General features: G+C 60.6%; 59 protein-coding genes (1 of these 59 only partly in view). 28 read left to right on the forward strand and 31 right to left on the reverse strand.

Features of this window, described 5'->3' with window-relative positions; translation table 11 throughout:
* Positions 1-474 precede the first annotated feature (474 nt).
* On the forward strand, positions 475-1,365 hold the full coding sequence (rhtA, locus tag Q7F16_RS27280; RefSeq protein ID WP_046065817.1) for a threonine/homoserine exporter RhtA: 891 nt from the start codon (positions 475-477) through the stop codon (positions 1,363-1,365).
* Positions 1,366-1,533: 168 nt separating this feature from the next.
* Positions 1,534-1,815: a hypothetical protein gene (locus Q7F16_RS27285; RefSeq protein ID WP_014337379.1), complete on the forward strand. Its 282-nt coding sequence runs from the start codon at positions 1,534-1,536 to the stop codon at positions 1,813-1,815.
* Between the two features lie 6 nt (positions 1,816-1,821).
* Here Q7F16_RS27285 and Q7F16_RS27290 read toward each other — a convergent pair whose 3' ends face one another.
* Positions 1,822-2,391 (reverse strand): TetR/AcrR family transcriptional regulator, encoded by a 570-nt coding sequence (locus Q7F16_RS27290; RefSeq protein ID WP_046065816.1) that lies wholly within the window; start codon positions 2,389-2,391, stop codon positions 1,822-1,824.
* An 89-nt stretch (positions 2,392-2,480) separates the two neighbouring features.
* Between Q7F16_RS27290 and Q7F16_RS27295 the strand changes: the two genes are divergently transcribed.
* Together Q7F16_RS27295 and Q7F16_RS27300 are read left to right on the forward strand one after the other, a co-directional pair.
* Positions 2,481-3,209: an SDR family oxidoreductase gene (locus tag Q7F16_RS27295; protein WP_046065815.1), complete on the forward strand. Its 729-nt coding sequence runs from the start codon at positions 2,481-2,483 to the stop codon at positions 3,207-3,209.
* Positions 3,210-3,243: 34 nt separating this feature from the next.
* A complete protein-coding gene (locus Q7F16_RS27300; protein ID WP_046065814.1) occupies positions 3,244-3,834 on the forward strand; it encodes a 2-hydroxychromene-2-carboxylate isomerase in 591 nt (196 codons plus the stop codon).
* Positions 3,835-3,843: 9 nt separating this feature from the next.
* Here Q7F16_RS27300 and Q7F16_RS27305 read toward each other — a convergent pair whose 3' ends face one another.
* The 5 genes from Q7F16_RS27305 to Q7F16_RS27325 form a co-directional block, all read right to left on the reverse strand.
* On the reverse strand, positions 3,844-5,652 hold the full coding sequence (locus Q7F16_RS27305) for an aminopeptidase P family protein (protein ID WP_409557380.1): 1,809 nt from the start codon (positions 5,650-5,652) through the stop codon (positions 3,844-3,846).
* Between the two features lie 45 nt (positions 5,653-5,697).
* A complete protein-coding gene (locus Q7F16_RS27310; RefSeq protein WP_409557379.1) occupies positions 5,698-6,864 on the reverse strand; it encodes a cysteine desulfurase family protein in 1,167 nt (388 codons plus the stop codon).
* Positions 6,865-7,023: 159 nt separating this feature from the next.
* Entirely contained in the window at positions 7,024-7,638 is a 615-nt protein-coding gene (locus Q7F16_RS27315; RefSeq protein ID WP_014337373.1) for a LysE family translocator, read from the reverse strand.
* A 103-nt stretch (positions 7,639-7,741) separates the two neighbouring features.
* Positions 7,742-8,008 carry a hypothetical protein gene (locus tag Q7F16_RS27320; protein ID WP_018600280.1) on the reverse strand — a complete coding sequence of 89 codons (267 nt, stop codon included), beginning with the start codon at positions 8,006-8,008 and terminating at the stop codon, positions 7,742-7,744.
* Between the two features lie 116 nt (positions 8,009-8,124).
* Positions 8,125-8,490 (reverse strand): antibiotic biosynthesis monooxygenase, encoded by a 366-nt coding sequence (locus Q7F16_RS27325; RefSeq protein WP_079301981.1) that lies wholly within the window; start codon positions 8,488-8,490, stop codon positions 8,125-8,127.
* A gap of 96 nt (positions 8,491-8,586) precedes the next feature.
* Here Q7F16_RS27325 and soxR point away from each other — a divergent pair, with 96 nt between their 5' ends.
* The 10 genes from soxR (at position 8,587) to Q7F16_RS27375 (ending at position 16,000) form a co-directional block, all read left to right on the forward strand.
* Entirely contained in the window at positions 8,587-9,039 is a 453-nt protein-coding gene (gene soxR / locus Q7F16_RS27330; RefSeq protein ID WP_409557378.1) for a redox-sensitive transcriptional activator SoxR, read from the forward strand.
* 106 nt (positions 9,040-9,145) lie between these two features.
* Positions 9,146-9,607: a VOC family protein gene (locus Q7F16_RS27335; protein WP_046065810.1), complete on the forward strand. Its 462-nt coding sequence runs from the start codon at positions 9,146-9,148 to the stop codon at positions 9,605-9,607.
* Positions 9,608-9,844: 237 nt separating this feature from the next.
* Entirely contained in the window at positions 9,845-11,059 is a 1,215-nt protein-coding gene (locus Q7F16_RS27340; RefSeq protein ID WP_046065809.1) for a PepSY-associated TM helix domain-containing protein, read from the forward strand.
* A complete protein-coding gene (locus Q7F16_RS27345; RefSeq protein WP_409557377.1) occupies positions 11,056-11,598 on the forward strand; it encodes a thiamine pyrophosphate-binding protein in 543 nt (180 codons plus the stop codon). Before Q7F16_RS27340 ends, Q7F16_RS27345 begins: the two co-directional genes overlap by 4 nt.
* Positions 11,595-11,921: a hypothetical protein gene (locus tag Q7F16_RS27350; protein ID WP_409557376.1), complete on the forward strand. Its 327-nt coding sequence runs from the start codon at positions 11,595-11,597 to the stop codon at positions 11,919-11,921. The genes Q7F16_RS27345 and Q7F16_RS27350 overlap by 4 nt, the downstream gene beginning before the upstream one ends.
* Positions 11,918-12,493 (forward strand): DUF6162 family protein, encoded by a 576-nt coding sequence (locus Q7F16_RS27355; RefSeq protein WP_046065806.1) that lies wholly within the window; start codon positions 11,918-11,920, stop codon positions 12,491-12,493. The genes Q7F16_RS27350 and Q7F16_RS27355 overlap by 4 nt, the downstream gene beginning before the upstream one ends.
* 35 nt (positions 12,494-12,528) lie before the next feature.
* Positions 12,529-13,458 carry a metal ABC transporter substrate-binding protein gene (locus tag Q7F16_RS27360; RefSeq protein WP_014339412.1) on the forward strand — a complete coding sequence of 310 codons (930 nt, stop codon included), beginning with the start codon at positions 12,529-12,531 and terminating at the stop codon, positions 13,456-13,458.
* Positions 13,455-14,207, forward strand: coding sequence for a metal ABC transporter ATP-binding protein (locus Q7F16_RS27365; protein WP_409557375.1), 753 nt, complete (start codon positions 13,455-13,457; stop codon positions 14,205-14,207). The genes Q7F16_RS27360 and Q7F16_RS27365 overlap by 4 nt, the downstream gene beginning before the upstream one ends.
* Positions 14,207-15,106, forward strand: coding sequence for a metal ABC transporter permease (locus Q7F16_RS27370; RefSeq protein WP_014339414.1), 900 nt, complete (start codon positions 14,207-14,209; stop codon positions 15,104-15,106). The genes Q7F16_RS27365 and Q7F16_RS27370 overlap by 1 nt, the downstream gene beginning before the upstream one ends.
* Positions 15,107-16,000 (forward strand): metal ABC transporter solute-binding protein, Zn/Mn family, encoded by an 894-nt coding sequence (locus Q7F16_RS27375; protein ID WP_409557374.1) that lies wholly within the window; start codon positions 15,107-15,109, stop codon positions 15,998-16,000. It abuts the gene before it with no gap.
* 110 nt (positions 16,001-16,110) lie between these two features.
* Here the strand turns inward: Q7F16_RS27375 and prpF are convergent, their stop codons facing one another.
* From prpF to Q7F16_RS27400, 5 genes are all read right to left on the reverse strand, one after another.
* Complete coding sequence (gene prpF, locus Q7F16_RS27380) at positions 16,111-17,304, reverse strand: 2-methylaconitate cis-trans isomerase PrpF (RefSeq protein WP_186651358.1); 1,194 nt, start codon at positions 17,302-17,304, stop codon at positions 16,111-16,113.
* Between the two features lie 42 nt (positions 17,305-17,346).
* A complete protein-coding gene (gene acnD / locus Q7F16_RS27385; protein WP_409557373.1) occupies positions 17,347-19,938 on the reverse strand; it encodes a Fe/S-dependent 2-methylisocitrate dehydratase AcnD in 2,592 nt (863 codons plus the stop codon).
* A 198-nt stretch (positions 19,939-20,136) separates the two neighbouring features.
* The gene (gene prpC / locus Q7F16_RS27390; RefSeq protein WP_014339418.1) at positions 20,137-21,264 is read right to left on the reverse strand and encodes a bifunctional 2-methylcitrate synthase/citrate synthase; all 1,128 of its coding nucleotides are present in this window, start codon (positions 21,262-21,264) and stop codon (positions 20,137-20,139) included.
* A 41-nt stretch (positions 21,265-21,305) separates the two neighbouring features.
* Positions 21,306-22,196 (reverse strand): methylisocitrate lyase, encoded by an 891-nt coding sequence (gene prpB, locus Q7F16_RS27395; RefSeq protein WP_046065801.1) that lies wholly within the window; start codon positions 22,194-22,196, stop codon positions 21,306-21,308.
* Positions 22,193-22,906 (reverse strand): GntR family transcriptional regulator, encoded by a 714-nt coding sequence (locus tag Q7F16_RS27400; RefSeq protein ID WP_041476053.1) that lies wholly within the window; start codon positions 22,904-22,906, stop codon positions 22,193-22,195. The genes prpB and Q7F16_RS27400 overlap by 4 nt, the downstream gene beginning before the upstream one ends.
* Before the next feature lie 282 nt (positions 22,907-23,188).
* Between Q7F16_RS27400 and rloA the strand changes: the two genes are divergently transcribed.
* From rloA to pabB, 4 genes are all read left to right on the forward strand, one after another.
* Complete coding sequence (gene rloA, locus Q7F16_RS27405; protein ID WP_046065800.1) at positions 23,189-23,725, forward strand: retropepsin-like aspartic peptidase RloA; 537 nt, start codon at positions 23,189-23,191, stop codon at positions 23,723-23,725.
* 5 nt (positions 23,726-23,730) lie between these two features.
* Complete coding sequence (gene rloB, locus Q7F16_RS27410; RefSeq protein WP_041476054.1) at positions 23,731-25,263, forward strand: osmotic stress tolerance membrane protein RloB; 1,533 nt, start codon at positions 23,731-23,733, stop codon at positions 25,261-25,263.
* The gene (locus Q7F16_RS27415) at positions 25,263-26,249 is read left to right on the forward strand and encodes an alpha-L-glutamate ligase-like protein (RefSeq protein WP_046065799.1); all 987 of its coding nucleotides are present in this window, start codon (positions 25,263-25,265) and stop codon (positions 26,247-26,249) included. The genes rloB and Q7F16_RS27415 overlap by 1 nt, the downstream gene beginning before the upstream one ends.
* A gap of 308 nt (positions 26,250-26,557) precedes the next feature.
* The gene (gene pabB, locus Q7F16_RS27420) at positions 26,558-27,901 is read left to right on the forward strand and encodes an aminodeoxychorismate synthase component I (protein WP_046065798.1); all 1,344 of its coding nucleotides are present in this window, start codon (positions 26,558-26,560) and stop codon (positions 27,899-27,901) included.
* Positions 27,902-28,047: 146 nt separating this feature from the next.
* On the opposite strand, the gene thrH is transcribed toward pabB, so the two are convergent.
* Complete coding sequence (gene thrH / locus Q7F16_RS27425) at positions 28,048-28,665, reverse strand: bifunctional phosphoserine phosphatase/homoserine phosphotransferase ThrH (RefSeq protein WP_186651350.1); 618 nt, start codon at positions 28,663-28,665, stop codon at positions 28,048-28,050.
* Positions 28,666-28,839: 174 nt separating this feature from the next.
* On the opposite strand from thrH, the gene Q7F16_RS27430 reads away from it, so the two are divergent.
* From Q7F16_RS27430 to Q7F16_RS27440, 3 genes are all read left to right on the forward strand, one after another.
* Positions 28,840-29,583 (forward strand): phosphoadenylyl-sulfate reductase, encoded by a 744-nt coding sequence (locus Q7F16_RS27430; RefSeq protein WP_013693959.1) that lies wholly within the window; start codon positions 28,840-28,842, stop codon positions 29,581-29,583.
* Between the two features lie 452 nt (positions 29,584-30,035).
* Positions 30,036-31,565 carry an NCS1 family nucleobase:cation symporter-1 gene (locus Q7F16_RS27435; protein WP_046065796.1) on the forward strand — a complete coding sequence of 510 codons (1,530 nt, stop codon included), beginning with the start codon at positions 30,036-30,038 and terminating at the stop codon, positions 31,563-31,565.
* A gap of 60 nt (positions 31,566-31,625) precedes the next feature.
* Positions 31,626-32,354 carry an aspartate/glutamate racemase family protein gene (locus Q7F16_RS27440; protein ID WP_018600232.1) on the forward strand — a complete coding sequence of 243 codons (729 nt, stop codon included), beginning with the start codon at positions 31,626-31,628 and terminating at the stop codon, positions 32,352-32,354.
* Positions 32,355-32,503: 149 nt separating this feature from the next.
* Here Q7F16_RS27440 and Q7F16_RS27445 read toward each other — a convergent pair whose 3' ends face one another.
* Positions 32,504-33,427: a LysR family transcriptional regulator gene (locus Q7F16_RS27445; RefSeq protein WP_409557372.1), complete on the reverse strand. Its 924-nt coding sequence runs from the start codon at positions 33,425-33,427 to the stop codon at positions 32,504-32,506.
* Between the two features lie 125 nt (positions 33,428-33,552).
* Here Q7F16_RS27445 and Q7F16_RS27450 point away from each other — a divergent pair, with 125 nt between their 5' ends.
* Positions 33,553-34,299 (forward strand): 3-oxoacyl-ACP reductase family protein, encoded by a 747-nt coding sequence (locus Q7F16_RS27450; RefSeq protein WP_409557371.1) that lies wholly within the window; start codon positions 33,553-33,555, stop codon positions 34,297-34,299.
* Between the two features lie 98 nt (positions 34,300-34,397).
* Here the strand turns inward: Q7F16_RS27450 and Q7F16_RS27455 are convergent, their stop codons facing one another.
* The 6 genes from Q7F16_RS27455 to Q7F16_RS27480 all read right to left on the reverse strand — a co-directional run bounded on the left by Q7F16_RS27455 (position 34,398) and on the right by Q7F16_RS27480 (position 40,033).
* Positions 34,398-35,093 (reverse strand): HAD-IA family hydrolase, encoded by a 696-nt coding sequence (locus tag Q7F16_RS27455; RefSeq protein WP_046065793.1) that lies wholly within the window; start codon positions 35,091-35,093, stop codon positions 34,398-34,400.
* Between the two features lie 256 nt (positions 35,094-35,349).
* On the reverse strand, positions 35,350-35,733 hold the full coding sequence (locus Q7F16_RS27460; RefSeq protein ID WP_409557370.1) for a hypothetical protein: 384 nt from the start codon (positions 35,731-35,733) through the stop codon (positions 35,350-35,352).
* Positions 35,734-35,820: 87 nt separating this feature from the next.
* Complete coding sequence (locus Q7F16_RS27465; protein ID WP_046065791.1) at positions 35,821-36,087, reverse strand: hypothetical protein; 267 nt, start codon at positions 36,085-36,087, stop codon at positions 35,821-35,823.
* 654 nt (positions 36,088-36,741) lie between these two features.
* Entirely contained in the window at positions 36,742-37,152 is a 411-nt protein-coding gene (locus Q7F16_RS27470) for a glycine zipper domain-containing protein (RefSeq protein ID WP_014339430.1), read from the reverse strand.
* Between the two features lie 349 nt (positions 37,153-37,501).
* Positions 37,502-37,753 (reverse strand): hypothetical protein, encoded by a 252-nt coding sequence (locus Q7F16_RS27475; protein ID WP_225919106.1) that lies wholly within the window; start codon positions 37,751-37,753, stop codon positions 37,502-37,504.
* Between the two features lie 90 nt (positions 37,754-37,843).
* Positions 37,844-40,033, reverse strand: coding sequence for a GAF domain-containing hybrid sensor histidine kinase/response regulator (locus Q7F16_RS27480; protein WP_409557369.1), 2,190 nt, complete (start codon positions 40,031-40,033; stop codon positions 37,844-37,846).
* 298 nt (positions 40,034-40,331) lie between these two features.
* Between Q7F16_RS27480 and Q7F16_RS27485 the strand changes: the two genes are divergently transcribed.
* From Q7F16_RS27485 to Q7F16_RS27500, 4 genes are all read left to right on the forward strand, one after another.
* The gene (locus Q7F16_RS27485) at positions 40,332-41,225 is read left to right on the forward strand and encodes a hypothetical protein (RefSeq protein WP_409557094.1); all 894 of its coding nucleotides are present in this window, start codon (positions 40,332-40,334) and stop codon (positions 41,223-41,225) included.
* A 449-nt stretch (positions 41,226-41,674) separates the two neighbouring features.
* A complete protein-coding gene (locus tag Q7F16_RS27490) occupies positions 41,675-41,953 on the forward strand; it encodes a short-chain dehydrogenase (RefSeq protein ID WP_339505179.1) in 279 nt (92 codons plus the stop codon).
* A gap of 206 nt (positions 41,954-42,159) precedes the next feature.
* Complete coding sequence (locus Q7F16_RS27495) at positions 42,160-42,837, forward strand: phytanoyl-CoA dioxygenase family protein (protein WP_409557130.1); 678 nt, start codon at positions 42,160-42,162, stop codon at positions 42,835-42,837.
* 99 nt (positions 42,838-42,936) lie between these two features.
* Positions 42,937-43,986, forward strand: a complete 1,050-nt coding sequence (locus Q7F16_RS27500) for an alpha/beta hydrolase family protein (protein WP_409557131.1) — start codon at positions 42,937-42,939, stop codon at positions 43,984-43,986.
* Between the two features lies 1 nt (position 43,987).
* Here Q7F16_RS27500 and Q7F16_RS27505 read toward each other — a convergent pair whose 3' ends face one another.
* The gene (locus tag Q7F16_RS27505) at positions 43,988-44,488 is read right to left on the reverse strand and encodes an Lrp/AsnC family transcriptional regulator (protein WP_046063735.1); all 501 of its coding nucleotides are present in this window, start codon (positions 44,486-44,488) and stop codon (positions 43,988-43,990) included.
* A gap of 131 nt (positions 44,489-44,619) precedes the next feature.
* Here Q7F16_RS27505 and Q7F16_RS27510 point away from each other — a divergent pair, with 131 nt between their 5' ends.
* Both Q7F16_RS27510 and Q7F16_RS27515 read left to right on the forward strand, forming a co-directional pair.
* On the forward strand, positions 44,620-46,080 hold the full coding sequence (locus Q7F16_RS27510) for a transporter (protein ID WP_409557095.1): 1,461 nt from the start codon (positions 44,620-44,622) through the stop codon (positions 46,078-46,080).
* Between the two features lie 119 nt (positions 46,081-46,199).
* Positions 46,200-46,886, forward strand: coding sequence for an HD domain-containing protein (locus Q7F16_RS27515; protein ID WP_409557096.1), 687 nt, complete (start codon positions 46,200-46,202; stop codon positions 46,884-46,886).
* A gap of 29 nt (positions 46,887-46,915) precedes the next feature.
* On the opposite strand, the gene Q7F16_RS27520 is transcribed toward Q7F16_RS27515, so the two are convergent.
* From Q7F16_RS27520 to Q7F16_RS27570, 11 genes are all read right to left on the reverse strand, one after another.
* Positions 46,916-47,185, reverse strand: coding sequence for a hypothetical protein (locus tag Q7F16_RS27520; protein ID WP_152667552.1), 270 nt, complete (start codon positions 47,183-47,185; stop codon positions 46,916-46,918).
* Positions 47,186-47,373: 188 nt separating this feature from the next.
* On the reverse strand, positions 47,374-48,171 hold the full coding sequence (locus tag Q7F16_RS27525; protein WP_046063732.1) for an alpha/beta fold hydrolase: 798 nt from the start codon (positions 48,169-48,171) through the stop codon (positions 47,374-47,376).
* Between the two features lie 194 nt (positions 48,172-48,365).
* Complete coding sequence (locus tag Q7F16_RS27530) at positions 48,366-48,989, reverse strand: SMI1/KNR4 family protein (RefSeq protein ID WP_409557097.1); 624 nt, start codon at positions 48,987-48,989, stop codon at positions 48,366-48,368.
* 89 nt (positions 48,990-49,078) lie between these two features.
* Positions 49,079-49,693, reverse strand: coding sequence for an alpha/beta fold hydrolase (locus tag Q7F16_RS27535; protein WP_409557098.1), 615 nt, complete (start codon positions 49,691-49,693; stop codon positions 49,079-49,081).
* A gap of 70 nt (positions 49,694-49,763) precedes the next feature.
* Complete coding sequence (locus Q7F16_RS27540; RefSeq protein ID WP_409557099.1) at positions 49,764-50,579, reverse strand: suppressor of fused domain protein; 816 nt, start codon at positions 50,577-50,579, stop codon at positions 49,764-49,766.
* Positions 50,576-51,673, reverse strand: a complete 1,098-nt coding sequence (locus Q7F16_RS27545; RefSeq protein ID WP_409557100.1) for a sterol desaturase family protein — start codon at positions 51,671-51,673, stop codon at positions 50,576-50,578. Before Q7F16_RS27545 ends, Q7F16_RS27540 begins: the two co-directional genes overlap by 4 nt.
* A gap of 100 nt (positions 51,674-51,773) precedes the next feature.
* Complete coding sequence (locus tag Q7F16_RS27550; RefSeq protein WP_409557101.1) at positions 51,774-52,262, reverse strand: GNAT family N-acetyltransferase; 489 nt, start codon at positions 52,260-52,262, stop codon at positions 51,774-51,776.
* A 446-nt stretch (positions 52,263-52,708) separates the two neighbouring features.
* A complete protein-coding gene (dapF, locus tag Q7F16_RS27555) occupies positions 52,709-53,512 on the reverse strand; it encodes a diaminopimelate epimerase (protein ID WP_409557102.1) in 804 nt (267 codons plus the stop codon).
* On the reverse strand, positions 53,503-53,868 hold the full coding sequence (locus Q7F16_RS27560; protein ID WP_041476060.1) for a VOC family protein: 366 nt from the start codon (positions 53,866-53,868) through the stop codon (positions 53,503-53,505). The genes dapF and Q7F16_RS27560 overlap by 10 nt, the downstream gene beginning before the upstream one ends.
* 58 nt (positions 53,869-53,926) lie before the next feature.
* Positions 53,927-54,490: a GNAT family N-acetyltransferase gene (locus tag Q7F16_RS27565; protein ID WP_046063723.1), complete on the reverse strand. Its 564-nt coding sequence runs from the start codon at positions 54,488-54,490 to the stop codon at positions 53,927-53,929.
* 49 nt (positions 54,491-54,539) lie between these two features.
* A protein-coding gene (locus tag Q7F16_RS27570) for a hypothetical protein (protein WP_409557103.1) crosses the window boundary here: on the reverse strand, positions 54,540-54,771 show its 3' end. Its footprint extends 350 nt past the window's final position; only the last 232 of its 582 coding nucleotides appear in the window; its start codon lies off the right edge, out of view; it ends in the stop codon at positions 54,540-54,542.

The raw sequence follows: 54,771 nt of genomic DNA on the forward strand, positions 1-54,771 counted from the left end.
CCCGTGTATCTGTCAAGCGGTTATTTTCAGAAGTTTTCAAAGTTTCGCTTCGGAAACATCAACAACTTCAACCACTTGCGCTTCCGATCTCTCGTTAGCGGGAGGCGAATTCTACAGCGTTACTCGCTGCTGTCAACACCTCTTTTTCACCGCTTTCGACCGAGAAGATCGAACCGCCGATAGAGCCAAACAACACCGCTCTACCTGCTCCTTCCGGGCTTCGATGACCTGAAGCCCAACACCCTCGAAACTTACTTAACTCATTGAACCTCAAGGAGTTTTCCGTTTCGACTGCGCCGGAAGTGGGGCGAATTATAGACTTCCAGAATCTGCCGTCAACCCTTAATTTGATTTTTCTATCTTGAGCCCGACACGACACTTAAATCTGCCCGGTATATAGACGGAATCGTCGCACATGCGCAATATACTGCTCAACGCAGCCTCCCCCGCCTTTATTCTGGACGACACTTCGTAATGACACCCCCTCCACATCGCAGCCTGGCCTCCACCTTGTACCCGGTTGCCCTGCTATTAATAGCCATGGCTTCCATTCAGGCGGGGGCCTCCCTCGCCAAAAGCATGTTCCCGGTAGTGGGCGCCCAAGGCACTACGACGCTGCGACTCATTTTTGCCAGCCTTATTATGCTGTTGATGCTACGCCCCTGGCGCGCCAAACTCACCGCCCAATCCCTGCGCACCGTGATCGTTTACGGGATGGCATTGGGCGGCATGAACTTTCTCTTCTATATGTCGGTTCGTACCGTTCCACTGGGTATTGCCGTGGCGCTGGAGTTTACCGGACCTCTGGCAGTCGCCATTTACGCCTCGCGCCGGGCAATCGACTTTCTCTGGATTGCCCTGGCAGTGGTTGGCCTGCTGCTGCTCATACCGACCGGCGCGACCAGTTCCGGTATCGATCTGGTTGGAGCCGGCTACGCACTGGGCGCAGGGGTTTGCTGGGCGTTGTATATCCTGTTTGGCCAGAAAGCCGGTGCAGACAATGGCGTACAAACCGCCGCATTGGGGGTAATGATCGCTGCCCTGTTCGTTGCACCGATTGGCATCGTCCACGCGGGCGCCGCACTGCTCACACCGAGCCTGATCCCAATCGCCATCGGCGTCGCCGTCCTGTCTACGGCCCTGCCCTACACCCTGGAAATGATCTCCCTGACACGAATGCCAGCCCGCACTTTCGGCACCCTGATGAGCATCGAACCGGCAGTCGCGGCCCTTTCGGGGCTTGTCTTTCTCCAGGAGTACTTGTCCCTGGCCCAATGGTTAGCCATCACCTGCATCATCCTCGCGTCGGTCGGCGCAACGCTGACCATGGCCAACACCGCGAAGCCTGCCGTCGCGGCAGATTGAAGCAGGATTTAACGAAGGTCTGGTATTTGCCGCGCATTTAGGCCATGTTTAGGCCAGTAACCTAATGTCAGACATGGATTTTTTCATACAGGACGTCATGAACGCTTCAAGCAAGAGCGAACACGATCGTACGTGGACACAAGATCCACGACGATCATAAGGACGGGAATGAAACGAATTTTGATACTGATCGCCGTACTTGCAGTAGCGGGCTGTGCGGCAACATCGAAAACTGAAGTCAAGCGCGGTAAAAAAGGCCTGCACATCAATTGCTCCGGCCTGTCTTCATCCTGGGATCAATGCGCCGCCAGTGCCGCCAACTCATGCGCGCCCAAGGGTTACAAGGTCATTGCCAAGTCCGGCGACGCCGTCGAAGAACCCGGGGATTATCCCTTCGGGCTCAATCCCGCCGGCTATACCAGCCGCAGCATGATCGTCATCTGTAAATAGGCCACGTCAGTCGAGCCCTTGTTCGGCCATTCGACGACGGATTTCCTCATGACTGGACTTGAGGACGTCACGCTGGACCTGCGGCGTGACCAGCATCCGCGCAACAACCAACGCTCCCACGCATTGAGACAGGATGGCCCAGGCCAGGCTGTCACTTCCCAATATCCGCGCCCAACTCTCGTGCAAACGACAAATCCATGTTTGCGCCGCCTCCCTCACCTGAACATCCGATCGCGCGATCTCGGCGCCCAGCACCGGCAACGCACACCCTGCTTCGGGCTGCTCGACGTGGCCCATGCTCAAGTACTGCTTGAGGCAGCGCTCCAGCTTCATTGAGTCCATGGCCCCATCGCCACTCAGGCGATCCAGGCTGTGGGCCAACTCCCGCTCAACAATGGCCTTGAAAAGCTCATCCTTGGAGGAAAAGTGGCTATAGAACGCACCGCCGCTCAACCCGATCGCTTTCATCAGGCCGTCGACACCGACCGTGGAAAAACCCGATTTCTTGGCAGAGACGGCACTGCTGGCGAGGAGTTTCTCGCGGGTTTCCATTTTGTGATTGGCTGAATATCGCATGGTCCTGCCCCTGATCGCTCACCTTGACGCTTGCCGGATCTTAGCATAACGTCCGTTTAGTTAACGATCGTTTACCAATGAGGCTGACCATGAATAACAAGAAGGTCGTACTGGTTGTTGGCGCGGGCGATTCCACCGGCGGAGCAATTGCCAAACGCTTTGCGCAGGAAGGTTTTGTTGCCTGCGTTACCCGCCGCAGCGCCGACAAACTCGAGCCTCTGGTGGCTGGAATCCGCGCCCAAGGCGGCGAAGCCCACGGGTTTGCCTGCGATGCACGCAAAGAAGACGACGTCATCGCACTCATCGAGCAAATCGAGAACCAGATCGGCCCAATCGAAGCCTTTGTGTTCAACATCGGCGCCAACGTCCCCTGCAGCATCCTCGAAGAAACCGCACGCAAGTATTTCAAGATCTGGGAAATGGCCTGCTTCTCAGGTTTTCTCAATGCGCGGGAAGTGGCCAAGCGCATGGTCAAGCGCCAGCGCGGGACGATCCTGTTTACCGGGGCAACGGCGGGATTGCGCGGTGCTTCGGGGTTCGCCGCATTCGCAGGCGCCAAACATGGCATCCGCGCACTGGCCCAGAGCATGGCCCGCGAACTGGGACCAATGAATATTCATGTGGCCCATGTAGTGGTGGACGGTGCCATCGACACCGACTTCATCCGCGATAATTTCCCAGAGAAATATGCCACCAAGGATCAGGACGGCATCCTGAACCCTGAACACATCGCCGACAATTATTGGTATCTGCACAGCCAACCCCGAGACGCCTGGACCTTCGAGCTGGACCTGCGGCCCTGGAGCGAGCGCTGGTAAACCCTCCCCTCACAACAACAAGAGAGCATATCCCATGAGCAAATCGGTGGAGTTTTACTTCGATTTCGGCAGCCCGACCACGTACCTGGCCTACACCCAGTTGCCGACGCTGTGCGCGCAGACCAACAGCCAGTTGATCTATCGCCCTATGTTATTGGGCGGCGTCTTCAAGGCAACCGGCAATGCATCACCGGCGACAGTGCCGGCCAAGAACCCTTACCTGTTCAAGGATCTGAATCGCTTCGCCAAGCGCTACGGCGTTGCGTTCCAGTTCAATCCACACTTCCCCATCAATACACTGCAACTGATGCGCGCGGTGACCGGCATGCAACTGCGCCATCCCGAACGCTTCGAGGCCTTCGTCGATTGCCTGTTCCGCGCCTTTTGGGTGGATGGCCGCAACCTCAATGACCCGACGACTGTCGCAGCAGTCCTGAATGAGGGCGGTTTCGACGCCGACTACGTACTGACCCTGACGAACGACGAGCAGGTCAAGCAAGCACTCAAGACCGCCACCGAAGAGGCCATCGCACGGGGCGTGTTCGGCGCCCCGAGCATGTTTGTCGGCAACGAGTTGTTCTTCGGCCAGGATCGGTTGGACTTCGTCCGTGAAGCCCTCGCCTGATCCTCTACTTCAAATTGCCATCGTTCGCGTGTTGAGCCATTGCAATGCGTCACCATCCAACAACGGGCTCAAGCGACGCTGAACCTCGGCGTGGTAGGCGTTGAACCAATCTTTTTCGTCCTGGGTCAGCAGCGAAGGTTCCAGGCAGCGGGTGTCGATCGGGCACAGGGTCAGGGTTTCGAACTCAAGGAACTCGCCGAACTCGCTGCTTCCGGCTTCACGATTCAACACCAGGTTCTCGATGCGCACACCCCAGCGACCGGGACGATAAGTGCCCGGTTCGATGGAGGTGATCATGCCAGCCTGCATCGCCGTTTGCGGCGCGGTAGCAGCTTGATAGGCAATCACCTGCGGGCCTTCGTGGACATTGAGGAAATAGCCGACGCCATGGCCGGTGCCGTGGCCGTAATCCACCTGCTCCGCCCAGATCGGTGCACGAGCGATAGCATCCAGCAACGGCGAAAGAATGCCCCGCGGGAATTTGGCCCGGGACAGGGCAATCACGCCCTTGAGTACGCGCGTGCAATCACGTTTCTGCTCAGCGGTGGGTGTGCCGACCGGCACCATGCGAGTGATGTCGGTGGTGCCCCCCAAGTACTGGCCGCCGGAATCGATCAGCAACAGGCCATCACCTTCGATGACCGCATGGGCTTCTTCCGTGGCGTGGTAATGAGGCATCGCGCCGTTGGCGTTAAAGGCGGCGATGGTGTTGAAACTCAGGGAGACGAAGTCCGGCCGGCGCGTGCGGGCGGCGGTCAGGTGCTCGTCGATGGTCAACTCGGTGATGCGCTCGCGACCCCAGGCCCCTTCCAGCCAGGCGAAGAACTCACAGAGCGCCGCGCCGTCCTGCTCCATGGCCCGGCGGATGTGCTCGGCGTCGGCCAGGCTTTTGCGGGACTTGGCCAGCGTCGTTGGATTCAGACCTTCGACCAGCTTCACGCCGCTGCCCAGGTTATCCAGCAAGCCGACCGTCACCCGCGCCGGATCGATCTGCAAACTCGCGCCGTCCGGCACTTCACGCAACGCGGCGGCGGCTTCGCTGTAATCGCGCAGGGTCACGCCGTCCTGTTCAAGAACGGCACGCAGCGCTGCGTCAACCTTGTCCAGGGCCACGAACAGCGTTGCCTGTTGCTGGCTGATCAAGGCGAAGGAGACGAACACGGGGTTGAACGACACATCCGCGCCGCGCAGGTTGAACAACCAGGCGATGTCATCCAGCGTGGCGATGAAATGCCAGTCGGCACCACGCTCTTGGAGGGATTCGCGCAACTTGGCGAGTTTCTCGACCCGGCTGACGGTCGCCTGGGGAGGCAAATGGGCATAGACCGGCTGATCCGGCAAGCTAGGGCGATCGCTCCAGGCCTCCTGGAGCAGATCAATGTCGGTACGCAACCGCGCGCCGCGTTCCGCAAGCTTGCCACCCAGGGTGCGGGCCGATGCCACGGCCATGACCGCACCGTCGACCGCAACCACCCCACCCTCAGGCGTTTGTTCCGCCAGCCAGTCCAAGGGCCCAGGCTGGCCGGGAATGAGCTTGACCAGCTCGATACCACTGCCCTCCAGCTCCTTGGTGGCCTGCTCCCAATAACGGCTATCGGCCCAGACGCCAGCGAAACTGCCGGTCACGATCAAGGTACCCACCGAGCCATGAAACCCCGACAGCCATTGCCGCCCCTGCCAATAGCCCGGCAAATATTCGGACAGATGCGGGTCGGCCGATGGCACCAGCAGCGCATGAATGCCCTCTCGGCTCATCAGTTGGCGGATTTTGGCCAGGCGCTGGGGAACCAGTCCATGGGGCAAAGGCTCGGTGCTCATTGTTTCTCCTGCTCATTGATATTGTTGTTCGATGCCGAAGACGGCTTATGGGGTCGTGGCCCAGAACGCCGGCGCAGTCGCGCACGCCGCCTGGATCAACCGCACCGCCTCGTCGATATCCTGTTCAGTGGTAAAGCGGCCCAGGCTCAAGCGAATGGTCCGCCCGGCCGCACGCGCATCGTGCCCCAGGGCCAGCAGCACGTGGGACGGGGTGTTGTGCGCCGAATTGCAGGCCGAGGTCGCGGAAAATGCAATCGATGCGCCTAATGCTACCGGGTTGAACTCACCTTCGTTGAAGGTCAGGCTCAGCGTATGGGGAATCCGGCGGCTCGCACTGCCGTTTATACACACGCCGGGCAAGGCCAGCAGCGGCTCAAGCAAACGATTGCGCAACCGGGCGATTTTAGCGAGTTCTTCGTCGAATGCCTCGGCCGCAAGTTCGAATGCGGCGCCCATGGCTGCGATCTGGTGGGTCGCCAGGGTCCCGGAGCGCAAACCGCCTTCATGCCCACCGCCGTGAATCTGCGCCGACAGCCGTGGCCGAGCACGGTCGCCGACGTAGAGCGCACCGATACCCTTGGGGCCGTAGATCTTATGCGCGGAAAAAGACATCAGGTCCACCGGCCAACGAGACAGGTCGATCTGCACCTTGCCGGCGCCCTGGGCTGCGTCCACATGAAACAGCGCATGATGCTCGCGAACGATCTCGCCGATGGCGATGACGTCGTTGACGGTGCCCAACTCATTATTCACCAGCATCAGCGACACCAGGAACGTGTCTTCACGCAACGCCTCGCGAACCGCTTGCGGACTGATCAGGCCCTCGGCGTCCGGCGCCAGCCAGGTCACCGCAACGCCGCTCTCTTCAAGCTGGCGCGCCGTATCGAGAATCGCCTTGTGTTCGATCAGACTGGTGATGACATGGCCGACGGAACCACCGCGCGCCTGGGCCACCCCTTTGAGGGCCAGGTTATTGGATTCGGTGGCGCCGGACGTCCAGACGATCTGTTCGGGCTGAGCCCCGACCAATTGCGCCACCTGCTGGCGGGCGCGCTCCACCGAGCACCGGGCCTCCTGGCCGAAGGCATGGGAACTGGAAGCCGGGTTGCCAAAGTTGCCGTCAAAGCCCAGACACTCGACCATGACCCGGATGACCCGCTCATCCACCGGGGTGGTGGCGGCGTAGTCGAAATACAAAGGACGTTTATTCATAGGAAACTCGCAGAGCCTGCTCCGGGATCAGGCGCCCTCGTTGGGTTCGAGACTAGCAATACCTGATCAAAGACCTTAAAGAAGTCGGACTTCGTTTAAAAGTGCGTAGGAACGCTCCTGAACAGCGAGCTTAGCAGGCATCGCGTCGAAGCTCAGCCCTCAACTGATGCTTTCGAGCAACAACGGATACAGCGAAGCGACCAACAGCAGTGCCATACCCCAGTTGAACAGGCGCAACCAGCGACGATCACGCAACAGGTTGCGCAGCAGGCTGCCGCACACCACCCACAGGCTCACGCTTGGCAGGTTGATCAGGGCAAACACCGCCGCAATTACCAACACGTTGAAGAAATAACCCTGGAGTGGCGTGTACGTACTGATGGCACCGATGGCCATGATCCAGGCCTTGGGATTGACCCATTGGAACGCCGCGGCGCCCCAGTAGCTGATCGGCGTATTGTCCCCCGGCTGGCTTTCCGAAACCGGGCCGGAGTGGGCTATTTTCCACGCCAGATACAACAGGTACGCCGCGCCGATGTAGCGCAGTGCGGTATAGAGCAGTGGATAAGTCTGGAACACCGCGCCGAGGCCAAGGCCCACCGCCAGCACCAGGGAAAAGAAGCCGCAGGTAATACCCAGCATGTGAGGAATGGTGCGGTTGAAACCGAAGTTGACACCCGAGGCCAACAACATGGTGTTGTTAGGGCCAGGCGTGATCGAGGTCACCAGGGCAAACAGGGCGAAGCCCAGCAGCAGGTCAAGCGAAAGGGTCATGTCAGGTCAGTCCATCAGGGCAGGTCAATCAAGCCATGACCCTACCCCACGCCTTGGCGCAAACCCACGGACAGTTGGGCAAAACTTTAAGCGGTACAGTCCCTCAGCTTGACCGGCCTGGCTGCTGCACGACTCGTTCAGCACTCATTTGGCCCTGATCGTCGAAACCCACGTTTTTCTGCGACGAGCCGAGCAGCTCGGCTTTTTTCGCGTGGTACTCATCGAACGAAAGGCCACGGCGATTCAAGGCTTCAAGGGCCAGTTCGCGGGTCTCGTCGGCGGTGTAGGGGCGCAGCTCCGGGGAAGAACTGGCGCAACCGCCCAGGAGGGTGGCGGTCAACAGCAGCAAAACAGCAAAGGTACGGTTCATGGCAAGTATCCGGTGTTCTGGAGTGGGGCGATGAACAAAGGCTACCCGCCAGCCCTGTGCGGCAGAAATCAACCCTCTCGATAGTGGCTATTGCCTTTGCGGATCAGCCGCTGCATTCAGCCGACCAACTGGCAATGCAGCGCGTTGTCCAGGCTGCGCTCGATGTTGCGCAGCACTTGGAAGGAGCCGAACGTCACGGCTTTGGCTCGATGCGCCTGAATCAGCCGCCAGAAATCCTGCTCGCCACTTTCGAAGCCTTGAAGCGCCGCCTCGCCTGCCTCGCGGGTTTGCCACTGCAAATAGTTGAGCACCCGCCGACCATCCTCGCTGGCCTGGATACTGGCACTCAGGAACCCCTGGTGGTCCCGAGCCAGGCGCTCGGTCTGTTCCGACAAGGCGGTTACCAGCGCCTGCTGCCATTGCGGTTCGATATCGAATTCCATCAACTGGGTGAAACTGCGATTGTTCCTTGGTGATTGCATGAACGGTCCCCTCTGCACGTAAGGCGGATCTTGCGATCCGAACGCGTGCAGGGTAAAACCTCAAGTTAACTTGAGGTCAAGCAGTGAATTGAAGCGATGACACAGATCGATGTCCACAAGGAACTCACCGTCGGCCAAGTGGCCACCCGCAGCGGCGTGGCAGTCACGGCCCTGCACTTCTATGAATCCAAGGGGCTGATCAAAAGCACGCGCAACCAGGGCAACCAACGTCGCTACTCACGGGCAGTATTGCGCCGCGTGGCGCTGATCAAGGTTGCCCAGCGCCTGGGCATTCCCTTGGCGGAAATCGGCGAGGCGTTGAAAAACCTGCCGGACAACCGTGCCCCAACGGCCGCCGACTGGCAGACCTTGTCGGCGCAGTGGAGCCGGGACCTGGACGAGCGCATCAACCAATTGGTGACGCTGCGCGATCGACTCAACGGCTGTATCGGCTGCGGATGCCTGTCGATGGAAGCTTGCCCGCTGCGCAATCAGAGCGATGTGCTGGGCAAACACGGGCCAGGGGCTCACCTGTTGGAGCAGCCGTGAAGCGTTCGTCGGGACATGAGCCCGCCCACGGCGGCTGACCTATAGTGGATGGGCGCAAAACCGACGAAGACTCTCTTCGCCTCCCATAACAACAAGGAGAACCGTCATGGGCGTCAAAGCCATTCCCGAAGGTTTCCATAACATCACGCCCTACCTGGGCATTCAAAAAGCTGCCGAAGCCATCGACTTCTACAAAAAAGCCTTCAATGCCACCGAGGTCATGCGCCTGGCCATGCCCGACGGCGGCATCGGGCATGCCGAACTGCGGATCAACGGTTTTCCGATCATGCTCGGCACGCCTTGCGACCAAGGCCCACTGAGCAACCCGGACAAATCGCCTTCGGTCGGCCTGCATTTATATGTCGAGGACGTAGATAGCGCCTTTTCCCAGGCCATTGCTGCCGGTGGCACAGTGATTTCCGAGGTCAAGGACCAGTTTTACGGTGATCGTACCGGCACCTTGAAAGATCCCTATGGGCATCTGTGGTTCCTGGCGACGCACAAGGAAGATCTGAACCAGGAACAGATCGAGCAACGGGCCAGGGAGATGTTCCAACAGCAAGGCTGAATTGCCCAGAGGCTACCTGCCCTTGTGGCGAGGGAGCCTCGCTCCCTCGCCACAAAAGACACCGAAACTAAACGCGAAACATTTTCTTTCATCTTCCCCTTCAGGATTGCGATCGCTCGTTCGTCTTAATTAGATGCAGTAGGCCGCGTCGGCAAAAGCCACGGTCTGCTTTTTTGCGGTTCACGGTATTGCGAAGCCCGTAATACCGAACCTTTCATCGAATCAAGACGTTCAATCATGTCGAAGAAGTCCCGCTCCAAACTCTGGTTCCTGGTCCATAGCTGGCTGGCATTGCCCATCTGGTTTTTCGTGCTCATCGTTTGCGTCACTGGCACCCTCGCGGTGGTCAGCCAGGAGATTGTCTGGCTGGTCAACCCGGAAATGCGCGCCAGCAAGCCTTCGGACGATGCCCAACTGCTCAGCTATGACCAGGTGATCGCCACGATCAAGCAGGCCCAACCGCAAACCCAGGTGCAAAGCATTGTCCGCCCGGACGAGTCGCATTTTGCGCTGGAGGTCAACGTGACCTACCCCGACGGACGCCCCGACAAGGTCTACGTCAACCCCTACAGCGGCGTCATCCAAGGCTCGGCGCCGACGTTCAACTTCAGGGGGTTTACCCGTGCCCTGCATGGCTGGTGGCTGGTGCCGTTCACCAACGGCTACAGCTGGGGCTGGTACCTGGTGTCCTTGTTGGGGCTGCCGTTGCTGGCCTCGTTGGTGACCGGACTGGTGGTCTACAAGCGTTTCTGGAAAGGCTTTTTCCGCCCGACACTGCGGATCCGCCACGGCGCACGAATTTTCTGGGGGGATTTCCACCGACTCAGTGGTATCTGGTCGATCTGGTTCATCGCCGTGATTTCCGTTACCGGCCTCTGGTTCCTGATCGAAGCCCTGCTATCGGACAACCAGATATCCATTTCCAGCGAACCGGTCATCCCGGTGGTGGCCCGTGAAAACGTTCCGTTGTCAGTCGACGGCCTGGCACCGCCACAGTTGAACCTGGACCGGGCCATTGAAATCGCCCAGCAACGCATCCCGGGATTGGAAGCGAGCTTCATCAGCCTGCCCGGCAATGCCTACAGCCATCTGGAGGTCGGCGGCCGTGGTTGGTATCCGCTGATGTTCCAGACCGCCACCATCAATCCCTACAACGGTGACGTGGCCGCCTCGCGGCTGCTGTCCGACCGCACGACGCTGGAGTTCGTCACCGAATCCATGCGTCCCTTGCACACCGGCGACTTCGGCGGCCTCTGGATCAAGCTCATCTGGTTTTTCTTCGGTCTGGTCCTGAGCATGATGGTCCTCAGCGGGCTGCTGATCTGGACCAAACGCACGGCCCTGGCCACCGCCAATGCCTTCAAGCGTAGCCAGAAACCCAGCCGTGAAGCCCGAATCGCACCGACATTGCAGCCGTCCATCCACCGTGAATCGTCGGAGGGCAGCCTGTGAATCCGTCCAATACTGCCTCATCACCGTCACGCCTGAGTCTGTTCTGGCATAAATGGCGCTTCCACCTCAACGTGCTGTTGCTGCTGATTCCCCTGGGGTTCATGCCCAAATATTTCTCCGAAGCCGCACTGTTCCGCGGTGATGCCGGGCTTGGCGAGCGGGAAGTCGGCGAAGTCCAGGTCGGCCCCTGGAACCTGCGCCTGGCGGAGTTTCGCAACGAAGCCCCACGCGTCCAAGGGCCTGCCGGCCCCATGAAACATTTCAACGCGGCTCTGTGCGAACGCTGTATCGGCCAGGTCAAGGCTACCTACCTGCGCATCGGCAAACCCCGCAGCCTACGGGCTGCGGGAGTAATTTTCTTCGGCTCGCCCTATCGCATGGGCGCCTTGTTGCCGGTCCCGCCAAAGACCCAGCCCGATGCCGAACTGTGGATAACCCTCGAGGGTTGGGACGGTTCGATGCACCAGGCCTCCATTCCCCTGAGCCAGGCCTCCCCGGCCACCGTCGCCTGGCTGAAGAACCAAGGATCCAAACCATGACCCTGCGCACCTTATCCAACGGCCTGGCGTTGCTGTTCTGCGTCGGTGCAAGCACCAGCGCCCTGGCTCACAACCCGATGTGCGAATGCAAGGCCATCGACGCCGAGCAGATCCAATGCACCGGCGGTTTTTCCGACGGCAGCGGCGCGCCCGGGGTGACCCTGGACGTAATCGGCTATGACGAGACCATCCTCGTCCCGGGCAAGCTCGGTGCCGACTCGAAGCTGACCTTCAAGAAGCCGGACGCTGAGTTCTACGTGCTCTTCGACGCCGGCCCCGGCCACGTGGTGGAAATCGACCAAGCCGACATCGAGGCCCCATGACCAACGCCACGACTCAAGTCATCCGCCCCGCTGGCGCGGGCCATGAAACCCTGTATGTGTTGCTGCTGTGCCTGGTCATCGTGCTGGTCGCCGGGTCTGTGGTGGCCTGGCATGGCAAAGCCGAAGACACCACGCACCTGGCCTCGAACCAACTCGACGCCCGCCGCGACCTCAGCGCCGCTGAGCAGGGCATCTACGCCGACCTGCGGGTGACCCTGGATGAAATCCGCTTGCTGCGCGAAGACCAACCCACCCTGCCCGGCCCGCAAACCCTGGCCGAAGAAGGCTTCGCGCCGTTCGCCCAGGACGCCAGCGCTGTCAGCCGGGGCGGCCACGCCTGGCAACAGCTGCAGGACCAGGCCTACTTCGGCGCCAGTGCCAATTCTTCCGTCGCAGGTTCGTTTCTGATGCGCATCGGCGAAGCGTCCGACGCCGCGCCGGACATCTGGCTCAACCGCAGCAATGGTCTCGCGACACCTACCGCGCTGGACGACGCCGCTTTGTCCGCCGCCGGCTGGCAACAGATCGTCGCGCAATTCGATGCCGGCGTAACCCGCCAGCACCGGCACTGACCCCACGCCTTCATTCGAGAGAAGACCGTTTGCCCATGCCTATTGCATCCCAACGCCGCCCCTTGCTGCGCCTGCTGCTGATCGGCCTGCTGGCCTGCCTGTTCACCTCGCAGGCGTACGCCGAAACAGCCAAGCGCCTGCGCATCGGCATCACCCTGCACCCTTATTACAGCTATGTGGCGAACATCGTCGGCGACAAGGCCGAGGTGGTGCCGCTGATCCCGGCCGGTTTCAACCCCCACGCCTATGAACCACGGGCCGAAGACATCAAGCGCATCGGCGGCCTCGACGTGATCGTGCTCAACGGCGTGGGCCACGACGACTTCGCCGACCGCATGATCGCCGCCAGCGAAACCCCGAACGTGAAGGTGATCGAGGCCAATGAAAACGTGCCCCTGCTGGCTGCCACCGGCACAGCGGCCCGTGGCGCGGGCAAGGTCGTGAACCCGCACACTTTCCTGTCCATCAGCGCCTCCATTGCCCAGGTCAATAACATCGCCCGGGAATTGGGCAAGCTCGACCCGGACAATGCCAAGGCCTACACCCAGAACGCCCGCGCCTACGGCAAGCGCCTGCGGCAGATGCGCGCCGCCGCCCTGGCGAAGCTGACCCAGGCCCCCAATGCCGAGTTGCGGGTCGCCACGGTGCATGCCGCCTACGACTACCTGCTGCGCGAATTCGGCCTGGAAGTGACCGCCGTGGTCGAGCCGGCCCACGGCATCGAACCGAGCCCCAGCCAGTTGAAGAAAACCATCGACCAACTGCGCGAGCTGGACGTGAAGGTGATCTTCTCGGAGATGGATTTCCCGTCCACCTACGTCGACACCATCCAGCGTGAGTCAGGCGTGAAGCTGTACCCGCTCTCACACATTTCCTACGGCGACTACAGCCCCGAGAAGTACGAAAAGGAAATGGCCGGCAACCTCGACACCGTGGTCCGGGCCATCCAGGAGTCTGGCGCATGACCGTCCAGGAAACCCTTACCCTGCAGCACGTTGGCCCCTTGATTGAGTTCGCCGACGTCAGCCTGAACCTGGGCCGCACCACCATTCTCGACAGCGTGGCATTCCAGGTGGAGCCCGGCAGCATCCATGCCTTGGTGGGCCCCAATGGTGGCGGCAAGAGTTCGCTGATCAAGACGTTGCTCGGGCAGATGCCGCACCAGGGACGCTTGAGCCTGCAATGGCCAGGCGAGCCCGGTGTGATCGGCTACGTGCCCCAGGCGCTGGAGTTCGACCGGGGCCTGCCCATGACGGTGGACGATTTCATGGCGGCGATGTGTCAGCGGCGACCGGCCTTTCTCGGCTTGAGCAAGCACTACGCTGGCGCCATTGGCCAGGCCCTGGAACGGGTCGGCATGCAGGACAAGCGCAAGCGACGCATGGGCGCACTGTCCGGTGGCGAGCGCCAACGGGTGTTGCTGGCCCAGGGGTTGATTCCCGCGCCGCAATTGCTGGTGCTGGATGAACCGATGTCGGCCCTGGACGAGGCCGGTATCCAGGTGTTCGAGCAGTTGCTGCAGGACTGGCGCCAGGCCGGGATCACCGTGCTGTGGATCGAACATGACCTGGAAGCCGTCGGGCGCCTGGCCGACCGTGTCACCGGCCTGAACCGCCGGGTGCTGTTCGACGGCCCGCCTCGCCAAACCCTGACTCCAGAACGCCTGCTGACGCTGTTTTCCACCCATCCACGCACCAACGGGAGCGCTGCCTGATGAGTTACGAAGCCTTTCGTCTGATGGTCCAGGGCTGGGCTTCGGCCGGTTACCTGCCCGAAGCGCTGGCCTATGGGTTCGTGGTCAATGCGTTGCTGGCCGGGTTGTTGATCGGCCCGGTGCTGGGCGGTCTCGGCACGCTGGTGGTGGTCAAGCGTTTCGCGTTTTTCTCCGAGGCGGTGGGTCATGCGGCTCTGACCGGCGTGGCCATCGGCATCCTGCTCGGCGAACCCTACACCGGGCCATACGGCAGCCTGTTTGGCTACTGCCTGTTGTTCGGCATCCTGCTCAATTACCTGCGCAACCGCACCGGCCTGGCGCCCGACACGCTGATCGGCGTCTTCCTGTCGGTGTCCCTGGCCCTGGGCGCCAGCCTGCTGTTGATCCTGGCGGGCAAGATCAACGTGCACATCCTGGAGAACGTACTGTTTGGTTCGGTGCTGACGGTCAATGGCAATGACCTGCTGGTGCTGGCGGTGGTCGGCTCGCTGGTGATGGCCCTGGCCTTGCCGCTGTACAACCGCATCATGCTCGCCAGCTTCAACCCGCAACTGGCGGCGGTGCGCGGGGTAGCGGTCAAGACGCTGGACTACTTGTTCGTGGTGCTGGTGACGCTGATCACGGTGGCGGCGGTGAAAGTCATCGGCGCCATTCTGGTGGGTGCGTTGCTGGTGATCCCGGCTGCGGCGGCGCGCCTGCTCAGCCAATCATTGAAAGGCTTTTTCTGGTGTTCAGTGCTGATCGCCACCGTCAGCACCTTGTGCGGGATTCTCGCGCCCATTGTGTTCGACCTGCCGATCCCGTCCGGCGCTGCGATCATCCTGGTGGCGGGCATCGCCTTCGCCCTGAGCGCCATCGCCCGCGGTGTCGTCCCCAGCCTCAAAGGGAATCTTGGATAAATGGTTTTTTCATTGCGACAACTGACCCTGGCCGTGGCGTTATGCGGCGTGGCCGTCACCTCATCATTTGCCAGCGAAAAGGTCCGTCTGCTGGCATCGCTGCCGGTCACCTACGGATTGGGCGAGGCCTTGCTCAAGGGCACCGACGTCAGCCTGGAACGGGCCGCGCCCGCCAATCTGCCCGGCACCCGGCAGAGCGCCTACTTCACTGGCCGTGGCGCGCCGGCCTTGAGCAAACTGGCCAGCGATGCTGACGGAGTGATCGGGCTGCGCTCGCTATGGCCGGACGATCCGCTGTACCCCATGGCGCGACGCAGCAATATCCGCATCGTCGAAGTCGATGCCGCGCGCCCGGTGGACGGTGCCCTGCCCGGTATCGCCGTGCAGCCGGGCATGGCCGACGGCCTGGCGAGCCAGCCGTGGATGGCCAGCCATAACCTGGGACGCATGGCCGACGTGATCGCCGCCGACCTGGTGCGCCTGGCCTCGGCGGACAAACCGAAGATCGATGCCAACCTGGCGGCCCTCAAGCAGCGCTTGCTCAAACTCAGCGCCGACAGCGAAAAACGCCTCGCCAGTGCCGATAACCTGAGCGTGATCAGCCTGAGCGAGCATTTCGGCTACCTGATCAGCGGGCTCAACCTGGACGTAATCAGCACCGATACCCGGCCCGACGCCGAATGGACAGCCGAAACCCTCAAGCAGTTGAGCGCGACGTTGAAAGACAATGATGTGGTGCTGGTACTGCATCATCGCCAGCCTTCGGATGCGCTGAAGGCAGCCATCACAGAGGGAGGTAGCCAATTGCTGGTGTTGAGCACCGATGGCGCCGATCCGGTGGCAGAGCTGGAAAGCAATGTGGGGCTGGTCGTCACAGCGCTGACAGGAGGCTGACGGCCATCCCTTGTGGGGGCGAGCTTGCTCGCGATGAGGCCGGCACATCCAACATTGATGTCGGCTGACACACCGCTTTCGCGAGCAAGCCCGCTCCCACAGGGTTCAACTCAGTTCAGGATATCCCCTGGCACCCGCACAACCCCTTCCATCAACACCCGCGCGCTACGGCTCATGATGGCTTTTTTCACGGTCCACTCGCCGTTGACCTGGCTGGCCTCGGCGCCGACGCGCAGGGTGCCGGAGGGGTGGCCGAAACGCACGGCGTTGCGCTCGATGCCGCCGGCCGCGAGATTGACCACGGTGCCGGAAATCGCCGCGGCGGTGCCGATGGCTACCGCTGCAGTGCCCATCATGGCGTGGTGCAGCTTGCCCATGGACAGCGCCCGCACCAACAGGTCAACGTCCCCGGCCGCCACGGCTTTTCCGCTGGATGAAACGTAGTCCGCCGGCGGCGCGACGAACGCCACTTTCGGGGTGTGCTGGCGCTGGGCGGCTTCGTCCAGGTGTTTGATCAAGCCCATGCGCAAGGCGCCGTGGGCGCGGATGGTTTCGAACATGGCCAACGCCTTGGGATCGCCGTTGATGGCGCCCTGCAGTTCGGTGCCGGTGTAACCGACGTCCCGGGCATTGATGAAAATCGTCGGGATCCCAGCGTTGATCAGCGTCGCTTTGAAGGTACCCACACCGGGCACTTCCAAGTCGTCCACCAGATTGCCGGTGGGAAACATCGAACCTCCACCGCCCTCTTCCTCGGCCGCCGGGTCCATGAATTCCAATTGCACTTCGGCCGCCGGAAAGGTTACGCCGTCGAGTTCGAAGTCCCCGGTTTCCTGCACCGCGCCGTCGGTGATCGGCACATGGGCGATGATGGTCTTGCCGATGTTGGCCTGCCAGATCCGCACCACGGCCACGCCGTTTTGCGGGATACGGCCAGGCACCACCAAGCCACTGCTGATAGCGAATGAACCGACCGCCGCCGACAGGTTGCCGCAGTTGCCACTCCAGTCCACGAACGGCTTGTCGATGGACACCTGGCCGAACAGGTAATCGACATCGTGATCGGCCCGGGTGCTCTTGGACAGGATCACTGTCTTGCTGGTGCTGGACGTCGCGCCGCCCATGCCGTCGATCTGCTTCTCGTATGGGTCGGGGCTGCCGATCACCCGCAGCAGCAAGGCATCCCGAGTCGGGCCAGGGACACGGGCCGCTTCGGGCAGGTCTTGCAGGCTGAAGAACACGCCTTTGCTGGTGCCGCCACGCATATAGGTAGCGGGAATTTTGATTTGCGGTGCGTGAGCCATGATGCTCCTCAAGCGGACACGCCGGGTGTCCGCAGCTGTGATTTAGACGGCAACCGCCGATTCAAGGAAGTCCTGGGCAAAGCGTTGCAGCACGCCCCCGGCTTCATAGATCGACACTTCTTCAGCGGTATCGAGGCGGCAGGTCACTGGCACTTCGACGCGCTCGCCGTTCTTGCGAGTGATGACCAGAATCAGCGTCGCCCGCGGGGTGCGCTCGCCGATCACGTCATAGATTTCGCTGCCGTCGATGCCCAGGGTCTTGCGATCGGTGCCGGGCTTGAACTCCAGCGGCAACACGCCCATGCCCACCAGGTTGGTGCGGTGGATACGCTCGAAACCCTCGGCGGCGATCGCCTCGACACCGGCCAGGCGCACGCCCTTGGCCGCCCAGTCCCGCGACGATCCCTGGCCGTAGTCGGCGCCGGCAATGATGATCAGCGGCTGCTTGCGCTCCATGTAGGTCTCGATGGCTTCCCACATGCGCATGACCTTGTCTTCCGGCTCGACCCGGGCCAGGGAGCCCTGCTTGACCTTGCCGTTTTCCTGGACCATTTCGTTGAACAGTTTCGGGTTGGCGAAGGTGGCGCGTTGCGCGGTCAGGTGGTCGCCGCGGTGGGTCGCGTAGGAGTTGAAGTCCTCTTCCGGCAGGCCCATTTTCGCCAGGTATTCGCCGGCGGCACTGTCCAGCATGATGGCGTTGGACGGCGACAGGTGATCGGTGGTGATGTTGTCCGGCAGCACCGCCAGCGGGCGCATGCCCTTGAGCGGCCGCGCACCGGCCAGCGCGCCTTCCCAATACGGCGGACGGCGGATGTAGGTGCTTTGTGGGCGCCAGTCGTACAGCGGCGTCACTTTCGGCCCGGTGTCTTCCTGGATGGCGAACATCGGGATGTACACCTGGCGGAACTGCTCCGGTTTCACCGAGGCCTTGACCACCGCGTCGATTTCTTCGTCGCTCGGCCAGATATCCTTGAGACGGATTTCCCGACCGTCCACCATGCCCAGTACATCCTTCTCGATGTCGAAGCGGATGGTCCCGGCGATGGCATAAGCGACCACCAGCGGTGGCGAGGCGAGGAATGCCTGCTTGGCGTACGGGTGAATGCGCCCGTCGAAGTTGCGGTTGCCCGACAACACGGCGGTGGCGTACAGGTCGCGGTCGATGATTTCCTGTTGGATCACCGGGTCCAGCGCGCCGGACATGCCGTTGCAGGTGGTGCAGGCGAACGCCACCACGCCGAAGCCCAGTTGCTCCAGCTCTTTGGTCAGGCCCGCTTCATCCAGGTACAGCGCCACGGTTTTCGAACCCGGCGCCAGGGACGACTTGACCCACGGCTTGCGGACCAGGCCCAGGCGGTTGGCGTTGCGCGCCAGCAGGCCGGCGGCGATCACGTTGCGGGGGTTGCTGGTGTTGGTGCAACTGGTGATGGCGGCGATGATCACCGCACCGTCGGGCATTTGCCCCGGCACATCGTCCCACTGCCCGGAAATACCTTTGGCAGCCAGATCCGACACCGCGACACGGGCGTGCGGGTTGCTCGGGCCTGCCATGTTGCGCACCACCGACGACAGGTCGAAGGTCAGGCCCCGCTCGTATTGCGCGCCCTTGAGCTTGTCGGCCCACAGGCCGGCCTGCTTGGCGTAGGTCTCGACCAGTCGCACCTGGTCGTCTTCGCGCCCGGTGAGCTTCAGGTAATCGATGGTTTGCTGGTCGATGTAGAACATCGCTGCCGTGGCACCGTATTCCGGGGCCATGTTGGAAATGGTCGCGCGGTCGCCCAAGGTCAGGGCACTGGCGCCTTCGCCGAAAAACTCCAGCCACGCCCCCACGACTTTTTGCTTGCGCAGGAACTCGGTCAGTGCCAGCACCATGTCGGTGGCGGTGATGCCCGGTTGCAGCTTGCCAGTCAGCTCGACGCCGATGATTTCCGGCAGGCGCATCCACGAGGCGCGGCCGAGCATGACGCTTTCGGCCTCCAGGCCACCGACGCCGATGGCGATCACACCCAGGGCATCGACGTGGGGCGTGTGGCTGTCGGTGCCCACGCAAGTGTCGGGGAACGCCACGCCGTCACGCTGCTGGATCACCGGGGACATTTTTTCCAGGTTGATCTGATGCATGATCCCGTTGCCCGGCGGAATCACGTCGACATTTTTGAAGGCCTTCTTGGTCCAATTGATGAAGTGGAAGCGGTCTTCATTGCGCCGGTCTTCGATGGCGCGGTTCTTGGCGAAGGCCTGAGGATCGGAACCACCGCTTTCCACCGCCAGGGAATGGTCGACGATCAGTTGGGTCGGCACCACCGGGTTGACCTGCGCCGGGTCACCGCCCTGCAAGGCGATGGCGTCGCGCAGGCCGGCCAGGTCCACCAGCGCGGTCTGGCCGAGGATGTCATGGCACACCACGCGCGCCGGGAACCACGGGAAGTCCAGGTCGCGCTTGCGCTCGATCAGTTGCAGCAGCGACGCGCCCAGCGTGGCCGGGTCGCAGCGACGTACCAGGTTCTCCGCCAGCACGCGGGAGGTGTACGGCAGGCCGTCGTAGGCGCCGGGGCGAATGGCATCCACGGCCTCGCGAACGTCGAAATAATCCAGCGAAGTGCCGGGCAGCGGTTTGCGAAATTCTGTGTTCATCGTCAGGACTCGGGTCACGGTGGTTTCAGAAGGGTTGGCGCCGGACTTGAAGCGACCCCGGCCACTGTGGGAGCGAGCTTGCTCGCGATAGCGGTGTATCAGTCGACATTAATGTTGAATGTCAGTGCGCAATCGCGAGCAAGCTCGCTCCCACAGGGTTTCGGGGGTATCCGGTGCCTGCGGCTAGAACCCTCCAGCTCAGCGTTGTTCGATTGGCACGAACTTGCGCTGTTCGACGCCGGTGTATTCGGCGCTCGGTCGGATGATGCGGTTGTTGGCGCGTTGTTCGAACACGTGGGCGGCCCAGCCGGTCAGGCGCGAGCAGACGAAGATCGGCGTGAACAGCTTGGTCGGGATGCCCATGAAGTGGTAGGCCGAGGCATGGTAGAAATCGGCGTTGGGGAACAGTTTCTTCTGCTCCCACATGGTCTTGTCGATGGCTTCGGAAACCGGGAACAGCACCGTGTCGCCCACTTCATCGGCGAGTTTTTTCGACCAGCCCTTGATCACCTCGTTGCGCGGGTCGTTGTCCTTATAGATCGCGTGACCGAAGCCCATGATCTTGTCCTTGCGCGCCAGCATGCCGAGGGTGCCTTCGATGGCTTCCTGCGGTGAGCTGAAGCGCTCGATCATTTCCATCGCCGCTTCGTTGGCGCCGCCGTGCAGCGGGCCGCGCAATGAGCCGATGGCGGCGGTGATGCAAGAGAACAGGTCCGACAGCGTGGAGGCGCAGACCCGGGCGGTGAAGGTCGAGGCGTTGAATTCGTGCTCGGCGTAGAGGATCAGCGAAACATTCATCACCTTGACGTGCAGCTCGCTCGGCTTCTTGCCGTGCAGCAGGTGCAGGAAGTGGCCGCCGATGGAGACTTCGTCGGTCACGCACTCGATGCGCTGGCCTTGGTGGCTGAAGCGATACCAGTAGCACATGATGGCCGGGAACGCGGCCAGCAGGCGGTCGGTCTTGTCGTGCTGCTCGGAAAAGTCTTCCTCGGGTTCCAGGTTGCCCAGGAACGAGCAGCCGGTGCGCATCACATCCATCGGGTGGGCGTCGGCGGGAATGCGCTCCAGCACTTCTTTCAAAGCTTGGGGCAAGTCCCGCAACTGGCGCAGTTTACCGGTGTAGGCGTCCAGCTGTGCCTGGGTCGGCAGCTCGCCGTACAGCAGCAGGTAGGCCACTTCTTCAAATTGCGCATCTGCCGCCAGGTCGCGAACGTCGTAGCCGCGATAGGTCAGGCCAGCGCCCGACTGGCCTACGGTGGACAATGCGGTTTGCCCGGCCACCTGGCCGCGGAGCCCGGCGCCACTGAGTACTTTTGCTTCGGCCATTTGCTGTCTCCATTTTCTTGAATTTGTAGGGGAGTCGCGCCTTACTTCTTCGCCGCGAACAACGCATCGAGCTTCTGCTCGAAGGTGTGGTAGTCGATGCGATCGTAAAGCTCCATGCGGGTCTGCATGGTGTCGATGACATTCTGTTGTGTGCCGTCGCGACGGATCGCGGTGTAGACGTTCTCGGCCGCCTTGTTCATGGCCCGGAAGGCCGACAACGGGTACAGCACCAGGGACACGTCGGCACCGGCCAGCTGTTCGGTGGTGTACAGCGGGGTCGCGCCGAATTCGGTGATGTTGGCCAGGATCGGCGCTTTCACGCGGCTGGCGAACAACTTGTACATCTCAAGCTCGGTGATGGCCTCGGGGAAAATCATGTCGGCACCGGCCTCGATGCACGCAGCGGCGCGGTCCAGGGCTGACTCCAAGCCTTCCACCGCCAGGGCATCGGTACGGGCCATGATCACGAAGCTGTCATCGGTGCGGGCATCGACGGCGGCCTTGATGCGGTCGACCATCTCTTGCTGCGAGACGATTTCCTTGTTCGGGCGATGGCCGCAACGCTTGGCACCGACCTGGTCTTCGATATGAATGGCCGCCGCGCCGAACTTGATCATCGACTTGACCGTACGCGCCACGTTGAACGCCGAGGAACCGAACCCGGTGTCCACGTCCACCAGCAACGGCAGGTCGCAGACGTCGGTGATACGGCGCACATCGGTCAGCACGTCATCCAGGCCGGTGATGCCCAGGTCCGGCACGCCGAGGGAGCCGGCCGCCACACCGCCGCCCGACAGGTAGATCGCCTTGAAACCGGCGCGTTTGGCCAGCAGCGCGTGGTTGGCGTTGATCGTGCCCACCACTTGCAGCGGATGCTCGTTGGCGACCGCATCGCGGAAACGCTGGCCTGGCGTGCTCTTGCTGGAACTCATGACTCACCTCGTTCAGTGGCGGCGCTGTCCTGGAAATGACGCGCAATGTTGCGTTTGGACGCACCGATATGCCGGCGCATCAATAATTCAGCCAGTTCGCCGTCACGGTCGGCGATGGCGTCTAGAATCCGGTGGTGCTCGGCAAAGGCCTGGCGCGGACGGTTGGGCGTGGTGGAAAACTGGATGCGGTACATGCGCACCAGTTGGTACAGCTCGCCGCAGAGCATCTGCGTCAGGGTGCGGTTGCCGCTGCCCTGGATGATCCGGTAATGAAAGTCGAAATCGCCTTCCTGCTGGTAATAACCGACACCGGCCTGGAACGCCGCATCGCGCTCGTGGGTTTCCAGCACCCGGCGCAGTTCGTCGATTTCTTCCAGGCTCATGCGTTCGGCCGCCAGGCGACAGGCCATGCCTTCGAGGGATTCACGGATTTCGTAGAGTTCCAGCAGCTCGGCATGGCTCAGCGACACCACCCGAGCACCGACGTGAGGCACCCGCACCAGCAGGCGCTGGCCTTCCAGGCGGTGAATCGCCTCGCGCAGCGGCCCGCGACTGATACCGTAGGTGCGCGCCAGCTCAGGCTCGGAGATCTTGCTGCCGGGGGCGATCTCGCCTTTGACGATGGCGGCCTGGATACGTCGGAAAACGTTCTCGGACAGGGTCTCCGAATCGTCCTGGGCCATCACCGGGGTTTCGAGCTGATCGAGCATATTGTCGACACCTTGCAAATCAATACGGCAAAAACTAACCAATAGCAGCGTAAAGGTCAAAGCAAAAATCAACATTGTCGACAATCGTCTAATAACCCTACCCGACATAACCGCTCGTTTGAATGCGTCGTAGCCTCCGGCCAGCGGTGGCGTCAGAAAACCACCGTGCTAGAATGCCGCGCGATTTGCCGCTCTCCTTTTATATAGGGAAGGCTGCCCAGGGAGCTTGTGCAGTAATGCCAGGGCCTGAACCGATAAACGGAACGCTGCGCACCAGGATCTATGACACTCAAGCCCTTCACCGCTGTTCTTTATTTCATGTGCCTACCGGGGCTTGCCATGGCGGGTGAAAAAACCGTGTACGGCCTCAACGAATACGCCGCCCTGCAGGGCATCGACCTGGAGGTCGCCGCCAAGCTCGACACTGGCGCCAAGACCGCGTCCCTCAGCGCCCGGGACATCAAGCGCTTCAAGCGCAATGGCGAGTCCTGGGTGCGCTTTTACCTGGCCATTGACGCGGCCCACTCGCACCCCATCGAACGTCCGCTGGCCCGGGTCAGCAAGATCAAGCGCCGCGCCGGTGACTACGACCCGGAAGAAGGCAAGAAATACACGGCCCGGCCAGTCATCGAACTGGACATCTGCATGGGCTCGGCCCTGCGCAGCATCGAAGTGAACCTGACCGACCGTAGCGCCTTCCAATACCCGTTGCTGATCGGTTCCGAGGCGCTCAAGCGCTTCGACGCGCTGGTCGACCCCAGTCTCAAATACGCTGCCGGCAAACCCGCCTGCGCCAATGCCGCTCAAACCGCAGAGTAATTCCAATGCGCTCCCTTACCCTCCATCTGAAAATGCTGATCGCCATCCTGGTGGTGCTGGGCCTGTCGGTGACGGCCTATCAGATTTTCGTGCTCGGCATCCCGGTCACCGAAGACGCCACCGACGACTTGTGGAACATCGACGCCAAGGTCGAGTTCGTGCCCAACGCCAAGGATCCGGTGAAGATCCAGATGTTCGTGCCGCCTCTGAGCCGCGACTACGTGAGCCTCAACGAGAGTTTCATTTCCAACAATTACGGCGTGGCGGTGAACCGGGTTGACGGCAACCGCAAGGTGACGTGGTCGGCCCGTCGCGCCAAGGGCAACCAGACCCTGTATTACCGCCTGGTGCTGACCAAGCGCTACAGCGCCGAGAAAACCAAGGTCAAGGGCCCAACCTTCCGCGACAGCATCGCCGTCGAAGGCCCGGAGAAACTGGCCGCCGAAGCCCTGCTCGCGCCGATCCGCCAGCATTCGGCCGACGTCGAGACATTCATCAGCGAAGCCATCAAGCGGGTCAACAACCCCAACGACGACAACGTCAAGCTGTTGCTGGCCGGCGACCCGTCCTCGGCCAACAAGGCGCGCATCGTCGAATTGGTGCTGTCCATCGCCCACGTGCCGGTGGAAAAGGTCCACACCATCCGCCTGGTGGCCGACCAACCGCAGGCCCCTGAACTGTGGCTGCGCAGTTTCAACGGCACCGACTGGCTGTATTTCAACCCGGACTCCGGCGAACAGGGCCTGCCCACCGACCGCCTGTTGTGGTGGACCGGCGATGAAAACCTGATCACCGTCGATGGCGGCAAGAAAGCCACCGTCACCTTCAGCATGAACAACAGCGAAATGAACGCCATTCGCCTGGCCAAGCTGACGGACGAGAACACCGACGCCAACTTCCTCGAATACTCACTCTACGGCCTGCCGCTGCAGACCCAGCAAACCTTCATGATCATGGTCATGATCCCGATCGGCGTGCTGGTCATCCTGATCCTGCGCAACCTGATCGGCCTGCAAACCCTCGGGACCTTCACCCCAGTGCTGATCGCCCTGGCCTTCCGCGAAACCCAACTGGGCTTCGGCATCATCCTGTTCACGGTGATCACCACCCTGGGCCTGTCGCTGCGTTCGTACCTGGAGCACCTCAAGCTGCAGATGCTGCCGAGGCTCTCGGTGGTGCTGACGTTCGTGGTGGTGCTGATCGCCGCCATCAGCCTGTTCAGCCATAAGCTGGGCCTGGAGCGCGGCTTGTCGGTGGCGTTGTTCCCGATGGTGATCCTGACCATGACCATCGAACGCCTGTCCATCACCTGGGAAGAACGCGGCGCCGGCCACGCGATGAAAGTCGCCATCGGCACCTTGTTCGCCGCGTCCCTGGCGCACCTGATCATGAGCGTGCCGGAACTGGTGTACTTCGTGTTCACTTTCCCGGCGATCCTGCTGATCCTGGTGGGATTCATGCTGGCCATGGGTCGTTATCGCGGCTACCGCCTGACCGAGCTGGTACGGTTCAAGGCCTTCCTCAAGGCAGACTCCTGATGTTCGGCTTCTGGAAGACCTGGAAGGCCCTGGAAGCCCGGGGCATCATGGGCATCAACCGGCGTAATGCCGACTACGTGCTCAAGTACAACAAGCGCAGCCTGTACCCCATCGTCGATGACAAGATCATCACCAAGGAACGGGCCATCGCCGCCGGCATTCATGTGCCGGAGCTGTACGGGGTGATCTCCACCGAGAAGGAAATCGACAAGCTCGACGAGATCATCGGCGGGCGCACCGACTTCGTGATCAAGCCGGCCCAGGGCGCTGGCGGTGACGGCATCATCGTCATCGCTGATCGCTTCGAAGGCCGCTATCGCACGGTGTCCGGCAAGATCATCAGCCATGAGGAGATCGAGCACCATGTCTCCAGCATCCTCACCGGCCTGTACTCCTTGGGTGGACACCGTGACCGGGCACTGATCGAGTACCGCGTGACGCCGGACCAGATCTTCAAGAGCATCAGCTACGAAGGCGTTCCGGACATCCGCATCATCGTGCTGATGGGCTATCCGGTGATGGCCATGCTGCGCTTGCCAACCCGCCAGTCCGGCGGCAAGGCCAACCTGCACCAGGGCGCCATCGGCGTGGGCGTCGACCTCGCCACCGGCCTGACCCTGCGCGGCACCTGGCTGAACAACATCATCACCAAACACCCCGACACCACCAACGCGGTGGACGGCGTGCAACTGCCCTACTGGGACGGTTTCATGAAACTGGCCGCCGGTTGCTATGAACTGTGCGGGCTGGGCTACATCGGTGTCGACATGGTGCTGGACCAGGAAAAAGGCCCGTTGATCCTGGAACTGAACGCCCGGCCGGGGCTGAACATCCAGATCGCCAACGACTGCGGCCTGACCCTGCGCACCCACGCAGTGGAAGCCCGCTTGGAAGACCTCAAGGCCCGGGGCGTTATCGAAACCGTGGAAGAGCGCGTGGCATTTGCACAGGAGTTGTTTGGGCATATTCCGCCGGTTGAGGGTTGAGGCCGAGGTTTGAAAGCTGAAGCTGAGGTTGAGGGCTGAAGTGTGAAACCCTGTGGCGAGGGAGCTTGCTCCCGCTGGGTTGCGCAGCAACCCCAAAGCCCAACACCTCAGTCCCATCAGGTTGATTGCATTCAACTGCCCTGGGGGTTGCTTCGCAACCCAGCGGGAGCAAGCTCCCTCGCCACAAGTGTTCACACCACAGATATCGTCTCCCCCCATACTTGCCCATCTCCGACATCCCTCTAGGAGCAAATCCTACAGAGGGATTACAATCGCTCCCCCGCCTGAACGGCTGACCTGCCCCGCCCATGCCAACCTGCTCCGTACACCCGCTGCCCTACCGCGCCAACCCCGCCGAGTATTTCGCGGCGATCCGTCATGCCCCTGGCAGCGTGCTGCTCGACAGCGGCCGGCCGAGTGCCGAGCGCGGGCGTTACGACCTGCTCAGCGCCTGGCCGCTGGCGCAACTGGCGGTGTTGCCGGACGAGAGCGGCAGCGATTTCCTGCAACGCCTGCGCATTCAACTGACACAACTGGGCGACGCGGTACTGCCGACCACGGTGCAATTGCCCTTTGCCGGAGGGCTGATCGGCTACTTGAGCTACGATTTCGGCCGACACCTCGAAACCCTGCCATCCCACGCCAAGGACGACTTGCAACTGCCCGACGCGCGTTTTGGTGTGTACGACTGGGCGCTGGTCAGCGATCACCAGGCCGGCACCAGCCAATTGGTGTTCCACCCCCATTGTGGCGAAGGCGAACGCCAGCGCCTGATCGCGCTGTTCAGCCAGCCAACCCCGGCTCCCGCTCCCCCGTTCAGCCTTAACGGACCGATGGCGCCAGACCTCAGCGCCGAAGCCTATCGACAGGCCTTCGAGCGTATCCAGGCGTATATCCAGGCGGGTGACTGCTACCAGGTCAATTTTGCCCAGCGCTTTCGCGCGCCCTGCCAGGGCGATGCCTGGGCCGCGTACCAGGCGCTGCGGGAGGCGTGCCCGACGCCGTTTTCCGGCTTCCAGAGCCTGCCCGATGGCGGCGCGGTGCTGAGCCTGTCCCCCGAGCGCTTCGTCAAGGTCAGCGAAGGCCAGGTGGAAACCCGGCCGATCAAGGGCACCCGGCCCCGCGGCACAACACCCAGCGAAGACGCGGCCCACGCCGCCGAGTTGCTGGCCAGCCCCAAGGACCGAGCGGAAAACCTGATGATTGTCGACCTGCTGCGCAACGACCTGGGCCGCACGTGCCGCATCGGCTCGGTGCGGGTGCCGGAGCTGTTCAGCCTCGAAAGTTACCCGAACGTGCATCACCTGGTCAGCAGCGTGACCGGCGAGTTGGCTGTGGATAAAGACGCCCTCGACCTGATCGCTGGTAGCTTTCCCGGCGGCTCGATCACCGGCGCGCCGAAAATCCGCGCCATGCAAATCATCGACGAACTCGAACCGACCCGACGCGGCCTGTATTGCGGCTCGTTGCTGTACCTGGATGTGCGCGGGGAAATGGACAGCTCCATCGCCATCCGCAGTTTGCTGGTCAAGGATGGGCAGGTGTGCTGCTGGGGCGGCGGCGGGATTGTCGCGGACTCGGACTGGGAGGCCGAGTATCAGGAGTCGATTACCAAGGTCAGGGTCTTGCTCGAAACCTTGCAGAACCTCTAAAGCATCGCGGGCAAGCCTTGCTCCCACAGGAGGCATGACACCAGCCTGTGGGAGCAAGGCTTGCCCGCGATGACAGTGTGTCAGTCGACACCAATGCCGGCTGAACCACCGCTATCGCGAGCAAGCTCGCTCCCACAGGAGTTGGGTTACAGGCTCAGGCTGCGGTTCGAAGCCTTGAGAAACTCCTGCTTCAACTCGGCAAAGCTATGCACCGCCGGGAATTGCGGGAATTCACGAATCACGTTTTCAGGCGCATGGAACAGAATCCCTGCATCGGCTTCCCCCAGCATCGTGGTGTCGTTGTAGGAATCCCCCGCCGCAATCACCCGGTAGTACAGGCTCTTGAAAGCCAAAACCGACTGACGCTTGGGATCTTTCTGACGCAACTGGTAGCCGGTCACCCGCCCGCTGTCATCGGTAATCAAGCGATGGCAGAGCAACGTCGGGAAGCCCAACTGGCGCATCAACGGCTGGGAAAACTCGTAGAACGTGTCGGAAAGAATCACCACCTGGAAGCGCTCGCGCAGCCAGTCGACGAACTCGATGGCGCCGTCCAGCGGCTTGAGGGTGGCGATGACTTCCTGGATGTCGGAAAGCTTGAGGCCGTGTTCATCGAGGATGCGCAACCGTTGCTTCATCAGCACGTCGTAGTCGGGAATGTCCCGAGTGGTTGCCCTGAGGGAGTCAATCCCGGTTTTTTCAGCGAAGGCGATCCAGATCTCCGGGACCAGTACACCTTCCAGGTCGAGACAGGCAATTTCCACAAGACACTCCCATTTTTTCTGATGTTTATCGGTTGAGCGAACAAAAGGCTTGCCGACTCTAGCCATTCGTCGAAGCCTGCGCAACGCACAGGAACGCGCCAGCCCCGACAGCTTTTGTTACCATCAGCCCTATATAGAGCGCCCAGCGCCACCGACCTGTAGGAAACCGCCCTGATGAGCCCATCGTTTGACGTCGTGGAACTCGCCACGACCTATGCCAACAAGTCCCCGCAGGACATCCTCAAACTGGCCTTCGCCGAATTCGGCGACGAGCTGTGGATATCTTTCAGCGGCGCCGAAGACGTGGTGCTGGTGGACATGGCCTGGAAACTGAACAAGAACGTCAAGGTGTTCAGCCTCGACACCGGCCGCCTGCACCCGGAAACCTATCGTTTCATCGACCAGGTGCGCGAGCACTACAAGATCGACATCGAACTTGTGTCGCCGGACTACACGAAACTTGAACCCTTCGTGAAGGAAAAGGGCCTGTTCAGCTTCTACAAGGACGGTCACGGCGAGTGCTGCGGTATCCGCAAGATCGAACCATTGCGGCGCAAACTGACCGATGTCCGCGCCTGGGCCACCGGCCAGCGCCGCGACCAGAGCCCCGGTACCCGCAGCCAGGTGGCGGTGTTGGAAATCGACACGGCGTTTTCCACCCCGGAACGCACCCTGTACAAGTTCAACCCCCTGTCGCAGATGACCAGCGAAGAAGTCTGGGGTTACATCCGCATGCTGGAGCTGCCTTACAACAGCCTGCATGAACGCGGTTTCATCAGCATCGGCTGCGAGCCCTGCACCCGTCCGGTGCTGCCAAACCAGCACGAACGCGAAGGCCGTTGGTGGTGGGAAGAAGCCACGCAGAAAGAATGCGGGCTGCACGCCGGGAACATCATCGCCAAATCCAAGACCGTCTAAGCGTCCGCCGGACCCTGTACACAAAAATGTCACTACAAGTGGCATTTTTGTGTGCACTTATTCCGTTACCGCCCCCAAAGGTTACACACACCTTCCCGTCTCGCCTGCCCTTCCAACTCCACTGGCGTTCGCCAAAAAATAAATACCTGTTTAAACGGTCAGTTTTAAATCACGGTATTTCAGTCAGTTATTCAAAGATCATAACGAAACGAAATTAGCGCTTCTTCGAATAGATCCGTAAGTGGCATAGATCTGGCTTGAGTCGACACATGTTTTGTATACAACTTATATAAAACATACACACACTTTAGATCCGCAAGCCTGAAGCGCCCTATCCCGTACAGGCTGCAGATGCCCCGTAATCAATGATGCTCGCCCGCCGCGACGAAGATTTGTCGAGCCCCGCGCTCATGCACAGTCATCGCTGCGCCGAGAATCAGGAGCCTGCCGGAATGCGTACAAGTCTCTCCAATAACATCGCGCTGGATCTGCCCTCCACCACCACGGCCCTCGACGACAACACTGCCGCGTCCCTGGCCCTGAGCCCGAGGCTGCACAACAAGGACCTGGCGCCGACCAAGGCCGAAGGTCGACGCTGGGGTCGCTACAGCATCTTTGCCCTGTGGACCAACGACGTGCACAACATCGCCAACTATTCCTTCGCCATCGGCCTCTATGCCCTGGGCCTGGGTGGCTGGCAGATCTTGCTGTCCCTCGGGATAGGCGCGGCGCTGGTGTATGGCTTCATGAACCTGTCCGGCTACATGGGCCAGAAAACCGGGGTGCCGTTCCCGGTGATCAGCCGGATCAGCTTCGGGATCCATGGCGCGCAGCTTCCGGCCTTGATCAGGGCGGTCATCGCCATTGCCTGGTTCGGTATCCAGACCTACCTGGCGTCGGTGGTGTTTCGCGTATTGCTGGTGGCGATCCACCCGGGCTTCGCCGACTACGACCACGACTCGATTCTCGGCCTGTCGAGCCTGGGTTGGGTGTGTTTCGTGGCGATCTGGTTCGTGCAACTGGTGATCCTGGCTTACGGCATGGAGATGGTGCGCCGCTACGAAGGTTTTGCCGGACCGGTGATCCTGGTGACCGTCGCGGCCCTGGCCGGTTGGATGTACACCCAAGCCGACGCCACCATTGCCTGGTCGATCCGCGAACCGCTGACCGGTGGCGAAATGTGGCGCAATATCTTTGCCGGTGGCGCGCTGTGGCTGTCGATCTATGGCACCTTGATTCTCAATTTCTGTGACTTCGCCCGCTCCTCGCCGTGCCGCCGGACCATCATCGTCGGCAATTTCTGGGGCCTGCCGGTGAATATTCTGGTGTTTGCCGGGATCACCATCCTGCTCTGCGGCGCGCAATTCCAGATCAATGGGCAAATCATTGAAAGCCCGACCCAGGTGATTGCCTCGATCCCCAACACCTTCTTCCTCGTATTGGGCTGCCTGGCCTTCCTGATCGTCACCGTGGCGGTGAACATCATGGCCAACTTCGTCGCCCCGGCATTCGTGCTCAGCAACCTGGCGCCCAAGTACCTGACCTTCCGCCGCGCCGGGTTGATCAGCGCCGCCATTGCCGTACTGATCCTGCCGTGGAACCTCTACAACAGCCCGCTGGTGATCGTGTATTTCCTGTCCGGCCTCGGCGCCCTGCTCGGGCCGCTGTACGGCGTGATCATGGTCGACTACTGGCTGCTGCGAAAAGGCCGCATCAACGTGCCGCAACTGTACAGCGAGGACCTAAACGGTGCGTATTTCTACAGCAATGGGGTCAACCTGCGCGCGGTGGCGGCGTTCATTCCGGCGGCGCTGATCGCGATTATCCTGGCGCTGGTGCCTGGTTTTGACAGTGTGTCACCGTTCTCCTGGCTGATTGGCGCTTCGATTGCAGGGCTGCTGTACCTGATCATCGCCAAGCGCCAGCCGTATTACGAGGACGTCAGCGGCGAATCCATCGCTGTGGATAACATCAATCATTGATCGCTCGAACGGCCCGCCAGGTTCGGGCCGCTTACTTTTATGTGTTAAGGAGGACAGCTCATGCGAATTCTAGTGGTCAACGTCAACACCACCGAATCCATCACCCAGGCCATCGCCCGACAGGCCCAGGCCGTCGCCGCGCCGGGTACCGAGATCGTCGGCCTCACGCCGCATTTCGGTGCCGACTCCATCGAGGGCAATTTTGAAAGCTACCTGGCGGCCATCGCGGTGATGGACCGGGTGATGTCCTACGACCAGCCGTTCGACGCGGTGATCCAGGCCGGCTATGGCGAACACGGTCGTGAAGGCTTGCAGGAACTGCTCAACGTGCCGGTGGTGGACATCACCGATGCCGGCGCCAGCACCGCCATGTTCCTCGGTCACGCTTATTCGGTGGTCACCACCCTGGACCGCACCGTGCCGCTGATCGAAGACCGGCTCAAGCTGTCCGGCCTGTTCGACCGCTGCGCCTCGGTACGGGCCAGTGGCCTGGCGGTGCTGGAACTGGAGCAGGATCCGCAACGGGCGGTTGAAGCCATCGTGCAGCAGGCCGAACTGGCAGTGAGCCAGGACAAGGCCGAAGTGATCTGCCTGGGCTGCGGCGGCATGGCCGGGCTCGACGAGCAGATCCGCCAGCGCACCGGCGTGCCGGTGGTCGATGGCGTGACGGCGGCGGTGACCATTGCCGAAGCGCTGGTGCGGCTGGGGTTGTCGACGTCGAAAGTACGCACCTACGCGACGCCTCGGCCCAAGACCATCATTGGCTGGCCGGGGCGGTTTGGGCGGTGAGTCCACGGCTTTAGACTGAGGTGCCCCCGAATCGCGAGCAAGCTCGCTCCCACAGGTTTTTGTGTCGTGTGCACATGTTGTGAACACCCGTAAACCCATGTGGGAGCGAGCTTGCTCGCGATTCGGGCCAAGTCGGTCTGGAGCCCAGCTCAAACCGCACTGAACCGCCGCGCCAACCCCTGCTCGGCAAACTGCTCGATGATGAAATCCACGAACGCCCGGGTCTTGCCCGGCAACAGCTTGTGTTCGGCGTAATAGATGGAGATGTTGCCATCATCGACATACCAGTCCGGCAGCACCCGCTGCAGCGCCCCGGATTCCAGAAAGGGAACGGCGATCGGCATGCTCACCAGACCGATGCCCAGGCCTTGGGTGGCGGCCGCGCAGTCGGCTTCAGAATCGCTCATGGTCACGCGCGTCTTGAGCGTCAGCGGGCTGTGTTCCCGATTACGGCTGGTCAGTTGCCAGGAACGCACGCGCCCGGTTTGTGGTGACCGAATCAGGATGCCTTGATGCCCTGACAGATCTTCCGGCTCTGTCACCGCGGCATGGGTTTGCAGGTACTCGGTTGAGGCAACCAGCACCCGATGAGCCACCGTCAATTTGCGCGCCACCACTCCCTGGGGCAACTCGAAACCGCCGCCGATGGCGGCATCGAAGCCCTGGCCGATCAGGTCAACCTGGCGATTATCGAAATGCCAGTCCGGGTTGATCGCCGGGTAACGTCGCAGAAACTCCCCCAGCAACGGCACGACATACAATCGACCGAACGCCGTACCCATGCTCACCTTCAGCGTCCCCGCCGGTTGCCCGCCGGCGCTGGCCAGATTGGCGACGGCGTTCTGGATGGTGTTGAAGCTGCTGCCGACTTCCCCCAAGAACAACTGGCCGGCTTCGGTCAGCCTCAGGCTTCGGGTGCTACGCTGGAAGAGGCGTACGCCCATTCGCGCCTCCAGCTTGGCGACGCTTTTACCCACCGCGGCCGGGGTCACGCTCAGACGTCGCGCCGCCTCGGCAAAGCTGCCGACTTCGGCGCTACGTACGAAGCATTCGATACTGTTGAAGGTCTCCATGAGCCTCATTCTAAACTTTTGGTTTAGACAGACTATAGCAATGACGGTCTACACAGCCCACCGCACCTTCTTGATACTCGCCCCATCACCGCGGCATCTCGCCCCGGCACTTTTTGGAGAACATCATGAGTAACCCAGCACTGAGCGGTAAAGTCGCCTTGATCCAGGGCGGTTCTCGCGGCATCGGCGCCGCCATCGTCAAACGCCTGGCAGCAGAAGGCGCCGCCGTGGCCTTCACCTACGTCAGCTCCGGCGCAAAATCTGAAGAACTGCAGAACAGCATCACCGCAGCAGGCGGCAAGGCCCTGGCGATCAAGGCCGACAGCGCCGACGCCGAAGCCATCCGTAACGCCGTCGCGGCCACCGTCGAGGCTTTTGGCCGGTTGGACATCCTGGTCAACAATGCTGGCGTGCTGGCGATGGGGTCGCTGGATGAATTCAAACTCGAAGATTTCGACCAGACCCTGGCCATCAACGTGCGCAGCGTGTTCATCGCCACCCAGGCGGCAGCACGGCACATGGGTGAAGGGGGTCGGGTCATCAACATCGGCAGCACCAACGCCGACCGCATGCCCTTCGCTGGCGGCGCCACGTACGCCATGAGCAAATCCGCGCTGGTGGGCCTGACCAAAGGCCTGGCCCGTGACCTCGGCCCACGCGGCATCACCGTCAACAACGTGCAGCCCGGCCCGGTGGACACCGACATGAACCCGGCCGATAGCGACTTCGCCTCCAGCCTGTTGTCGCTGATGGCCATCGGGCGCTACGGCAACGTCGATGAAATCGCCAGTTTCGTCGCTTACCTGGCAGGGCCGGAAGCCGGTTACATCACCGGTGCCAGCCTGACCATCGACGGTGGTTTCGGCGCCTGATCCAGGCATGAAGAATGCGAGTCATGCTCCAACCCATGTGGCGAGGGAGCTTGCTCCCGCTGGGCCGGTCCGACGTTTCGGGCGCAGCAGCCCTTTCTTCAGGCCCACTCCAACTCCGGCAGACCGCAAAGGCTCGGCTGGAACATTTTCAAGGAGCGGATGATTCCGTCGGCGTGGGCGTACTTTTCATCCGCCATGGCCGAATCCGGAATGGCAATGGCGGTCATGCCGGCGGCTTTCGCGGCGGTCACGCCGAACGGCGAATCCTCGAACACCAGGCAGTCGCGCGGATCGACACCCAGGCGCCGGGCGGCGGTGAGGAAGATATCCGGCGCTGGTTTCGCCGCGCCGACCTCAGGGTCGTCCGCCGTCACGATGAAGTCGAACAGCGCGAACCAGTCCCGGTGCAAGGTGGTTTTCAGTGCGAACGTGGGGCTCGACGAACTGGTGCCCACCGCAATAGGAACATTGTGGGCCTTCAAATGCCGCACCAACTCCTCGGCACCGGGCATCCCCAGGGCGTGAGGAAAGCGCTCGCGCATCAAGGGCTCGCGGATGACCAGGAACTCTTCGGGGGTGATCGGCAATTCCAGCGCCTGGACGACGTAATTGGCCAGGTCCGTGGCCCCGCGCCCGATGATGTTCTGCTTGACGCTCCAATCGAACGTGCGCCCGTAGCGCTCGGCGATGATGGACGTGACCTCGGTGTAGATCCCCTCGGTGTCCAGCAACAGCCCATCCATGTCGAAAATCACAGCCTTGATCGGGCCAAACTCTTTCAGGGGTGCATTCATCGCATCTGATCCGTTATCAACACAACATTCCAGGGATGGCTCAGGTGCGGCCAGGGCAGCGTGTTCGCCTTAAAGGATTCAGCAGGATAACGAAGGGGGCTTGGAGCCGGCAATGGGAAATCTATGGACGGGGTCCGTGGCGAGGGAGCTTGTTCCCGCTTGGGTGCGCAGCAACCGTAGGATCGTGGGGGCTGCTTCGCAACCCAGCGGGAGCAAGCGCCCTCGCCACAGAAAGCGGATGGGTGTGAAGGGACGGTTATTGACCTGAGCTGCCGGAGCCGCCCGACCCCGAGCCGCTGCCGCCCGAGCTGCCACCGCTGTCGCGGGTACCGGTTCCTCCGTTGGTCCCACCGCCGGTATCGGCACCGCCCATCGTGCTGCCGCCACTCATCGAGCCGCTGCCCGTACCGGGGCTGGTGCTGCTGCCGCTGGCATCGCCGCCATTGCCGCCGCTCACTGAGCCCGGGGGCAAGGCGTTACCACTGGCGCCGGATTTGGAACCGGCTTCCATTTCCGAAGAAGGTGGCATCCCGCCCTTGTCCACGGGGGGTGTGCCGCTCGAAGATTGTGCGAAAGCGGCCAGTGAACTGAGCGAAAGAATCCCGGCGAGTGTCAGCGCGGTCATGCTGGACTTCATCATGGTGAGTCTCCTTTTCAAGATACTTACCTGATGTGTGGCACGCGTGGCGGGCCGATGGTGCCGCTGAATCGACAGGCGGGCCTGCGATCAGCTCGGCTTGCCGGAGGCATCGTCACCGGCGATGTCCGGGTCATCGGGGGTTGCCTCGACATCCTCATCGTCGTTGGGGGGACGCTGGTCGCGACTCAGGGAGTTGGTGGGCGAAGGCAGCGGGTATTCCGGGGTTTCATCCTCCTCGATCAAGGGGACCTGGGCGTCATCCATCAGGGAACCGGGGTCTTCATTGCCCGGGTCATTGACGACAGGCGTGCCCGAGGAGTCGTTCTCGTCCTTGTCTTGCGTTTGCGGCGTCATGGTACACCTCGCAATTGTTGATGGATGTATGAGTTCGAAGCGGGGGGGTGGCAATCGTTCCGGGGATTTTGATTTGCCGTTTTTTTTGGGGGGGTCAGGTGGAGTGTATATCCGTTTTTGTAGTAACGGCCGCTTATGGTTCCGCTCTTCCAGCGGCTCACTTTTGAGAAGCCCGGAAGCCGGCCCAGTCAAAAGTAAGCAAAACGCTTTTGCCCCACCACTCGGTGTCTCGCCTAGGCTCGGTGTGCCTGAACACAAGCATTGCTCCGTGGGCCACCGCGTGGCGGCCTGATAGCCGACCTGGTTCTCCCGGTCATACACCCATCACATCTGTGGGAGCAAAGCTTGCTCGCGATGGCGGTGGCTCAGTCACATGGATGTTGGGGTTGCTGGCCCCACGCGAGCAAGCTTTGCTCCCACAGGTGATCTTGGGTGTTCATGAGTTCTGTGTTCACTGCGGCCCAATGTGGGAGCGAGCTTGCTCGCGATGGCGGTGGTGCGGTTGCATAGCGGCTGGAGCTGTCTGTTGCGCTTGCTTTGGGCATCAAAAGAAGCACCAAAAAAACGGCGCTTCCCATTTCTGAAAGAAGCGCCGTTTTTACCAAGTGAACAGCATCACGGCACAAGGCCAGGTCTATTCATCCAAGCATGGGCTTAGCGATGCTTTTTCTTGTGCTTGTGCTTCTTGCCACCGGAGTGGCCGTCGTTGTCATTGGACAGGTTGCTGCCCAACGCGCCGCCCGCCGCGCCGCCGATGCCTGCGCCGATGGTGGAACCGGTGGAGCCGCCCAGGCGGTTACCGACAATCGAACCACCGGCCGAACCCAAGCCACCGCCAATGGCCGCTTCGGTGCGGCTGCCCTTGCGAGCGCCCACCGCACTGCCGGCTGCGCCGCCGACGCCCGCGCCAATCGCGGCGCCGGTGCTGCCGCCCATCTGCTGGCCGACCACGTTGCCCAACACACCGCCCAGACCACCGCCGACCGCGGCGGTACCGTCGCCGGCAGCCATCGCGCCCTGGGCAACCACCAACCCCAGTACCAAGGTGGACAAAGTCAAACGCATGATAGAAACCTCAAAAATGCCGCATCGGGGAGAAATGGCCGGTGCGCGCGGGCGCGAGTTTACGCCAGACAGCGTCAGCCATAACGGTTGGACAACGAAATGGGGGTTTATTTTATGACAGGCAAAAAAAAGCCCGCTGGGGAAACGGGCAGGTACTGCTTTCTAACGGATGAGCTGAGAGTACGTACCTGCTTGTGAAAGAAACGTGAAAGAAAACGCCAGTTGAGAAAAGATGAAAAATATTTATGTAGAAGCCCCAGAAGCGGAACGCGAAGCGTCCCTGGCAACGATCAAAAAAAAGGGCTGCTATGCAGCCCGGCGGGAGCAAGCTCCCCTACCACGATCCACGTCACTTTCTGACCGGGACCCTGGGCAAGAACTTGGCCTTCTCCCCTCGCTGCACTTTGGCCACCTTCGTCCTGATGGACTTGATCGGCTCGTCACCGAAGTCCGCATGATAGGCCGACTGGCCACACTGCAACCCTTCATTGATCGGATACGCGGCAGTGTTCTCCTCGCTGTACGGTGCTCCCATTGCCTTTCCCCTTTCATCGAGGCCCATACCGGCAACAACCGGTTGCCTGACAATATTGACCTTCACGGCAATGAGACTAGTCGGTCATCAACAGACTGTTGATTCAACAACGCCCTTGGCCGACGAATGGAACTCACTGTTTCAAAAAGGAAACACTCATTCAGTCCCCAGTATCGTCCGGTTTAGAACCCGGGAAACCTGATCCGCGGAATAGGGTTTGGACAGGAATTCAAAGCCCTCATGGCCGCTGTGGGCCAACTCTTCGCTGTAACCAGAGGTCAGCACCACCGGCAAATCCGGGCGCCGCTGGCGCAGTTCCCTGGCCAGGGCAATGCCGCTGATGCCGGGCATCACTACGTCAGAAAATATCGCGTCGAATGCCATCGCATCCGGACCAACCATTTCCAGCGCTTCTTCGGCGTTGGTCGCCCAGGCGGTTTCGTAGCCCAGGTCCTGGAGGATCTGGTTGGCAAAACGCCCCACCTCCAGGTTGTCTTCCACGATCAACACCCGACACTTGCCCTTTTCCGGAAGCAGGTGCGTGTGCTCTTCCCGGACAGGCTCATGGTTTTTCTCGGGCGCCACTTCCGGCAGGTACAAGGTGAACACCGTGCCCTCGCCCACCACGGTCGAAACATCGACGTTGCCACCGGACTGCTTGGCAAAGCCAAACACCTGGGACAAGCCCAGCCCCGTGCCCTTGCCCACTTCCTTGGTGGTGAAGAAAGGTTCGAAGATGTGCTCGAGCACTGGCGAATCAATACCGGTACCGGTATCCGCCAGGGCAATGGCAGCAAAGGATTGTCCGGCCCCGGCATGACCACGGATCGGCGGCATGCCACCGCCGCAGCTGAGCCGAAGCCACAACGTGCCCTGGCCATTCATGGCATCCCGGGCATTGAGGGCCATGTTGATCAGCGCGGTCTCGAACTGGCTCAGATCCGCCCGGATGTAACAGGGCCGATCGCACAACTCGACGTGGACCTGGATCCGTGCCCCGGTGACGGTTTGCAGCATGTCCCCCAGGCTCTGCACTTGCTTGCCCACATCGATGACTTGCGGCTTCAACGGCTGGCGCCGGGCAAACGCGAGCAACTGGCTGGTCAACTTGGAGGCGCGCTCAACGGTTTCGGACACCGCCGTCATGTAGCGTTGCCGACGCTCCTCGGACAGGCTGGGCATGCGCAGGAAGTCGACCGAAGAACGAATGATCGTCAGCAGGTTGTTGAAGTCATGGGCCACGCCGCCGGTGAGCTGGCCGATGGCTTCGAGCTTTTGCGATTGGCGCAGCGCCGCTTCGGTCTGTTTCAAGCGCGTGGTGCGCTCCTCGACCCGTTCTTCCAGCGTCGCGTTCAATTCGGCCAGGGCCGCCAGGCCTTCGCGCACGGCAGCGTCGGCACGGGCGCGCTCGATGTGGGCCCAGGATCGCTCGGTGACTTCCATCAGCAGCGCCAGGTCGTAGGATGACCAGACCCGCGGCGTTTTATCGTGGATCGCCATCAGCGCGGTCAATCGCCCGCCCTTGATCAACGGCACGCAAATGGTGGCCGCGATGCCAAGGGCTTGGAATGCCGCCGCTTCCTCCGGCGCCAGTTCCTTGAGGTTATCGTTGATCACCAGCGGCTTGCCGGCCCGCAGGTTAGTGACGGCCAGCCGACCGAAATCAGCCAGTCGATAATGCCCAAGGATATGCGGCGACCCCATCCTGGCCCAATCGCCGCGAATGGTGAAGCCGTCCTCGTTCTCATCCATGTCCGCGTAGGCACAGTTGGACAGGTTCAGGTGCGCCGCCAGGATCCGTGTGGTGGCTGCCATGATGCTCTGCGGGTCGGTGGCGTTCGCCACGGCATTGCCGATGGCATCCAGCACGGCCAGGCGCTGGGTCATGAACACCGTGGACGTGGTCTCGGTGACCGTATCCAGCATGCCCACGACCTTGCCGAACTGGTCACGGATGGGGCTGTAGCAGAAGGTGAAATAAGCCTGCTCAGGACCGCCGCCGCGCTCGATGACCAGGGGGAAGTTCTCTATAAAGGTCGCTTGCCCATCGAAGGCGCCCTGCACGATCGGCCCGATATCGTTCCAGACCTCCTGCCAAACCTCATTGAACGGCCGCCCCAGCGCCTCGGGCTTGCTGCCGAGGATCGGCAGGAACGCATCGTTGTACAACGTAATCAGGTCCGGCCCCCATACGATGGCCTGGGGAAAATGCGAGGCGAGGCTCAGCGCCACGGTGGTCTTCAATACATCAGGCCAGTGGGCAAGCGGCCCGAGCGGCGTGTCCTCCCAAGGATGGCGGCGAACCCGCTCAGCCATTTCTCCATAGCTCTGGAGCCAATCTGTCATTGCGTTCGATCCTTCTGAGCCGCCAATACCAACGAGGGGAAAAGCTTGTGACCCCAAGCAGGGCCGTATTATCCCGCGCCGGGTGGGAATGCGCGATTGGATTGTGGGAGGCGTCGGGGGGCAAATGGGGGATGAAAGGCGAAAATGGGGGGTGGGGCTACAGAAAGGTCCTACATATCGTTGGGAATTGGCCTGCGCATCAATCTATTGCGTGATTTTTGTGGGGGCGTTCATAGTCTTGGGATTGCCCAGATGCCAAATGGGTTTGCTGACTCGATAGAAGGAGCATCTGGCGTTGATGGAGAACATTGAAGGAGTTCAGGACGGCCTGAAAGACGAGAATGCCGCAAGAGACAAGTCACACGATGATGCTTTTGCAGCCAGATGCTTACAAAGCTTGGCAGTAACCGAGGACCTATTTCTATACCAAAACAGCAATGCCACAGATCTGCGCCAGTTAATGCCAGAAGTGAGTCTTGGCACTAAACTCGTAAGTGTCGTCGCCGAAAAACATTACGTCGACACAGAGGTCTACACATTCCGTACGGGTGGAACAAATGGTCACTATTTTTCGGTGATGGTGACGCCTGGCGAGGTTTGGATCGACGTCAGTTTGGTTGATCCCGGTCGAGGAGGTAACGGTATCTACGCTGCGGTAGGCGCATTTGCAGCGAATACTAGGCGAGAATTTATTGGCGATCCTGAGGGGCTTTCAGACATTGCTGCGCGCCGACGGACTGACGCGATGCTTTCCTCAGCCCTAAAACAACGGACGACTAATCACATCAGGCCGCATCAACGCCAGATTGACGGTGATGAACGGCTAGGCATCCCGTCGATCAAATGGATAGACGATGATACTATCGGCAATATCCAACGTATGCTTGAGACAGCATATGAATCCTTAGCCTTCTACGTGCCGGAGGTACGAAATGCTTGCTACGACTTCGAAAGTAAAACCTTCCGCGACGTTGCGGGCGGACAGCTTCTGGATGAAGATTTGGCAGAGTGGAGTTTTGAGCATCCAGGAAGCCGAAAGGCGGGCGCTGGGCTCGCAACGTTTAAAAGAGGCTTACTCGTCGGTACCCTTCTACGCCAGGAAAGCGGCTCGAGATCCGCAATTTTGGAGCAAGTTTTACGCGAGCCGCGTGAATTCGTAGAGAACGGCAATCTCGCTGGGACTTTCTATTAGCGATACTGAAATCCCGCCCAATCCGTACGTATCCGTACCTAGTTGTGTTCGTCACCCCCATCCCACTTCCATGACATTTACCCATCGAAAGATGTAGGTGACGGCCTACGGCGTTGTAAGACGTACAGCTCGGATGCTTACGACGATGGCAACATCCTACATATGGTTGGGAATCCCCTTCCCTATCAATCCCTTGCGTATTTTTTGCTGAGGCGACTATAGTCTTGGCGTCGCCCAAATGGCGACCGGGTTTGGCGACCCGCAGTGGGATGCAAAAACGCTTGTTTTGTTGCAGGCGTTCTTGCATCTGTAAAGTTGTCGTTATGGCAGCTGTACGCGGGAGACCTCCGGGTCTGCCGGCTTCCACTCCGGTTCGCCAACCTGCGTACAGTTGCCACCTTTCGTTTGGCGACGATTAGGTGGTGAAACTTTCCCAGTGGAGCTTACTTATGAACCGATATATGGGCCTTACCAGCAACGCCGACGACCAACCCCTCTACGTCGATACCACCGCCCCGCTACACATCCTGCTCGACTCAGCCTCCTACCGAATCCGTGCCGCTACCCAGTTCCTGGAGAATTTGGCGATGCGCGATGGACAGACCATCGACCCCGCGACCTTGCAAGATCTGGCGCAGCTTTGCTGCATCCCACTGCGTGATGGGTGCGATGTGATGGATGTGATTGCGCGACGATTGGATGCGGCACCGGCAGGTTCCACTCTATAAGCCTGCCAACCGACAACCTGTGGCGAGGGAGCTTGCTCCCGCTGGGCTGCGCAGCAGCCCCTTTTGTGAGCGCTTCGCACTCAAGCGGGAGCAAGCTCCCTCGCCACGGTCCATCGTTTTTCTTGCGGGAGTAGCATTACGGTAGTCCCACTTTTGGTTTGCATACTAGCCTTCCAAAGGTCCGCACAAGGATGTCGAAAAAAACCATGCCTGACCGCAAACAACTCCACCAAGACGGCTACGCCCTGCTCCGTCAAGCGATCCCGACCGAGTGGCTGGCCGACCTTCGTGCCGTGTTTGATGCGGGCGTGAAACCGTCGGACCAATGGCCAGTGCCCCGCGGCATGGACTGGCGCTATTCGATGCTGGACGATGATTCAAAGATTCAGGCCGTATGTCGTCTACCCCAGCTACTGTCGGTGGCAGGTGAGTTGATCGGCGAGCAATTCTTCCTCTCCCAAGTGGAAGGCCGCGAGCCCCTGGCGGGTAACGGCCACCAACAACTGCACCGCGACTTGTCAGCCCAGCGGCCAGGCGACATCGCCATCGCGCTGGCGTTTTTCGACGATTACGGCCCCGAGAACGGCGCGACACGGATCGTCCCCGGCAGCCATCGACCTGAGCCGGGCGCCCCACCCTTCGACTTCAATGACGAGTCACGCGCCGTACAGCTTTCAGGCTCTGCCGGTGACATCCTGGTGTTCGATGTCGACCTGGTACACGCGGGCAGCCTGAACGTGATCGGCGCACGCCGTCGTTCCATTCTGATCAGCTATTTCTCTGAGTCGCTCTACGCGTCACACCTGGAAACCGTGGCGCTGCGCAATATTCGTATGGACACCAGCGACCGCTTCGCCCCCTCGGAGTTTGCTTTCGGAGGCTAGGTTTTTAGTCGATAAAGGTTATGCGCAGCGGTTCGAATCTGAGCTTTAATGCCCGAGCTTGTCGACAACCCCATTCGTCTAATCAAGGAAGAAACGACATTGAAAACAGCTTTCGGCGCCCTGTTGTTGGCCTGCCTGACAACGACCGCATTTGCTGACGAAAACCCCGTCGGTTTCCAATCCTCCACCCTGCCGGATCCGCACAATGGCCGCGCACTGGAGATGGTCGTTTGGTACCCCAGCGCAACGACCGAAACCCCGCAACTGATCGCCGATAACGCGGTGTTTGTCAGCGCAGCTGCCGTGCGTAACGCGCCGCCCACTGCCGGCGAACACCCATTGGTGGTGCTCTCCCACGGATACCGGGGCAACTGGAGCAACCAGATCTGGCTGGCCAGTTCCTTGGCCCAGAAGGGTTACATCGTCGCCGCCATCAACCACCCCGGCAGCACCACCCATGACCGCAGCCCGCAAGCAGCGGCGCAGTTATGGCAGCGACCCGTTGACCTGCGCCGAGCCATCGATGCGGTCACGACCCAACCTGAAAAATTTGGCCGGGTCGCCAATGGCCGAATTGCAGCCGTGGGCCATTCACTCGGCGGCTGGACTGTCCTGGAAATCGCCGGCGCTCGCTTCGACCCAGAGCGCTTCGCCCAAGACTGTAAAACCCACCCGCAGCTAGCCAGCTGCACCGTTTACGAACTGATGAACCCTGCCAGCACCCCTGAATCAAAGGCCGAACTGGCCGCCGATTGGCGCGATAAACGCGTCACTGCGGTGGTGACATTGGACCTGGGCCTTTCACGGGGCATGACCGATAAAAGCTTGGCCGCGCTGCCTGTCCCCGCCCTGGTGATCGCGGCTGGCGTACCGTCGCGAGAGCTTCCCGCCGAGTTGGAATCTGCCAACCTGGTAAAACGTCTACCCCAAGCATCAAGCCGTTACGTTGAGATCAAAGACGCGAGCCATTTCAGCTTCATGTCGATGTGCAAACCTGATGCGCAGAAGATCCTCGAAGAGCACGTGCCGGGGGATGGCATTATTTGTCAGGATGGTGATCTCGGTCGTGCTCGTGGGGTGATTCAGCAGCAGGTTGTATCGCTGATCGCGGCGTTTCTGGCGCAATCACCTGGAGAGCTTGAGAAGTAGGCTAGATGACGATCCCCACCGGCATGCTCGGCACATCAAGCCCGACTTTCACACGGTCCAGCGCCACGATTGTCTTGAACCAGGTCACGTTGGAATTTTCGGCAAACAATCGCCGCGCCAACGCCTGGTATTCGTTCATGCTGGCAACGGTTAATACCAGGACGAAATCCACTTCGCCGGTGACGTAGTAGCACTGCTGAACTTCGGGCACCGCGAAGTGTGCCTTCATCGCCTCCAGTGCCTCGATGCTGGTGCGCTCTGCCATCACTTCAACAATGATCGTGATCGGCCGTCCTACGGCGGTGGGATCCACGATGGCTACGTTGCCCGTGATGACGCCCCCCGCTTCCATCCGCTTGATGCGGCGCTGAACGGCGGCCGTGGAAAGATTGACCTGCTCGGCCATGAGGCGCAGCGGCGTCGTGTTGTCGCGCTGGACGAGGTCCAAGATGGCCCGGTCGAATTTGTCCAACGATTCAAGTGCTGCGTCGTTTTTGGCCATGGTAAACCCGTGAGAAATTTTCTCGAAAACTAACAGAAAACCGCACCCCTTTATCTAGCCAAGAGAAATATTATCTTGCCAGCAGTCTGCGTACGCAGCCTTAGTCGCAACACACACAGGATATTATTGGCATGCTCGCACTGTTCCATCTTTCCCCAGTCCTGTTGGTTACAGCCATGCTCGTCGGGCTGCGCCGGCCACCCATGCACGCCGCCATTGCAGGCACTGCATTAGTCTTGGTGCTCTGGCTCGCCGGCGCTGCCGACGCGTGGCGCCTGGGCAGTATGGTGGCCGCTGCTCAAGATACGGCCGTGCTGTTTGCAAGTACGGCTTTCGTGATCGTTCCAGGTCTGGTCTTCGTGATTTTTATTGAGCGCATGGGCGTGAACCTGGCGCTTAGCCAATGGGTGCGGTCGCTGGGGCTTGGACGCGGCGATCAAGTCGTGTTTATCGTTCTTGGACTGGCACCGTTGCTCGAAGCGATGACCGGCTTCGGCGTGTCGTTGATCGCCACGGTGCCCCTGCTGCTCAGTCTCTTCGAACGTCGGGTCGCGCTACGAATAGCACTGACCGGCATGGCAATCATGCCCTGGGGAACGCTGGGCCTGGCATCGGTCATTGGTGCTTCGTTGGTTCACCTGGACGCACCTGCGCTGGCATCGACCTCGGCACTGACCAGCGCACCGGTTTTTTTGGCCCTCAGTGCAATCGCGCTATCTCTTGCAGGCGTTCGTGACTCGCGGGAATGGAGGGCGTTGGGCGCTTTCTGGCTGCTGTTTGTGGGCGTGCTTTACGGTGCCAGTCGGTGGCTGGGGCCGGAAGTGGCTGGCGTGGCCGCGGGCCTGGTGACGGCCACAGCGGTACTCTCTGCGGGGCTGTGGCGCTTGCGCCGCAACGATAGCGAGCGCGGTGCGGTGCAATGGCCGCGTCAGGCATGGCCGTATCTGATGCTGATTGTCTGCATTGTCGCGTTGAAGATGGTGTGGGCGATCACCTCCTGGCAGGATCACTGGGTTGTACAGGGCGCCCAAGTCACTTGGAAGCCACTCGCCTCACCCGGCCTGGCACTGGTTCTGGTGCTGATCGGGCTAGGGTTTCACACGCGCCGCACGCAACGCCAGACAGCACTCGACGTCAGCATGCCTGCTGCGTTGGTGGCGCGGGCGAAGCGACCCCTGTTGACCATTTTCTTCTTCCTCGCGATGTCGCAGATGATGGTGAAGGCCGGCTTCCTCGCGGGTTTGATGCAAATGCTGGCGGGCCTGTCGCCCGCCGCCGCGACGTCGCTGGTGGCCCTGTTTGGCGCGCTGTCAGGCTACATGACCGGATCGAATGTTGGCGGCAACGCGATCTTCATGCCGGCCATCGCCATGTTGCCCGAATCCTCTCGCCTGTTGCTGGCTGCCGTTCAGAACAGCTCGGCTGGGCATGCAGCGCTGGGCTCGCTGTCGGTTGTCATGCTGATCCTGGGACTTGCCAAGACCCAGGCGAAAGAAGAAGGCGAACTGGTAAGGTTTGGCTTCACGCTGGTCTGTCTCAATACCGCGTTAGTCGCGTTGGGCGCGGCGTTGCTGAATGGATGGTTTGAATAGCAGGGTATTGGCAGATGGGCGCCCCAATGAGCAACGTGCGACTTAGCGACTGTAATAACCACCATAAATCGGGTTGCGGCCCTTCTTCACTTTTTCATTTTTGAAGCGCAGGAGAAACGATGACGGGTTCGCCAGAAGAGAACGGTCTATTCCCGGCCAGCCCACAGGGCGATCTAGACGTGGCTGATGGCACGGGTTTCGCCGCCTGGGCTCGCGTCTGGGCGGAGCTTGGCGTCGGATGCGCGTCACGAGAGACGTACGAAGAACTCATTCGACACTACTGCGAGCCGCACCGCGCCTACCACAACCTCCAGCACCTGAAGGAATGCCTTCAAGTGCGCCGATTCGTCAACGCGGCCTGTCAGGTCCCCGCCGAAATCGACCTCGCGCTGTGGTTCCATGACGCGATCTACGACCCCCTTCGCAGCGACAACGAGCTGCGCAGTGCGCAATGGTTGGACGACGTGGCACGTGATAGTGGCCTGGGCGATGAAACGCGACGCAGGCTTTACGACCTGATCATGGTGACGCGACACGACGGCGCCCCGGCGTCGGCAGACGAAGCGGTGTTGGTGGACACGGACCTGGCGATCCTTGGAGCGTCGTTCGAACGGTTCGAGGAGTACGACCAGCAAATTCGAAGCGAGTATCAGTTTGTGCCTCTGCCTGTGTACCGCCAAAAGCGGCGCCAGGTCCTTGAAGGCTTCCTGGCGCGCGGGCGGATCTATACAACCGCAGCGTACTTCGACGCATTCGAGCAGCAGGCACGCGCAAATCTTGCACGCGCCATCGAACGTCTCGACTGAAGGCTGGATTCAAGCGGCGAAGGGATAACTTACTCCCCTGACTGCAATCGCTTCATGGCTTCGAGAAGCTGGCCCTCAAAGTACTCGCTCCCATCTCGTTCCTGCTCTTTTATGCGGCGCTTTGCTTCGATAAGCATCTGCATGACAGCGATGTCCTGATTCAAAAAAGTGGCAACCATCAGGTCGTTCAAATTTGCTAAAGGGGTGTCCCAGACCTCCCTGCAACGCTGCATCAGACCTGTAGGTGAATCCCCACACCACGGACCTAAAAGACTTGAGACTGTAAGATTCGAACTCATGAACCGACCTCTGAAAGAAATCGAAGGGTTGGTCATTTCGCATGACCGGGAGATAGCTAAAAAACGAGATCGGATGACTACTTTTGGCCGATTAGTGCCGATGGATACGGGCAGCAATCGACCCGTTGCGGACAACTCGGGCCTGAGCCCGAATACGTCCGCGCACAGCTTGGCTTCCGCCATTCAGGTCAACCGGTGTTGCGTTTCAGAAAATCCTCGATAAGGGTTGCGAAATAAGGCGGGCACTCCTGCATCGGGTAATGACCGCAGTTGGGGATGACGTGCAGTTCTGCGTTCGGATGCCACGCCAGAAAGGTGCGCGTCATAGCCGCGGAATCAAGTCCGGGATCCTTGTCGCCGACAATAATCAAATACGGTGTTTCGAGGCCTCGAACGTCATCAACGAAATTTGCTGTGACCAGCATTTCGAGGTACTTCGCCCGGCAGTCTGGTGAGACTGTGTCGCGGCTTTGTTGGACCTTGAGATCAACCCACTCATCGGAGAGACCTCCGGTCACGAATTTGAACAGGCGCCGAAGGGCCTCGTCGTCTTCTATCGTGCTGGCAAAGAACGCCAGAGCCTCTGGACTCAACCGATTGCCAGCGGCAGAAACGGGACACACCGCTATCGCGCTCGCGATGCGAGACGGGGCGTCCGCCGCGATACGTTGCGTGATCATCCCGGTCATCGAGTGGCCGACCACGTGAAAGCGCGTCCAACCGAGCTGGTCGACGAGCATGAGGCAATCGGAGGAAATCTCCTCTACTGTAAATTCGCCAGCCAATTCAATGGATTGCCCGTAGCCACGCACGTCAACGAAAACATAGGTAAACGCGTGACCGTCAAGACAGGGCATGACGGCGTCGTAGCTGGAGTGGTCGCCCAGCCAGTCATGCATGACCAGCACGTGAGTGGGGCCATTGCCGTACCGCACATACCCTAAGGTGGTGTCAGATCCGAAGCTGATTTCAACGGGGGCTTTCATTTCATGGTTCCTTTGTGGCTGGGGGAACCAAAACGAAAACGCCCTCCCGGCGAACCGGGAGGGCGTTTTGAAAGAGAGGCAACCCTATCAATCTCTTGAATCAGGGTCAACAGGCGAGGGCGCCGACGGGCGTATGGCCGAAAGCGGTCAGTCATGACCAGCTTAAAAGCGGAATTCATCCACCCAATCAGTCTTCAAATCAACCGATCCACAACCCTCGCATTCCACAATTCCCGATACCGCTCCCGCCACCCCGGACTGCCCTTATCCAACCACTCCAACGTCGCCTCAATACTCTCAGGGCTGATGATGAAGTGATTGATATGCTCCTCGATCCGCTCTTGCGATAAATGCAGCGAATCCAGATAGCCATTGAAAGAATCCGCCAGCACCACGTACTCATCGCCCTGCTGACGGCGACCGGTCCAGGCAGGCAAGCCCGCCACCATCGCCGCCACATCCTGGCGCCCTTCCCGCAAATCCAGCAGCAAGATACTCGCGCCGCCGTCGCGACCGATCGGCAGCAATCCCGTTGCGGGGAAGCCGGGCTGGGCCCGCAGTTGCTCCAGTTCAAAGGGGTTGGATTCATACTCTTTGTCCGGGTCCAGCCCGTACAGCGAAAAACTAAGCAGTTCCTCATCGCCATTGGCGAGCGTTGCAAGCACATCGTATTCCACGTAGGCGCCGTTGCAGGTCTTGAGGAACTGGCGATAGTCGCCCGGCAAGCGAGCCCCCAAGCTGCTTTCCAGTTGCGCGATGGCGCGGTCGGTGGCGCCTTCACGGGTGTCTTCGAGGATGAGTCCGCGGTAGTCAGTCATTGATATCTCGAAAAGGTATTGGGTCCTGAAGGTCTTGAAACACGCCGCGCCGCACAATCAGTCCGACACGTTGATAACAAGTGCTCCGCTCACTCGTTGGCCAGATGTCTCTCGATCAGCCTCGCCGCCTCATGTGCGTGAGTAAAGCCCAAGCTATGATCGGCGCCAGGGAAAACGTGCAGTTCAGCGCGGGGCAACAGTTGGGCAAGGTACTGGCCGACGCGAACGGGGCTGATCGGATCAGCGTCGCCCCAGAGCAGCAGGACCGGCATGCGCAGCTCGAGCAAGCGGGACGTGAGGTCGGTGCGGTCGTCGAGAAACCAACTCGGCAGTGTCGAGTTGGCCGCCGCAAAATCCGGGCGCCAGTCCTGTGCGCCCAGCGCCGACATGTCCACCCCGCCCGAGGTGACAGTCAGCACCAGGTGGGTGATCAGTTCAGGGCGTTCAAGAGCTGCGAGCACAGCGACGATACCGCCCATGGATTGCGCCACCAGCGCTGTGGGTCGGTCGATCTCGGCCAGCACACGCGCCACCAGGTCGCTCATGCCGGTCACGCCGGGAACGGGTGGCGTGTCTCCAAAACCGGGCCAGCCTATGTGTACTTGCTGCGCCGGGTGGGCCAAGCGCTCGGCGACCGGATACCAGAACTGGGTGTTGCCTGAGGCGCCGGGCAGGAAGATGAGTTTGGCGGGGGATGCGGTCACGGGTTCGTCCTTGAGGGTGGAATTGAAAGGGTCAGCAGGAGGCCGCCAGGTTCGATGACCGGCTCCAGCATCACACCACACTCGCCCGTTGCAGGCTGCTCATATGCCCAACACCCGCCGCCTGCAAACGACTCACCAATTCCTCCCGCGCCGCTCGCCCTCCCGAACGCACGTACTCCAGCTCCGCCGCCGTAATCAATACCACCGGTACCAATCTGACCGGGGACAAAGGCATGTCATCCAGTTGGGTCGGAAAATCCGGTTCCGGCGCGCCGAGCAGAACGCCAGTGGAGTCGTCATCGGTCACGAAGAGTTTGGGCAGTTGATCGCTCATGTGGTGCGATTGGCTGAGCCCGGGCAGTTCAAGGGATAGCGCCCCGTGCTGGTCAAGTTGGTGGGTGATACCGCCAGCGTCGGCCACGGTTTTGGCGACGTGCTCCAGCAGCTCGAAGGCCCAGCTGCCTTTGAAAGGATCGACCTCCCCCACGGGGCCATAGGCGTGCTCGGGGATATCCGCGGTTTCGACGAACAATTCCATCTCGAAGCCGTTGCCCATTCCTTCCGTATCATCGAATGGGTCGGACAGGCCTTCAGTGGCGAGAATGATCGTGTCGCCACGGCGAACCACACGGTAGGCCTGGCGGGTCGAAGGCCAGTACGGGCCGCCGGAAAAGGTCGGGCTGATCAGGTAGGCAAGGACATCCCGCTCGACCGTGCCGACAGCGCTCCAATGACGATCCAGGCACGCTGCGCCAGCCTCCCGGACGGCCAGATTGGCGGCTTCAGCCTCGATCAGGTCGCCAAGCTCGTGGGGTTGCGGCGCAGGCTGGTCGTCTTGGGTTTCAGGGGCTTTCGATGAACCGAATAGCTTTTTGAAGAAATTCATGGGCGTTCCTTGCTGGATTTTCGTTCAACCTCGCCCGTGTCAGCACTCGCTGATCCGATGGCCGGCGTTGGGCGCATTGTGGCGTGTTGGCGTTGATATGAAAACGCGGGCAGGCACTTGCGAGCAGTTTCGACGAAAGGCGTGACAATCAGGCTATACACCGTCAGGTAACGCTGGTGGTCCTGTTCTCCGGTGCCGAAACGCAAGTGCTCAGGCTGCGTGCTGGTGACATAGAGCGTGCCGAACATCCAGTCCCACAGCGACAGGTTGACGCCGAAATTGCGGTTGAAATGACGCGGTGCATCGCTGTGGTGGATCTGGTGCTGGGCCGGACTGTTCAGCACATGTTCCAGCAGCGGGCCAAAGGACAGCCAGACATGGGTGTGACGCAAGTTGGCCGCCAGGCTATTGAAGATGAACACCAGGTACGTCACGCCAAACAACGTGTAGCGGCTGATCTCACCACCACAGGCGTACCAGAAGCCACCCGCGAAGAGGCCCAGGCAGGCAGTAACGCCGAGCTTCTCGACGATCTTCTCCACAAAATGCACCCGACTGGCCGTAGCCGGCACCAGCACGGGCGCCGAGTGATGCACCTTGTGAAACGCCCAGAGCCAGCGCGAATGAAACGCCCGGTGCGCCCAGTAGTGGACGAAATCCTTCACCAGGAACACCCCTAGCCCGTAGAGCAAGGCGAGCGAAAGACTCTCCCCCAGACGCGGACGCGCGCCCCAGAGGTTGCTGAAAAAAGCCAGGTAATCCCCGGAGCGCAGGATGTACGGATCGACCAGATGAACAATGGGCAACACCAAGGCAATCTTGAGAATGGCCCGGACGAAGTAGTAGCGATAGTCCAGCAACGCCGAACGATGCAGGTACACCCCACGACCGCCGATGAATTGCCAGAACGAACGAGCGTCAGTCAGGCCGCGGTGTTTTCTGAAACGATACAGGCCATAGGCGACACCGTAGGAGGCGCAGAGAAACAGGACGCCGAGGCGGCCGTTCAGGTTGAAAATGCCGAGGAACTGCTGGGTGACGGGTGCGATTACCCATGCGCTCAGGTGTTGATAGACAAGGGAAAACGCATCCACGAAAGGCCGGTCTCTGTCGAAGGAACGGCATTGTAAATCAGTCGCGTTGGGCTGGGCTTGGGTTTTCAGGCATTTTCTGGGGGTGGCCGCTCAAAAAAATCTAGGGGCGGCCCGATCTAACACGACGCATATGGATGAGTGCGGTTCTACGATTATCTGGAGAAACTCGCTCTTCGACAGCGAAGGGCAAAAAGCCCAGCTTTGGATAAAGCAGCAAGCCTGCCGTGTTTTCATTGAAACACGATACCTGCACCTCAGTGGCGTCATAGCGGTCGAACGCCAGGGCCGTCATCGTCTCCACGAGAAAACTGGCAACGCCTTTACCTCGAGCCTCTTGGGCAACGATGACATTGCCGATACAGCAAACCCCACCTTTTTCAGCCCGGTAGAAGTTAGCAAAACCAACGACACGGCTCCCAGCCTCGACGACCGTCGAATCGAATCGTTGAGCGATGGCGTCAGACAGCTGAGCCTCAGTCAGAGGGTATTGGGCTTTCGGGAACATATAGAACAGTTCCCGAGCGTCCTGCGCAAAACTACAGAGGGTCTTGATGTCATCAGCCGTCACTGGCCTGCTTTGCAATTGCATTGGGCGTCTTTGAGATCTATGCACTTGGTGCGCGAAAAGTTATCAAGCTCGCTGGCCGTGGCTCAGGATCATCGAGAAATGATGCAAATCTCCATAGTCCTGTGGCGAGGGAGCTTGCTCCCGCTGGGTGGCGAAGCCGCCCCAAAACGTTCTTCCGGACAAACTGCATCAATCGGTCTACGACGGCTGCGCCGCCGAGCGGGAGCAAGCTCCCTCGCCACGGAGTGTGTATCTATTCAAACCATGTTGTAACTTGTTGCCGCCTTCGCGAGCAAGCTCGCTCCCACAGGAGATTGGCGGTGGGTACCCGTTCTGTGAAGCGCAGCCTGAACGCGTTAAGAGCTGCTGCGAGCTAAGAGAAATCCGCAAACTGACTCAAATGAAGATTTTCTTGACGCACTGAATGTCCTGCAAATCCCTGCTCCAGGATTGAAACACCTGCCGACTCAGCCTTGACTCATCGTCCCCGAAAAACTCGCCTCCACCGGCCCGATAAGAAAGACCGAACCTACACCATTCCATTGCACCGTCACGCTTCCGCCATCACATTCAACCTCAACGCGCGGGTCCAACAAACCACGACGAATTCCATTAACAACCGCGCCGCACGAGCAAGAACCTGAACCCAGCGCGATCCCAGCACCGCGCTCCCAGATGCGCAACCGAATATGCGTGCGATCAATGATCTGAACGAAATGCACATTGGTCTTGAGCGGGAACAGCGCGTTGGTTTCGATGGCCGGGCCGATGGTCGCGATATCAACGGTTGCCAGATCATCGACAAAATAGGTGCAGTGCGGATTTCCCATGCTGCAGGCGGCTGGACTGCCGGCAAGTGGCAACACAGCGGTATCCCGCTCTTGCGCCAAAGGAATGTCCAACCAACCGAAAAGTGGCACACCCATATCGACGGAAATGTCGCCGGTCGGAGTACGTTCGCACGTGAGCAGACCTCGGTTAGTGCGCAGCGCTACCGAAGTCACATCTGCTTCGCGCATCAGCATATCCGCCGCCCCCCGCGTCGCACTGCCACAAACGTCCAGCGCGGAGCCATCCGCGTTCCAGAACATCACGCGCGCATCGGCATCGTCGCAATCGAGCAACACCGCGAGTTGGTTGAAGCCCACGCCCCGGTTCCGATCCCCCATTCGCTGGGCCATGGCACTCGTCACCGGGTTGGCCGAATGTCGCGAATCGACAATAACGAAGTCATCGCCATTGGCATGCATCTTTTGAAAGTTCAGCGGCATGCAAACGCCCTGCTGGAGATGGAAATGGAATTACCGTCAGGGTCTTTGGCGTTGGAAAAAGAATAACCGTCCGCCCTGTGCGTAGCGCCAAACCTCAGGCCTTGGGCCAGGCACTTGGCCTTGAAACCCTCGACATCCTGGAGATCAAAGACAAGCTTCACGGTGACTTGCCCTGTTTTAACGGCCTTCCCTGCCGGGTGAACCATCAGGATCGCGCCACCGTTTGCCGGGCTCAATTCGGTGACGCGGTCATCGGTTTTTCTTTCACTGGTAAAACTGAAATGACGCTCATAAAAATCGCAGGTCGCTTGAACGTCCCGGACATACAGCATGATTCGATTGAGTGACGGTTGCATGTGTTCTTCCTTGATCATTATTGGCGATGAAATTCATGATGGCCAAGCTTGATTCCGTTCAATGTGCTCCGAATTTGGCCTTCCTCTCAAACCACGCCTCGCGCGTCATCTCCCAAACCTCCTTGAGCAAAACCCCACAGACAAAATCCCCTTCCTGCGTCCCGATCAGACGCATGCCTTCGCGCTCCGAAATCCTGCGCGAAGCCTGGTTGCCCACCGCCTTGGGCACTTGCATGACAGGGCGCCCCAGCGCTTCAAACCAATAGGCATTGATCACTTCACAAGCCTCGCGCATGTAGCCCTTTCCCTGCCATTGCGGCGCCAGCCAGAAACCTCGGTGGTTGCCAGGCTGATCGTAGAGGCTGATGCTGCCGATGCCCTGTGTCGGTTCTTCAGCAATGCGGATCATCCAGTGCCACTCGCGTCCGGCTGCAATAGCCGGGAGTGCATGGTCGCGCACGTACGTCAGCGCGCCGTCATCCGGGTAAGGCCAGGGCACGCGGCTGTCCAGGTAACGGACCACTTCCCAATGGGGAAATAGCTGTTGGATCGCCGGTGCATCCGTCAGCTCAAGGGGTGTGAGGATGAGGCGGTGGGTTTGGAACGTGGGGCTGGGGCTCATGATGAAACTCCTTTTTCAACGTTATGGCGTCCTGGGAAAACCCTCCACGCTAAAAGTTCTCCGTCACCCTGCACAGTTTGCTGTCCTTCAAGAATGAACGGGGAAGTTGCGTCGTTGCCGCGGGCAGTTGCTTGAGCCTCACCCCACACTCATAACGCCCCGCAGCGTCCAGTTGGTAATCCTCCCCTGCCTTAGGGACAAAGCTGAACATGTTGTAGCATTGAGCACCGATGTAATGAAAAGCAATGGGCTGCCCGGCAGGCACCAGCAGCTCAGTCATT

The sequence above is a fragment of the Pseudomonas sp. Lb2C2 genome (genome assembly GCF_052112205.1).
GTDB lineage: Bacteria > Pseudomonadota > Gammaproteobacteria > Pseudomonadales > Pseudomonadaceae > Aquipseudomonas > Aquipseudomonas kilonensis.

What these genes read in the sequence shown, in the direction of transcription:
- Q7F16_RS27510 (WP_409557095.1), top strand. Translation starts at nt 44,620, where the DNA reads ATGCTCGCACTGTTCCATCTTTCCCCAGTCCTGTTGGTTACAGCCATG.
- dapF (WP_409557102.1), bottom strand. Translation starts at nt 53,512, where the DNA reads ATGCCGCTGAACTTTCAAAAGATGCATGCCAATGGCGATGACTTCGTT.
- Q7F16_RS27435 (WP_046065796.1), top strand. Translation starts at nt 30,036, where the DNA reads ATGCGTACAAGTCTCTCCAATAACATCGCGCTGGATCTGCCCTCCACC.
- soxR (WP_409557378.1), top strand. Translation starts at nt 8,587, where the DNA reads ATGACACAGATCGATGTCCACAAGGAACTCACCGTCGGCCAAGTGGCC.
- Q7F16_RS27495 (WP_409557130.1), top strand. Translation starts at nt 42,160, where the DNA reads ATGCCTGACCGCAAACAACTCCACCAAGACGGCTACGCCCTGCTCCGT.
- Q7F16_RS27320 (WP_018600280.1), bottom strand. Translation starts at nt 8,008, where the DNA reads ATGAACCGTACCTTTGCTGTTTTGCTGCTGTTGACCGCCACCCTCCTG.
- Q7F16_RS27310 (WP_409557379.1), bottom strand. Translation starts at nt 6,864, where the DNA reads ATGAATAAACGTCCTTTGTATTTCGACTACGCCGCCACCACCCCGGTG.
- Q7F16_RS27455 (WP_046065793.1), bottom strand. Translation starts at nt 35,093, where the DNA reads ATGAATGCACCCCTGAAAGAGTTTGGCCCGATCAAGGCTGTGATTTTC.
- Q7F16_RS27470 (WP_014339430.1), bottom strand. Translation starts at nt 37,152, where the DNA reads ATGCGTTTGACTTTGTCCACCTTGGTACTGGGGTTGGTGGTTGCCCAG.
- Q7F16_RS27525 (WP_046063732.1), bottom strand. Translation starts at nt 48,171, where the DNA reads ATGAAAGCCCCCGTTGAAATCAGCTTCGGATCTGACACCACCTTAGGG.
- Q7F16_RS27520 (WP_152667552.1), bottom strand. Translation starts at nt 47,185, where the DNA reads ATGAGTTCGAATCTTACAGTCTCAAGTCTTTTAGGTCCGTGGTGTGGG.
- Q7F16_RS27325 (WP_079301981.1), bottom strand. Translation starts at nt 8,490, where the DNA reads ATGCAATCACCAAGGAACAATCGCAGTTTCACCCAGTTGATGGAATTC.
- Q7F16_RS27450 (WP_409557371.1), top strand. Translation starts at nt 33,553, where the DNA reads ATGAGTAACCCAGCACTGAGCGGTAAAGTCGCCTTGATCCAGGGCGGT.
- rhtA (WP_046065817.1), top strand. Translation starts at nt 475, where the DNA reads ATGACACCCCCTCCACATCGCAGCCTGGCCTCCACCTTGTACCCGGTT.
- Q7F16_RS27415 (WP_046065799.1), top strand. Translation starts at nt 25,263, where the DNA reads ATGTTCGGCTTCTGGAAGACCTGGAAGGCCCTGGAAGCCCGGGGCATC.
- prpB (WP_046065801.1), bottom strand. Translation starts at nt 22,196, where the DNA reads ATGAGTTCCAGCAAGAGCACGCCAGGCCAGCGTTTCCGCGATGCGGTC.
- Q7F16_RS27485 (WP_409557094.1), top strand. Translation starts at nt 40,332, where the DNA reads ATGGAGAACATTGAAGGAGTTCAGGACGGCCTGAAAGACGAGAATGCC.
- acnD (WP_409557373.1), bottom strand. Translation starts at nt 19,938, where the DNA reads ATGAACACAGAATTTCGCAAACCGCTGCCCGGCACTTCGCTGGATTAT.
- Q7F16_RS27480 (WP_409557369.1), bottom strand. Translation starts at nt 40,033, where the DNA reads ATGACAGATTGGCTCCAGAGCTATGGAGAAATGGCTGAGCGGGTTCGC.
- Q7F16_RS27285 (WP_014337379.1), top strand. Translation starts at nt 1,534, where the DNA reads ATGAAACGAATTTTGATACTGATCGCCGTACTTGCAGTAGCGGGCTGT.
- Q7F16_RS27460 (WP_409557370.1), bottom strand. Translation starts at nt 35,733, where the DNA reads ATGATGAAGTCCAGCATGACCGCGCTGACACTCGCCGGGATTCTTTCG.
- Q7F16_RS27340 (WP_046065809.1), top strand. Translation starts at nt 9,845, where the DNA reads ATGTCGAAGAAGTCCCGCTCCAAACTCTGGTTCCTGGTCCATAGCTGG.
- Q7F16_RS27365 (WP_409557375.1), top strand. Translation starts at nt 13,455, where the DNA reads ATGACCGTCCAGGAAACCCTTACCCTGCAGCACGTTGGCCCCTTGATT.
- Q7F16_RS27315 (WP_014337373.1), bottom strand. Translation starts at nt 7,638, where the DNA reads ATGACCCTTTCGCTTGACCTGCTGCTGGGCTTCGCCCTGTTTGCCCTG.
- Q7F16_RS27560 (WP_041476060.1), bottom strand. Translation starts at nt 53,868, where the DNA reads ATGCAACCGTCACTCAATCGAATCATGCTGTATGTCCGGGACGTTCAA.
- Q7F16_RS27335 (WP_046065810.1), top strand. Translation starts at nt 9,146, where the DNA reads ATGGGCGTCAAAGCCATTCCCGAAGGTTTCCATAACATCACGCCCTAC.
- pabB (WP_046065798.1), top strand. Translation starts at nt 26,558, where the DNA reads ATGCCAACCTGCTCCGTACACCCGCTGCCCTACCGCGCCAACCCCGCC.
- Q7F16_RS27440 (WP_018600232.1), top strand. Translation starts at nt 31,626, where the DNA reads ATGCGAATTCTAGTGGTCAACGTCAACACCACCGAATCCATCACCCAG.
- prpF (WP_186651358.1), bottom strand. Translation starts at nt 17,304, where the DNA reads ATGGCTCACGCACCGCAAATCAAAATTCCCGCTACCTATATGCGTGGC.
- Q7F16_RS27375 (WP_409557374.1), top strand. Translation starts at nt 15,107, where the DNA reads ATGGTTTTTTCATTGCGACAACTGACCCTGGCCGTGGCGTTATGCGGC.
- Q7F16_RS27430 (WP_013693959.1), top strand. Translation starts at nt 28,840, where the DNA reads ATGAGCCCATCGTTTGACGTCGTGGAACTCGCCACGACCTATGCCAAC.
- rloA (WP_046065800.1), top strand. Translation starts at nt 23,189, where the DNA reads ATGACACTCAAGCCCTTCACCGCTGTTCTTTATTTCATGTGCCTACCG.
- Q7F16_RS27530 (WP_409557097.1), bottom strand. Translation starts at nt 48,989, where the DNA reads ATGACTGACTACCGCGGACTCATCCTCGAAGACACCCGTGAAGGCGCC.
- Q7F16_RS27305 (WP_409557380.1), bottom strand. Translation starts at nt 5,652, where the DNA reads ATGAGCACCGAGCCTTTGCCCCATGGACTGGTTCCCCAGCGCCTGGCC.
- Q7F16_RS27445 (WP_409557372.1), bottom strand. Translation starts at nt 33,427, where the DNA reads ATGGAGACCTTCAACAGTATCGAATGCTTCGTACGTAGCGCCGAAGTC.
- Q7F16_RS27290 (WP_046065816.1), bottom strand. Translation starts at nt 2,391, where the DNA reads ATGCGATATTCAGCCAATCACAAAATGGAAACCCGCGAGAAACTCCTC.
- Q7F16_RS27350 (WP_409557376.1), top strand. Translation starts at nt 11,595, where the DNA reads ATGACCCTGCGCACCTTATCCAACGGCCTGGCGTTGCTGTTCTGCGTC.
- Q7F16_RS27400 (WP_041476053.1), bottom strand. Translation starts at nt 22,906, where the DNA reads ATGCTCGATCAGCTCGAAACCCCGGTGATGGCCCAGGACGATTCGGAG.
- Q7F16_RS27355 (WP_046065806.1), top strand. Translation starts at nt 11,918, where the DNA reads ATGACCAACGCCACGACTCAAGTCATCCGCCCCGCTGGCGCGGGCCAT.
- Q7F16_RS27565 (WP_046063723.1), bottom strand. Translation starts at nt 54,490, where the DNA reads ATGAGCCCCAGCCCCACGTTCCAAACCCACCGCCTCATCCTCACACCC.
- Q7F16_RS27295 (WP_046065815.1), top strand. Translation starts at nt 2,481, where the DNA reads ATGAATAACAAGAAGGTCGTACTGGTTGTTGGCGCGGGCGATTCCACC.
- Q7F16_RS27370 (WP_014339414.1), top strand. Translation starts at nt 14,207, where the DNA reads ATGAGTTACGAAGCCTTTCGTCTGATGGTCCAGGGCTGGGCTTCGGCC.
- Q7F16_RS27465 (WP_046065791.1), bottom strand. Translation starts at nt 36,087, where the DNA reads ATGACGCCGCAAACGCAAGACAAGGACGAGAACGACTCCTCGGGCACG.
- Q7F16_RS27540 (WP_409557099.1), bottom strand. Translation starts at nt 50,579, where the DNA reads ATGAATTTCTTCAAAAAGCTATTCGGTTCATCGAAAGCCCCTGAAACC.
- Q7F16_RS27360 (WP_014339412.1), top strand. Translation starts at nt 12,529, where the DNA reads ATGCCTATTGCATCCCAACGCCGCCCCTTGCTGCGCCTGCTGCTGATC.
- Q7F16_RS27505 (WP_046063735.1), bottom strand. Translation starts at nt 44,488, where the DNA reads ATGGCCAAAAACGACGCAGCACTTGAATCGTTGGACAAATTCGACCGG.
- rloB (WP_041476054.1), top strand. Translation starts at nt 23,731, where the DNA reads ATGCGCTCCCTTACCCTCCATCTGAAAATGCTGATCGCCATCCTGGTG.
- Q7F16_RS27550 (WP_409557101.1), bottom strand. Translation starts at nt 52,262, where the DNA reads ATGCAATTGCAAAGCAGGCCAGTGACGGCTGATGACATCAAGACCCTC.
- prpC (WP_014339418.1), bottom strand. Translation starts at nt 21,264, where the DNA reads ATGGCCGAAGCAAAAGTACTCAGTGGCGCCGGGCTCCGCGGCCAGGTG.
- Q7F16_RS27300 (WP_046065814.1), top strand. Translation starts at nt 3,244, where the DNA reads ATGAGCAAATCGGTGGAGTTTTACTTCGATTTCGGCAGCCCGACCACG.
- Q7F16_RS27490 (WP_339505179.1), top strand. Translation starts at nt 41,675, where the DNA reads ATGAACCGATATATGGGCCTTACCAGCAACGCCGACGACCAACCCCTC.
- Q7F16_RS27515 (WP_409557096.1), top strand. Translation starts at nt 46,200, where the DNA reads ATGACGGGTTCGCCAGAAGAGAACGGTCTATTCCCGGCCAGCCCACAG.